We start from the raw sequence: 54,786 nt of genomic DNA, 5'->3' as shown, positions 1-54,786 counted from the left end.
TCACCGACCCGGCGACCCACCGCACCTTCGAGTCGCAGCTCGCCGGCAAGACCGCTCTGACCTGCTACACCGACGACGACGGCGAGACGTGGACGCCGACAGGCGGCTCGGGCATCGACTCCGGTGTGGATCACCAGACCATCGGCGCCGGCCCCTTCACCACGGGCGAGCCGGGCCCCGTCACGGCATACCCCAACGCCGTCTACTACTGCTCCCAGGACATCGCCGACGCCTCCTGCGCGATCAGCAGGGACGGCGGTCTGACGTACGGGCCCGCCGTTCCGATGTACTCGCTGCTGGACTGCGGCGGCCTGCACGGGCACGTGAAGGTCGCTCCGGGCGGCACGGTGTACGTGCCCAACAAGGGCTGTGGCGGCAACCAGGCCGTGGCCGTCTCCGAGGACAACGGGCTCACGTGGACCGTCCGCAAGAACCCGTCCAGCACCCCCGGCGACTCCGACCCGAGCGTGGGAATCGGCGCCGGCGGGACTGTGTACATGGGCTACCAGAACAGCGACGGTACGGCGCGGATCGCCGCCAGCCACGACAAGGGCAAGACGTGGCTGTACGACCAGAACGTCGGTGCGTCCCTCGGCATCAAGAACATCGTCTTCCCCGCCGTGACCGCCGGCGACGACAACCGCGCCGCCTTCGCCTTCCTGGGCACCACCACCGGGGGCGACTACCAGGACGCAGCCGGCTTCAAGGGCGTCTGGCACCTGTACGTGGCCACCACCTACGACGGCGGCCAGTCCTGGGTCACCGTCGACGCCACCCCCACCGACCCGGTACAGAAGGGGTCCATCTGCACGGGCGGCACCACCTGCGGCCAGGACCGCAACCTCCTGGACTTCATCGACGTCACCCTCGACGCCCAGGGCCGTGTGCTCGCTGCCTACGCCGACGGCTGCACCGGCACCTGCGCCACCGGCGGCGCGCAGAACTACGACGCACTGGCCTCCATCGCCCGCCAGTCCTCCGGCAACACGCTGTACGGCGCGTACGACGCCGTGGTCGCCGTCAAGCACAAGAACTCCAAGGGAGGCCGCTAGGTGAAGCCGTTCACCCCGGCTGCCGTTCTGGTCGGCGCCTTCATCGGTCTCGCGGCCGTCACCGGATGCTCGCCCGCGCCACGGAACGCCGGACCTTTGCGAGCGACGCCGTTCACGGCCGCCTCCGCACCCGGCGGCTGCCCCACCGCCGCCTCACTGCCGCTTCCCAAGGGCTTCCCGGCGGATCTGCCGGTGCCCGAGGGCGCGGTCGTGACCTCGGTGGAGCACCGCACCGGCGGCCGGCTGATCGTCGCCACGGTCGTCCGGAGCAGCTTCGACGCCACCCTGGCCTTTCTGCGCAAGCAGCTCCCCAAGGCCGGATACACCCTGAAGAACGGTGAGGTGGAGAAGGACGACGCCGAGTCGGACTTCTCCTCCACGACCGTCCTGGGCCGCTGGACGCTGCGGAAGATGCCCGACTGCGAGGGAGGGGTCTACGTGACATACCTGACGTCTGCGGTCTCCTGAACTCGGCCCGGCCGAGGCCTCTTCCCGGCCGGTGGCACCGCGAGTGGCCACCTTTCGCGGCGAGCGGCACCACGTGCGCCCCGAAGGGTGGTCCGTCGTCTCGAGACCCACTGGTGCCGGCCCGGCCTTTCGGACAGGCTGCGGCGCATGGACTGGATGCCCCTGCTCTCCACACTGGCCGGTGCCGCCATCGGTATCGCGGCCACTCTGATCGCCGATCGCAACCGGTGGCGACGGGAAGAAGCCAGGCACGCGCTGGAGATACGGCGCGAGGTGTACACCGTGTTCGTTACCGCCCTCAAAGCCGCAGGTGAAGATATACGCGCCGTCGCCTTGGGCGATCACATGTCCGCGTCTGCACGTGACGCGGCCGTGCGGGAGGCCGTCCGCGGCACCGGCATCTACACAGCAAGTGAACGCCTCTGGCTCGTGGGGCCGCCGCAGGTCGTGACGGCGGCAAACGAAGCGTTCCACGGTCTGCGCGCCCTGCGCGACGCCTACGCCCGAGGGGTGGCTGTCGGCTCCGACGAGGAAGCGCCCCTGATAGCGCGGCGGCGCGCGGCCATGGCGCAGATGCGTCACATCATGCGTGAGGACCTGGGTATCGGACCGCTGGGTATCGAGTGACCGTCACCGTCCCCGCGTGAAGTACCGCTACCCGTTGCATTCTTCGGACCTCGCCGCCGCAGCTCGGCATGGACACCGCCGTCACCGAGCCGGCGGGCTTCACGAACGTGCGGCCTGTCTGCGGACAGGTAGGCCTGACAGACGGTGCCCATGGAGTCCATGCACCGGACCCGAATGCGGAACTTCGGTGCGGGTTCGATCGGTTGTTCGTTCATGGGGGCAGGTCGGGGTCGTCTCCGTGCCCCGCACCACCGAATCACCCCGCACGCCTCTTGGCTCCGCGCCCGCCATGCCCAAAACTGTCCCGATGACCCAGCGCGCTGAGCTCGCGACCGTGATGGACCGGCTGGCCGTGGACGAGTTGATCACCGCGTACGCGGTGGCGGTGGACGACGGGGACTGGACCGCGTACCGGATGCTGTTCACGGCGGACGGGCGGGCCGACTACCGTTCGGCCGGCGGCATCGAGGGCGACGCGGGACAGGTCGCCGGGTGGCTCGCGGACAGCCTCGCGGTGTTCGCCATGCGCCAGCACCTGATCGTCAACCGCCAGGTCCGGTTCGGCTTCCTGGAGCACGACACCGGCGACACGGCCTCGGTACGGGCGGACTACCTCAACCCGATGCGCTTCACGACCAACGGCAGCCCGACGGCGCCGGACCTGGTGTGCGGCGGCCGCTACGGCTTCACCCTGCTGCGCACACCGGAGGGCTGGCGGCTGCGCGAGGTGGTCGTCGAGGAAAAGTGGCGACAGCTGCCGGCCAAGGCTGCACCGGCCCCCTAGGGGCCGTGTCGGCATGCGGTTCCGCCGCGTGGGCGCGGCAGGCGCATACCGGCCCGCGGCCGCCCGGACCGAGCTCTTCCGCGCACACCCCATGCCCCCTGTCCTAGATCGCTCCGGACGCGCACACTGGAGTGAGCGCAGGGTAGGGAGGGCCCACATGAGGACGATCGACCACTGGCTGACCTCCCCTTGGCGGCGCTCCGGCGTGGCCGCGATCGCCGGTGCCCTCCCCGTGCTCGCCTTCCCCGCGCCGGCCCTGTGGTGGTTCGCCTACGTCGCCCTGGTCCCCTGGATCCTGCTGGCCCGCTCGGCGCCGACCGGGCGCCGCGCGGCGTACGACGGCTGGAGCGGCGGCTTCGGCTTCCTGGTGGCGGTGCACCACTGGCTGCTGCCGAGCCTGCACGTGTTCATCTTCCTGATAGCCGTCCTGCTGGGCGCGCTCTGGGCGCCCTGGGGCTGGCTGGTGCGCCGGTTCCTGGGCGGGCGGCCGACGCCGGGGCGGGGTGCCGCCGCGGTGCTGGTGCTGCCGTCCGGCTGGCTGATGGTGGAGCTGGTGCGGTCCTGGCAGGGGCTCGGCGGGCCGTGGGGCATGCTGGGCGCCAGCCAGTGGCAGGTGTCTCCGGCGCTGCGCCTGGCCTCGGTCGGCGGAGTGTGGCTCCTGAGCTTTCTGGTGGTGGCCGTCAACGTGGCGGCGACCGTGCTGATATCCGTGCGCGAGGCCCGCGTCCCGGCCATGGCCTCGCTAGTCGCCACCGCCGCCGCGACCTCGGCCGCGTGGGTCTGGGCACCGCGTCCGCAGGTCGACGGGCAGGTGCGGATCGCCGTCGTACAGCCCGGAGTCGTGGACGGGCAGGACAGCGGCGGGCGGCGTTTCGCGCGGGAGGAGCAGCTGACCCGGAAGCTCGCCGGGCGGGACCTCGACCTGGTCGTGTGGGGCGAGTCCAGCGTCGGGTACGACCTGGGCGACCGGCCCGACCTGGCCCGGCGGATCGCCGCGCTGTCCCGCGCGACCGGGGCGGACGTGCTGGTGAACGTGGACGCCCGCCGCTCGGATCGGGCCGGGATCTACAAGAGTTCGGTGCTGATCGGTCCGGACGGCCCGACCGGCGACCGGTACGACAAGATGCGGCTCGTGCCCTTCGGCGAGTACATACCGGCGCGCTCGCTGCTCGGCTGGGCCACCTCGGTCGGCAAGGCGGCCGGCGAGGACCGCGGCCGCGGCACCGAGCAGGTCGTGATGAACGTCGGGCACGGACTGCGGATCGGCCCGCTGATCTGCTTCGAGACCGCGTTCCCCGACATGAGCCGGCATCTGGCGGAGGACGGCGCCGACGTCCTGCTCGGACAGTCCGCCACATCCACCTTCCAGGACAGCTGGGCGCCCGAGCAGCATGCCTCGCTGGCCGCGCTCAGGGCCGCCGAGACCGGCCGCCCGATGGTGCACGCCACCCTCACCGGCGTCTCGGCCGTGTACGGTCCGGGCGGGCAGCGGCTCGGTCCGTGGCTCGGCACCGACGCGAGCGGCGCCCACGTGTACGAGGTACCGCTCGCACACGGCATCACGCCGTACGTCCGCTACGGCGACTGGCCGGTGCACGGCGCGCTGCTGGTGCTGGCGGCGCTGTGCGTCACCGAGAGCCTGCGGGCGCTCAGGCTGCGGCGGAACGGTCCCCAACCGCTCGTACCACACGCTCGCACAGCTCGTGAGTCGCCAGCGCGTCCCGGGCGCTGAGCACCTTCCCGGCGCGCACGGCGTCGAGGAAGGCGAGGACCGCCTGCTCGATGCCGCGCTGCCGGGCCACCGGCACCCAGTCGCCGCGGCGGCGCACGGTCGGCTGACCCTTGTGGTCGATCACCTCGGCGAGGTTGACCACCTGGCGCTTGGTGTCCTGCCCGGAGACCTCCAGGATCTCCTCCGCGGAGCCGCTGAGCCGGTTCATCACGCCGAGCGCGGTGAAGCCGTCCCCGGCGAGCTGGAGCACGACATGCTGCAGCAGCCCGCCCTCGACGCGGGCCCGCACGGTGATGTCGTCGACCGTTCCCGGCACCAGGAAGCGCAGGGTGTCGACGACGTGGATGAAGTCGTCCAGGATCATCGAGCGCGGTTCCTCGGGCAGCCCGATGCGGTTCTTCTGCATGAGGATCAGCTCGCGCGGGTGCTCCAGGCACTGCGCGTACCCGGGCGCGTACCGGCGGTTGAAGCCCACGAACAGGCAGACCCCGCGCTCCTCGGCGAGCCGCACCAGCCGCTCGGAGTCGGCGAGTTCGTAGGCGATCGGCTTGTCCACGAACGTCGGTACGCCCGCCTGGAGCAGCCGGGTGACGATCTCGGGGTGGACGGCGGTCGGCGCGTGCACGAAGGCCGCGTCGAGACCGGCGCCGAGCAGCGAGTCGAGCGTGGCGTGGCGCCGGCCGGCCGGCAGGTGCAGGCTGTCCGCGACCCGGTCGAGGGTGGCGGGCGTCCTGGTCTGCAGGTGGAGCTCGACTCCCGGCTGCATGGCCAGCACCGGCAGGTATGCCTTCTGCGCGATGTCCCCGAGTCCGATGCAGCCGACCTTCACGTGCTCTCCCCTACCGCTTGGTTGCCTCTCCGGCAGCATACGGGGGCCGCCAGTCGGCGATGTCGTCGAAGCCGCGCAGGAGGAGCGCGGGTCCGGCCTTGGACAGGGCCGCGATCACGGTGTCGCGTACGGCGGTGGTGACGGGGTTGCCGGCCATGTTCACGCGGGCGGCCTTGACGGCCTGGCGGGCGATCGCGGTGGTGCGCGGGAGCCGGGCGGCGGTGTAGGCGGCCAGGTCGTCGCGGTGGTGCGCGAGCACGACGGCGTCCTCGATGGCCTGGTTGCCGCCCTGGCCGAGGGTCGGCGGCATGGCGTGGGCGGCGTCGCCGAGCAGGGCCACGCGGCCCAGGTGGTAGGCGGGCAGGGGCGTGGCGATGTGGCGGACGTCGTGCCGGAGCACGTCCTCGGGGCGGGCGGCGGCGAGCACGGCGGGAATGGGGTCGTGCCAGTCGCCGAACAGGCGCAGGAGTTCGGCCTTCTCGTCGTCGGGTGCCCGCCCGCCGGCCGGGGTCATGGCCGCCGCGTAGGCGTAGACCCGGCCGTCCTTGACCGGTTGGGTGCCCCAGATGCGGCCCCTGCCCCAGGTCTCGTGCGGGTCGAACCGCACGCCGGGCACCGGGATCAGCACCCGCCAGGTGGTGAACCCCGCGTACTGCGGGCCGGGATGCTCCGGGAACAGGGCGTGGCGGACACGGGAGTCGATGCCGTCGGCGCCGACCACCAGCTCGGCTTCCAGCTCGTCGTCGCCGACGCCCACCCGGGCGGGCCGCCGTCCGTCGCCGGGGTCGGTGAGACGCGCGGCGGCCGCGGTGCGGACGACACCGGGCGGCAGCAGGCCCGCGAGGCGGTCGACCAGGGTGGCGCGGGGCAGCAGGACCAGCGGGCCGCCGAAGCGGGCGGCGGTCGCCTCGGCGCTGGACCGGGACAGCCACCGCCCGCTCGGGGTACGCAGCCCGCCGTCCCCCTGCCAGGCGGCCAGGTCGCGGATCTCCTCGCCGATGCCGAGCACGTCCAGGGCGCGCAGGGCGTTCGGGGCGAGCGAGATGGCCGCGCCGACCGGTTCCAGGGAGCGGGCCCGCTCCAGCACGGTCACCTCCCGGCCCGTGCGGTGCAGGGCTGCCGCCGCGGCCAGGCCTCCGATGCCGCCGCCGATGACGATCGCGCGCGCCGACTGAACCATGGCTCCTCCCGAGTCCCGAGACTACGCCTGTAGTGCCTGCAACTCTACTACAGCTGTAGTGAGACAGATAGGGTCACCTCATGTCCGTACGCACCCCCGGCGCCCCCCGTGCCGACCTCGTCGCCGACGCCGCCCTCGCCCTGCTCGCCGAGCGCGGGATGCGCGGGCTGACGCACCGGGCCGTGGACGAGGCGGCGGGGCTGCCGCTGGGCTCGACGTCGAACGTGGCGCGCACCCGGCAGGCACTGCTGGAACTGGCGGTACGCCGGCACGCCGAGCGCGAGGCCCGGGTGCTGGACCTGACCGAGATGCCGGATCCGGCCGGCGGACCCGAAGCGCTGGCCGACGGGCTGGCCCTGGCCGTGCACCGCTCCCTGACCCGGGGCCGCGACCTGCTGATCGCCCGCTACGAACTCGCCCTTGAGGCCACCCGCCGCCCCGAGCTGCGCGCCTTCTACGACCGGACCGGTGCCGTCTTCAAGGAGCAACTGGCCGCGATGCTCACCGCCGTGGGCTCACCCGACCCGGCCCGGCATGTGCTGTCCCTGGTCGCCTGGACGGACGGGCTGATGTTCTCCTGCGCGGCGGGGTCGTTCAGCGCGGAGGAACCGGGCCTGGAGGAGATCCGCAAGGGTCTGCGGGAACTGCTCGCCGGGATGCTGGCCCGGTGAAAACCCCTGGTGGGTGCAGCTCTTCTTCGATGAGGATACGAACATGACGACCGAACGCCGAGAGCCCGCCCTGAACGCCGGTGAACGCGCCATGCTGGAGGGCTGGCTGGACTACCACCGCCGGACGCTGGCCTGGAAGTGCGAGGGCCTGACCGACGAGCAGCTGCGGACCGCGTCCGTGCCGCCCTCCGAGCTGTCCCTCATGGGCCTGGTACGGCACATGGCGGAGGTGGAACGGGGCTGGTTCCGCAAGGTCCTGGTGGGCGACGACCCCGGCCCGGTCTACTGCACGGAGGAGGACCCGGACGGCGACTTCCATCTCACCGAGGCCGACACCTGGCAGGAGGCGTACGCGGCCTGGCAGGCGGAGATCGGGATCGCCCGGCGGAACGCGGCCGGCTTCGAGCTCGACGATCTGTCCCAGGGAAAGAGCAGGTTCAGCGACGAGCCGTTCAACCTGCGCTGGATCTACACCCACATGATCGAGGAGTACGCCCGGCACAACGGCCACGCCGACCTGATCCGCGAGCGGATCGACGGCGCCACCGGCGACTGACGTCAGCCCCGGCACGCCGAAACCCTCCGTACGGGGCACGAGATCACCCGTGCGGGGGCATCGACCTCGGCTCCCTGGTGCCAACCCGGGCGCGGACCAGCAGAGTTGCCCGGGTGCATCGAACGACGACCACCGCAGCGCTCCTGGTCACCGTGGCCGTCTCGGCCCTCTCCGGCTGTGTGACGGTACAGCGTCCCGCGCCACCCGCGCCGCCGAGGGACACGGCCCCCTCCCTCCCGACGGCACCCCGGCCGGACGGCAGCGCAAAGCCCCGGGCTGTACAGGCGCCGGCCCAGGAGGCACTGGAGATGACGGGTCCGTCGCGGCGTCCGAAGCACGCCACACCGGCCACGCCGCAGCACACGGTGGAGGCTACCCCGGTCGTGCGCCGTCCCCCGGCCGCTCCGCCCGCTCCCCCGCGTCCTCGCGAGCGCCCCCGGCGGCCGCAGAGCCCCGTCCCCGACCTGCCGAACGCGGTTCCCAAGGCCCCGAACGTGTGCGCCCTGGGCAGGCGGTACGGCGGCTGGCGGGCAGACAGCCCGGCGGCGGAGATCTGCGAGCGGACCTATGGCCACTGAAGGCGCCCCGAAGGGACGCGGCGCGCCCCGGTGCCCGCTAGTCACCCAGCCGCAGCTCCAGCCGCCCGATCGCCGCCCACACCCCGTCGCCGTACCCGTCGTCGGCCAGAGCGGCGGCGGCATCGCGCGCCCGGCGCAAATGGCCGCGGGCGGCCTCGTCCCGGCCCAGCTTCACATAGTCGGCGGCGAGATTGAGATGGAGCGAGGGAATCAGCCCCAGCGCACTCGGCGGAGCGCCCCGCTCCTCCGCCGCGGACAACGCCCTGAGGTCCCAGGCGAGTTCGTCCTCCGGGTCGTCCTGGGTGTCCGCGAGGTAGTGGGCCAGGGTGCAGCGGTGCAGCGGGTCGCCGTCCTCGCCGATCTCCGCCCACAGGTTCAGGAAGCGGCTGCGGGCCTCCTCGCGGTCGCCTCCGTGGTGCAGCATCACGACCTGCCCGATCCGCGTCAGCAGGGCATCGGGTGCCGCCTGCTCCTGTTGCTCCGCCACGGTTGCCCTCCGGGCTTTCGACCGTTGTTTGGTGCTGACGCTAAACGGCGCCGCGAGGATTCTCGGTCAGGCGGCGCCGTGGCACCTTCGGCCGGTGGGCAACCGCGGGACCGTCGTGGCTGGTCGCGCCCACGCGGCGGAGCCGCATATCGACAAAGCCCCGCGCCCCTTTGGGGCGCCCTCCCGGCCCTGCGACATCAGCCCAGGTTCGGGATCCGCCAGTCGATCGGCTCATGCCCCTGCGCGGCGATCGCCTCGTTGATCCGGGTGAACGGGCGGGAGCCGAAGAACTTCTTCGCGGACAGCGGCGAGGGATGCGCGCCCTTGACCACCACGTGCCGCTCCTCGTCGATCAGCGGCAGTTTCTTCTGCGCGTAGTTGCCCCACAGGACGAAGACCGCCGGGTCCGGGCGGGAGGCCACCGCGCGGATCACCGCGTCGGTGAACTTCTCCCAGCCCTTGCCCTTGTGCGAGTTGGCCTCGCCGGCACGGACCGTGAGGACCGCGTTGAGCAGCAGCACGCCCTGCTGGGCCCACGGCATCAGATAGCCGTTGTCCGGGATCGGCAGGCCCAGCTCCTCCTGCATCTCCTTGTAGATGTTCCGCAGGGAGGGCGGGGTCTTCACGCCGGGGCGGACCGAGAAGCACAGGCCGTGGCCCTGGCCCTCGCCGTGGTACGGGTCCTGGCCCAGGACGAGGACCTTGACCTGCTCGTACGGCGTCGCGTCCAGCGCGGCGAAGACCTCCTCGCGCGGCGGGTAGACGGGACCCCTCGCCCGCTCCTCCTCGACGAACTCGGTCAGCTGCTTGAAGTAGGGCTGCTGCAGCTCGTCGCCCAGAACCCCGCGCCAGGACTCGGGCAGCATGGCGATGTCGGTCACGTCAACGTCCTCATGGTCGATCGACTACGTCGTGCGGTCACTTGCAGGATTCAGAACCTACAGGCGACCACTGACAACCGGCACGCCAAGGCCGGTTCACCGACGCTCACCAGCTGGTCTTGCGGTGCAGTGCCCACATCATCATGATCGTCGACGGGTCGAGGGCCTGCTCGCCGCCGGAGATCTCCTCGCTGGCGGCGATGAACTGCCGGCCCTGCCAGAGCGGGATCAGCCGCGAGTCGTTGACGAAGACCTGCTGGGCCTCCTCCATGTCCTTGACCGTCTGGGCGCGGTCGCTCTCGGCGCGCGAGTGGGGCAGCAGTTTGTCGGTGATCTCCTTGGACGGGTAGGGCGTGCCGAGCGCGTTGTGCTCGCCGACGAAGGGGGCGATGAAGTTGTCGGCGTCGGGGAAGTCCGGGAACCAGCCGCGCCCGAACACCGGGTACTCGCCCTTCTGGTAGCCGACCACGTAGGTCTTCCAGGGGCGGCTCTTGAGCGTGATCGTGAACAGCCCGGAGGCCTCCAGCTGCCGCTTGAGCTCCTGGAACATCAGCGCCGTCTCGGAGCCGTAGCGGTCGGTGGTGTACCAGAGGGTGAGCGGGACGCGCTGGTGGATGCCCGCGTCGGAGAGGATCTTGCGGGCCTTGGGGACGCTCGGGTCGCCGTAGTCGTCGAAGAAGCCGGTGGTGTGTCCGGTCAGGCCCCTGGGGACCATCGAGTACAGCGGGTCGACCGTGTCCTTGTAGACCTTGTGCGCGATGGCGCCGCGGTCGACGATCTGGGCGACGGCCTTGCGGACGGCCGGCTGCTTGGCCCAGGAGTCCTTGGGGTTGAACACCAGGTAGCTGATGTCGATACCGGCGCCGTCGACCAGCTGCAGGTTGCTGTTGCCGTGCTGCTGAAGGGTGAGGATGTCGTCGGCGGCGAGGCCGCGGTAGGTGACGTCGATCTGCTTGTCCCGCAGCGCCTTGACCATCTGGGCCGAGTCCTGGAAGTAGCGGATGGTCACCGCGTCGTTCTGCCGCTTGGCGAAGCCCTGGTAGTTGCCGTTGGCGACGAGGACGGCCTCCTTGCCCTCCTCGTAGGACTGGACCTTGTACGGCCCGGAGCCGTAGACATTGCTGTCCTTGCGCAGGGAGCGCGCGGGGTAGTCGTCCGGGTCGACGATCGACATGGCCGGCGTGGCCAGCACGAACGGGAAGGTGGCGTCGGACTGGTTGAGGTGGAAGACGACCTCGCGGTCGCCGAGCGCCTGCACCCGGTCCAGGCTGCCGAGCAGACCGGAGGGTCCACCGGGGGCGTTGATCGTGCGGATGCGGTCGATGGAGTGCTTGACGGCCCGGGCGTCCAGCGGGTCGCCGTCGGCGAACTTCATGCCCGCGCGCAGCGTGCAGCGGAAGGTGCGGCTGGACGAGTCGGTGAAGGAGCAGTTCTCGGCGGCGTCGGGCTGGGGGGCGGCGGCACCGCTGGGGAAGGCCAGCAGCGTCTGGAAGATGTTCCGGTACAGCTCCCAGGAGCCGTCCCAGGCGCCTGCGGGGTCCAGCGTGCTGGGGGCACTGGTGGTACCGACGACGATGGGGCCCTTGCTGTCGCCGTCGCCGTCGGACAGCAGACTGCAGCCGGCCACCAGGGATATGGACGCGATCGCCGCGACTCTCCGCAGGAATCGGTTCCGGTTGAACACGCGCACGCTCCTCGATCTGCCATACCAAGGGTCGGCAGACCATACCGCAGCGTTCGCGCCCCTGAACCTCCCCGGAAACAGGCCTTCTTGATCGATTTCGCGATGACGACGTTGTCAGTCCGAAGTGCGGATTCAAGGGGGCTTCCGGGCGCCGATCCGTCCGAAAATCGGCGCCCGGAAGATGGCTCAGCCGACGCCGGCGTTCAGGAAGATGCCGCCGTCCACGACGAGCGTCTGACCGGTGATCCAGTCGGACTGCTCGGAGGTGAGGAAGGCGGCGGCCCCGCCGATGTCGGAGGGCACGCCGAGCCGGCCGAGGGGGTAGGCGGCGGCCGCCTCCTCCTCGCGGTTCTCGTACAGCGCCTGCGCGAACTTGGTCTTGACCACGGCCGGGGCGATCGCGTTGACCCGCACCCTCGGCGCGAACTCGTGCGCCAGCTGCTGGGTCAGGTTGATCATCGCGGCCTTGCTGACGCCGTAGGCGCCGATGAACGGCGAGGGCGCGAGGCCCGCGATCGAGGCGATGTTGACGATCGCGCCGCCGTTGTCCTTCTGCCAGGCGTGCCAGGACTTCTGGGCGAAGCCGAGCGCCGAGATCACGTTGGTCTCGAAGACCTTGCGGGCGACACTCAGGTCGAGGTCGGCGATCGGGCCGAAGACCGGGTTGGTGCCCGCGTTGTTGACCAGGAAGTCGAGGCGCCCGAAGGCCTCCATGGTGCGCTCGACGGCCTCGGTCTGGTGGTCCAGGTCGTGCGCCTTGCCGGCGACGCCGATGACCCGGTCCGCGCCGAGCTTCTCGACGGCCTCCTTCAGCGCGTCCTCGTTGCGGCCAGTGATGCACACGCGGTCGCCACGGGCGACGAGCGCCTCGGCGACGCCGTAGCCGATGCCGCGGCTGGCGCCCGTGACCAGGGCGACCTTGCCCGAGAGCTCGGGGAGTTCAGCGGAAGTCATGTACCCGTATCCCTTAGTTGAGCGGTCCGCCGGCGACGTACAGCACCTGGCCGGAGACGAAGCCGGCGGCCTCGCCGGTGAAGAAGGCGATGGCGTTGGCGATGTCCTCGGGCTCGCCGACGCGCTGCACCGGGATCTGGGTGGCGGCGGCCTTCTTGAAGTCGTCGAAGCCCATGCCGACCCGGTCGGCGGTGGCCTTGGTCATCTCGGTGGCGATGAAGCCCGGCGCGACGGCGTTGGCGGTGATGCCGAACTTGCCCAGCTCGATGGCGAGGGTCTTGGTGAAGCCCTGGAGGCCCGCCTTGGCGGCGGAGTAGTTGACCTGGCCGCGGTTGCCCAGCGCCGAGGAGGAGGAGAGGTTGACGATCCGGCCGAAGCCCGCGTCGACCATGTGCTTCTGCACGGCCTTGGTCATCAGGAACGAGCCGCGCAGGTGCACGTTCATGACGGTGTCCCAGTCGGAGACGCTCATCTTGAACAGCAGGTTGTCGCGCAGCACGCCCGCGTTGTTGACCAGGATCGTCGGGGCGCCCAGCTCCTCGACGATCCGGGCGACGGCCGCCTCGACCTGCGCCTCGTCGGACACGTCGGCGCCGACCGCGATCGCCTTGCCGCCGGCGGCGGTGATCTTCTCGACGGTGTCCTTGCAGGCGGCCTCGTCGAGGTCGATCACGGCGACCGCACGGCCCTCGGCGGCCAGTCGTACGGCGGTGGCGGCGCCGATGCCGCGCGCCGCGCCGGTGACTACCGCGACCCGCTGTTCAGTGGTGGACATTGCTGCTTCTCCTCGCCCTTGAGAGAACCTGTCGGGGCCCCGGGAAGTGAGCCCCTGATGCGGTGAGCGACCGCTTAGTACCTTCAGTACACGTGACGCTAGAAGCCCTGGCACCCGGTGTCAACGGCACACCGGGTGCGTGTGATCCATTACCTCACCAAGAGGTCGAGCAACCGCTCCGTCTCGGCCGCCGGGTCGGTGGTCAGGCCGGTGTGCACGGGACCCGGCTGGACGACCGTGGAGCGGGGCGCGATCAGCCAGCGGAAGCGGCGCCCGGCGTCGTCCTCGGCGGCCTGCCCGGCCTCAGCACCGCCCGCGCAGTGGCGCTCGACCGCGCCGAGCGCCGCCCGGATCCCGGCCACGTCCGCTTCCGGGTCCAGGGCGAGCAGCCGGGCCTCGTCCAGGTGGGTGCGGGCGCCGACGTAGGCCCGCGCACGGCTGTAGACGACGACGCCCGCGTTGATGCACTCGCCGCGCTCCACGCGCGGTACGACCTTGAGCAGCGCGTACTCGAACACGTCCCGGTCGCCGCCCTGGCCCGCCCGGGTGATGTGCCGCTCGGTGACGTGGCCGGCCATGTGGATGTGGGTCTCGCTCACTTGGTCCCCTCGATGCCGGTGATGCGCTCGGCGATGACGGCCGCCCGCGCGAACAGCGGCCCGGCGTAGGCCCGGCGCAGGTCGTCCGGGGTGTCGAAGCCGGGCTCGTCGGTGAGCCAGGCGTCCGGGATCTCCGCGGTGACCTCGGCGAGCAGGTCCTCGGTGACCCGGTGTGCCAGGTCGGCCGCCGCAGCGGCGACGTCCGGGGCGAAGCGGGCGAGGGCGTGGTCGGAGGCGTCGTAGGGGCGCGCCGCGGAGGCCTCGGCGGAGGTCCAGTTGTGGTGCCAGATCATCGTCGCGCCGTGGTCGATGAGCCACAGCTCGCCGCGGTGCACCAGGAGATTCGGGTTGCGCCAGGACCGGTCCACGTTGTTGACCAGCGCGTCGAACCAGACGATCCGACCGGCCTCCTCGGGGCTCACCGGGAAGGCGAGCGGGTCGTAGCCGAGGGCGCCGGAGAGGAAGTCCATGCCGAGGTTGGTGCCGCCGCTGGACCTGAGCAGGTCCTGCACCTGCTGTTCGGGCTCGCCGAGGCCGAGGACCGGGTCCAGCCGGACGGTGACCAGCCGGGGCATCCGGAATCCGAGGCGGCGCGCGAGTTCGCCGCACACCACCTCGGCGACCAGTGTCTTGCGGCCCTGTCCGGCGCCGGTGAACTTCAGGACGTAGGTCCCGAAGTCGTCGGCCTCGACGAGCCCCGGCAGCGAGCCCCCCTCACGCAGGGGCGTGACGTAGCGGGTCGCGGTGACTTCCTTGAGCATCGCCCCAGGTTACTGGTGACGGCCGACAGCAAACCCACAGCTGTGGCTTACGGCCGTCTCATGCCCGGAGGGCAAGGATCTGGCTGCCCGTCTGAACGGGCGGCGTCCGGGCGCCGTACCCCTGGACGGACCACGACAAGCTCCGCGGAAGGGAACCCACATGACCAGCGCATCGCCCCAGCCCCATGCCGGACCGGCCCGCCGTACCGTCGTGGCGGCCGCCGGAGCGGCGGGGCTCGCCGCCGCGCTGACCGCCTGCGGTTCGGGCGACAACTCGTCGGACACCGTCAACACCGGATCCGGTTCCTCCGGCTCGGCAGGGACCACCGGCTCCACGGGAGCGTCGCAGAACAGCGGCGGCTCCGCCGGGGGCACCGCGCTCGCCAAGACCTCCGACATCCCCGAGGGCGGCGGGAAGGTCTTCAAGGACCAGGGCGTGGTGGTCACACAGCCGGCGGCGGGCACGTTCAAGGCGTTCTCGTCCAAGTGCACCCATCAGGGATGCGCGGTCGGCAGTGTGGCGAACGGCGTGATCGTCTGCCCGTGCCACAACAGCCACTTCTCCGCCGAGGACGGCAGTGTGAAGCAGGGCCCCGCCACGCAGCCCCTGCCCGCGGCGAAGATCACCGTCTCCGGCGAGGACATCAAGCTGGCCTGAGCCGTCTCAGCCCCGTCCGCGCGGCCGTCCGAGACAGCCGAGCACCTCGTCGGTGGTCGCGATCGTGGCGACCAGCGCGAGGGTGTGCCGGATCATCGCGGGCGTGTAGTCGGCGGGCACCCCCGCGATGGCGTCGGCCGGGACGACGGCGGTGTAGCCCAGGTTGACCGCGTCGAACACCGCGTTGGGTATCGCCACGTTGGCCGAGACACCGGTGACGATCAGCGTGCGGCAGCCGAGGTTGCGCAGCAGCGCGTCGACGTCGGTGCCGTGGATCGGGGACAGGCCGTGCAGCCGGCGTACGACGACATCCTCCTCGGCGACCTCGATCGGGGCCGCCACCCGCACGGCCGTGCTGCCGCTCAGCTGCTGCACGGGAAGCCGCTCGGCGGCTCGGAACAGCCGGGCGTTGCGGCTCGCGCCCCGGCCGTCCGGGCGGCGCTCGGCGATCGCGTGCACGACCTGGACTCCGGTCTCGTGTGCGGCGGCGACCAGCCGGGCCACATTGCGCAGCACACCTGAGGAGCGGGCCGCACGGGCGAGTTCCGGCAGGGCGCTGTCCGTGCCGACGACCCCCTGCTGGCACTCCACGGTGAGCAGGACGGTGCTTGCGGGGTCGAGGAGTTCGCTGAGCTGTTCGTACGACGGCATGGCGCGCGCCCCCTTGAAGCAGATCCATCGCAGCCGACCCGGTGAAGCCGGCCCGGCGAAGCCGGCCACTTGAGCAGACCCGTTCTCTTTTCTGACGTAGTGTCAGAGGATCAGTACACAATAGTTCTCTGGCACGACGTGGGAGAAGAGGGGGCCGCATGACCGTCACTCAGCAGCGCCGGGGCCGGAAGATCATGATGACGCCCGGCGAGCTGGACGAGTTCCTCACCAGTCAGCGCACCTGCCGGGTCGCGACCGTCTCGGCGGACGGCACTCCGCATGTCAGCGCGCTGTGGTTCGCCTGGGACGGCACCTCGCTATGGCTGTACTCGGTGGTGCGCAGCAGGCGTTGGGCGCAGCTGCGCCGCGATCCGCGGGTGGCCGTCGTGGTCGACTCGGGCGAGGAGTACGACCAGTTGCGCGGCGTCGAACTGTCCGGCCGGGTGGAGTTCGTGGGCGAGGCGCCGCGCACCGGGGAGCTGTGCGCCGAACTCGACACGCCCGAGACGCTGTTCGCGCGGAAGAACTTCGGCCTGGACGAGATGCCGCACGACGGCCGCCACGCCTGGGCCCGGCTGACCCCGGAGAAGATCGTCTCCTGGGACTTCCGCAAGCTGGGCGGGGCATAGGCTCCGGCGCTCAGCCGACCTTCCGCGCCGCCGCGCGCAGGGACTCCACCGCCGCCCGGATCGAGGGGCGGCGGTCGGCGTCCGCTCGCCAGATCACGTACACGTGCCGGCGCACCCGCTGCTTGAGCGGCACGAGGACCACGCCCTCCGGGACCGGGTGCCGGCCCAGCAGCGGCGCGATGCACACGCCCAGTCCGGCGGCGACCAGGCCGAGCTGGGTGTGGGTCTCGCCGGCACGGTGGCCGACGATCGGCTCGACGCCCTTGGACCGCAGCGTGAACATCAGCCACTCGTGGCAGAACTCGCCCTCGCCCCAGGTGATCCACTCGTCCTCGGCGAACTCGGTGAGGTCCACCTCGTCCCGGTCGGCGAGTCGGTGCCCGACGGGCATGGCGACATCGGCCGGGTCGTCCAGGAGCGGTGCCTTGACGAGGCCGTCGGGCACGGGCATCGGCTTGTTGTACCAGTCGAGGACCACCGCGAGATCGAGATCGCCCCGGATGACGGCCGCGACGCCCTGCTCCGGCTCCAGTTCGCTGGAGCGCACACGCAGCCCGGGATGCCGGGCCCGCAGCGCGCCGAGCGCGACGGGGAAGAGCCCGCGAGCGGCGGTCGGGAACGCGGACAGCCTCAGCTCGCCGACCACCTGCCCGCGATGCGCCTCCAGGTCGGACTCGGCGAGTTTGACCTGCGACAGGATGCGTGCCGCGTGTTCCGACAGCAGCCGGCCGGCGTCGGTGAGCCGCACCCCCCGGCCGTTCTTGGCGAGCAGCTGCTGACCGATCTCGCGCTCCAGCTTGCCCAGCTGCTGGGAGACGGCGGACGTGGTCACGTGCAGCGCGTCCGCGGCGGCGCTCACCGAGCCGTGCCGGGCGAGGGCGTCCAGGGTGCGCAGGCGCTCCAGGTTCAACATGTAAGCAATTCTACGAGGTATCAGGTGTGAAATGTCGATTGTGCTACGAGGTTGCCTCCAGCATCCTTGAGGTCATGAGTACGGCCACGTCACCCCGAACCCAGTCCTCCGCCCCCGCCCGCCCCCGCACCCGCCTCGACTGGCGGCTCCGCTTCGGCGCGCTGTCCCTGATCTGGGGCTTCAGCTTCCTGTTGATCAAGGTGGGCACGGAGGGCTACGCGCCCTTCCAGGTGACCCTCGGGCGTCTGGTGTTCGGTACGGCGGTGCTGGCGGCGGCGATGGCGGTGAAGCGGGAGAAGCTGCCGCGCGGGGCCCGGCTGTGGGGGCACATGGCGGTCGCCGCGTTCTTCCTGAACGCCCTGCCGTTCTCCCTCTTCGCCTACTCCGAGCTGACGATCCCGTCCACGCTGGCCGGTATCTGCAACGCGACCTCGCCCCTGTGGGGCATGGCCCTGTCCCTGGTCGCCCTCTCCGAGGACCGGCCGACCCGGGTCCGCGTGGCCGGCCTCGGTCTCGGCTTCCTCGGGGTGCTGACGGTCCTGGGCGCGTGGCAGGGCTTCCACGGCCTGGACGCCACGGGTACGGCGATGGCCCTGCTGGCGTCGCTGAGCTACCCGGTCGGCTGGATCTACGTCCGGCGCACCCTCGCGGGGACGGGCAACTCCCATCTGTCGATGACGGGCGCGCAGCTGATGCTGGCGACGCTTCAACTGGCCGTCATCACACCGCTGTTCGCCGGGTTCCCCACGCACGTCTCGCTGGTGCCGATGCTGGCGATCGCCGCGCTGGGGGCGCTGGGGACCGGGCTGGCGGTACTCATTCAGTACGGACTGGTCGCCGAGGTCGGGCCGACCACGGCGCAGATGGTCACGTACTTCATTCCCGTGATCGCCACGGCGGCCGGTGTCGCGATTCTCGGGGAGTCGCTGCGGTGGACGACGCCGGTGGGTGCGGTCGTCGTTCTTGCGGGGGCCGCGCTTACTCAGGTGCGGCGGAAGAGCGCCTGAGGCGGAGGGGCTTGCGGTTTCGTGCGCGAGTGCGTGCCGCATGCGGTCGCTCGCGCGGTTCCCGCGCCCCTTTCTCACTCGCCGTCATCCATAGACGCGGGCCGGTGACGGCCGTACCGCTGCCGCCACCGCGTCCGCCAGGAGGCCGATGTCCTCCTCGGTGAGGGTCGAGACGGTGATGCGGATGCCCGGCGCGGAGGCCACGCGGAAGCGGGCCCCGGGTGCCACCGCCCAGCCCGCCTGCAACAGGCGGGCCACCGCGCCGGTCTCGTCGGGGACCGGTACCCACACGTTCATGCCGCTGCGGCCGTGGGCGGCCACTCCGCGTTCCACCAGCGCTTCCACCAGGGCGTCGCGCCGGGCGCCGTACGCCTTCGCCACCGCCGCCCGGTCCACCGCGCCCTCCGCCCACAGCCGGGCCACGGCCCGCTGCAGCAGCAGGCTCACCCAGCCCGGCCCGAGGCGCTGGCGGCCGCGTACCCGGTCGACGGTGACCGGGTCACCGGCGACGACGGCCACCCGCAGGTCGGGGCCGTAGGCCTTGGAGGCGGAGCGGACGACAGCCCAGTGGTGGGTGACGCCCGCGAGGGGGTGCAGCGGGAGGTCGACGATGCCGTGCCCGTGGTCGTCCTCGATCAGCAGGGTCCCCGGGTGCTCGCGCAGCACCGCGCGCAGGGCACGCGCGCGTGGGGCGGTCACCGAGGCGCCGGTCGGGTTCTGCGCGCGGTCGGTGACGATCAGCGCGCGGGCTCCGGACTCCAGGGCCCGGCGCAGGTCTTCGGGGCGGGGTCCGTCGTCGTCGATGCCGACCGGGACCGTGCGCAGGCCCAGCGCCGGGACCAGGTCGAGGACACTGCCCCAGCCGGGGTCCTCGACGGCGACCGCGTCGCCCGGCCGGAGGTGCGCTGCGAGGACGCGTTCGATGGCGTCGAGGGACCCGGACGTCACGGTCAGCGGGCCGTCCGGGACGCCGTCGGCGTCGAGTTCGGCGCGGGCCATGCGAAGCAGGTCCGGGTCGACCGGGTCGTCGCCGTAGAGGACGGGCCGCCGGTCGCCCTCCCCCGCCGCCGCGGCGAGGGCCGGGGCGAGCCGGGGCAGCAGGGCGGGATCGGGGTTGCCGGCCGCCAAGTCGCGGCCCCCGGCGGGGACCTCCACCCGCAGTTCCTCGCGCCCGGTGGTGGCCGGCTTGGGCCGGACCCGGCTGCCGCGCCGGCCGGCCGTCTCGATCACCCCGCGCTCGCGCAGGGTGCGATAGGCGGCCGCCACGGTGTTGGGGTTCACCCCGAGCCGGGTCGCCAACTCCCGCATGGGAGGCAGGGGTTGCCCCGCCCGCAGCTCACCGGCGCCGACGGCGCGCTCGACGCTGGCCGCGATCTCGGCTGCGCCGCGCCCTTGGATGGGATACTCTCCTAGCACAAAGCACATTATGCACTAGTGCAATATAAATGGCAAGATCGCCAGATCGCCGTTGCTCGCCATGGAGGAACAGTCATGCAGGGGACGACCGAGGAAGCCCGGGCCGCCGCCTACACCCCGACCGACCGCACCGTGCCCACGCGCTCCGCGGACCGGGCGTCGTACGACAGGCAACTGGTGCACGCGATACTCGACGAGGGGTACGTCTGCCACCTCGGCTTCGTCCGCGACGGTGCCCCGGTGGTGCTGCCGACCCTGTACGGCCGGGTCGGCGAGCGGCTGTACGTGCACGGATCCACCGGTTCCCGCCCGCTGCGGATGACCGGCGAGACCGACCCGGGCCTGCCGGTGTGCCTGACGGTCACCCACGTGGACGGCCTTGTGCTGGCCCGGTCCGCGTTCCACCACTCCATCAACTACCGCTCCGTGGTGGTGCACGGCGTCGCACGCCAGGTCACCGACCCCGAGGAGCGGCGGGTGGCCCTGGACGCGCTGGTGGACCACGTCGTGCCGGGCCGCGCCGCCGACTCCCGGCCCGCGAACAAGAAGGAGCTGGCCGCCACCGCGGTGATCCGGCTGGACCTGGACGAGGTCTCGGCCAAGGTCCGCACCGGCGGCGCCAACGACGAGCCGGAGGACCTCGGCCTGCCGCACTGGGCCGGCGTCGTCCCGGTGCACAGGGGGTACGGCGCGCCGGTTCCCAGCGCCGACCTGGCACCGGGCGTCGAGCTCCCGGACTACCTGAAGGCCCTGTAGGCCCCCGGACAGGGCCTACACCGGGACGTCCTCCCGGCCGCCGACCCCGCGGGCCTCGCCCACCGCGAGGACCGCGACCGCCCCGAGCAGGAGCAGGATGCCGGCCGCGGTGGCCGCCGTGAGCCGCTCGCCGAGCAGGACGACGGCGAGCACCGCCGCGGTCACCGGCTCCAGCAGCATGATCACGGACACGGTGGCGGACCGTACGACGGCCGCCCCGGCGAAGTACAGGGCGTACGCGAGGGCTGTCGGCACCGCGGCGATGTAGAGCATGAGCCACAGCAGCCGCGCCGGGTGGGCGGTGTGCGGGAGCAGTCCCTCGTGCAGGGCGAACGGCAGCAGGCACAGGCCGGTCACCGCGAAGGCCCCCACGGTGGTGCCGGAGGCGTCGGTGGCCCCGGCCCTCCCCCACCAGCGGGTCAGCAGCGTCATGGCGCCGTACCCCGCGGCCGAGACGAGCGCCAGGAGCACTCCCGCCGGCCGCACGGTCGCGGCCGAGCCGCCCAAGGTGAGCACGGCCAGCCCGGCGAGCGCCCCGGCGACGGCCGGCGCCCCGCCGGCGCCGAGCCGTTCCCCGAACAGCAGCCGGGCGCCGAGCGCGATGAGGACGGGGCCCGCGCCGAGAGTGACGACGGTGGCCACGGCCAGGCCGGTCGACTCCACGGCGGCGAAGTAGGCGGTCTGGAACACCGCCAGGCCCAGACCGGTGGCGAGGACCCGGCCGGCCCTGCGGACCAGGGGCTCGGCCCCGGCCGGCCGGGGCCACGGGCGCAGTCCGCGTCCGGCGAGCAGCAGGACCAGACCCAGCGCGCAGCGCCAGAAGGACAGTCCGAATGCGCCCATGTCACTGGTCCGCTGGACCAGGGAGGCGGCGGCGCCGACGGTGCCCCAGGCGGCACCGGTGATGATCAGATAGAGCAGGCCACGCCCCACGGGCAGGCCGGAAGCGGCGTTCGACGTCGTCAAGGAATTCTCTCCGCAGAAGCGCACCACGAGATGCGGAAGTTCGGGGCGGCCCGCCTCAGCGGGGCGCACGGACTTCGTCTGCGGGCAGCACCGTCCGGCCCGGCGCGCACCCGCGCGGGGCCGATGTCCCGGAGGCCCGCCTCAGGCGGCCGGGGGTGAAAGAACGAGTGCGTTCAACGACATGATCAGCACCTTAGGCAGCCGTACCGCGGGCCGACAACTCCCTTTCGGCCCCGCCCGCGGCCACCGGCTCGGCGGAGCCCTTCGCGGGGGCCGAGGACTGGGCGATGAACGCGCCGACCAGGACGACCGCGCCACCGGCCACCTGGGGCGCCGACAGATGCTCGCCGAGCAGCACCCAGGCCAGCACGGTCGCGATGACCGCCTCCAGGCAGGCCACGACCCCGGCGACCTGCGGCGACAGTCGGCGCACGGACAGCACACCGGTGACGTACGCGACGACGGTGGCGATCAGCACGATCCAGCCCAGCAGCGCGAGGGCGGGTACGGCGGTGCCGTTCATGTCGGCGGAGCCGGACAGCACCGACCAGCGCATGCCCCAGGGGCGGGCCACGACCGTCAGCACGAGGGCGCCGACGAGCAGGCCGTAGGCGATGACGCCGAGCGGGTCGGGTGCCTCGTCGCCCGCGTCGCCGCCGTGGTCGGCCAGGACGAAGTAGCCGACCTGGCAGCAGGCGGCGCCGAGCGCGAGCAGCAGGCCCAGCGCGTCGAAGCTCAGCCCCGACCAGACCTCCACCACGCAGGCGAGACCGCCGGCCGCGAGGACCACACCCAGCGCGGCGGCGCGCGTCACGGGCCGCCGCTGCACGAACCGGACCCAGCCGAGCACCAGCGCGGGAGCGAGGTACTCGATGAGCAGCGCCACACCGACCGGGATGCGGGAGAGCGCGGCGAAGTAGCAGGCCTGGACGCCAGCGACGGCGAGCAGTCCGAACCCGGCGAGCAGCGCGGGGCGGCGGCGCAGCAGCGCGCGGTGCCGTACGGCGACGGGCAGCATGACGACGGCGGCGCCGGCCACCCGCAGCCAGACCACGTGGAGCGGGTCGAGTCCCGCCTCGATCAGCGGCTTGGCCGCCACTCCCGACCCACCGAAGGCCAGCGCCGAGGCGAGCGCGAGCCCCAGCCCGACGCCCTTGCCGCGGCTGTCCTGACTGCTCTCTGACATATGCACCGGCACATGATGACAGGCGGCGACATGAGCGTCATCCCTGTTGACACCTGTCTCAGGCTCTGGACGTCCGGCGGTGTCAGTGAGCCGGGCCCGAGTCGGCGGCGTACTCGTCCGCGCCGGGTTCGACCGGGGTGTTCAACTCGCGGATGCCGGCGCGTCCGAGGACCTCGACGGCGCGGGAAGCCGGGTCCGCGGTGAGCGCGGCGAGGAGGTCGAGGCCGGTGACGCGGGGCTCGCCGCGCAGCCGGGCCCGCTCGCGGGCCGCGGCGAGGGCGGCGGCGGCCGCGGGCGACCAGCCGGCGGTGTCCCTGGGTTCGCGTGCGCCGGGCACGGCCGCGGCGGGGACGACGGCGAGCGCGCCGGAGTCCTCGACGCTGCCCTGCCAGCGCAGCCCGTAGCCGATGCTGCGCTGCACGAGGTAGCCGAGCAGCCGGGCGAGTTGCTGCGGGCCGCCGACGGCGGCGCGCACCTCGGGGTCGTGCTCCAGGAGGGAGTGCAGCAGGTGCGCGGTGTCGGTCTGGCGGTCCCCGTCCCGGACGGCCCTCCGGCGGGCACCGGCGACCACCGCTGCCAGCTCGGCGCCGAGCACGGCATCGTCGTCCGGGTGCGCGGCCGCCTCGCCATGGGCGGTCCAGTGGGCTGTACGGGGTTGCACAACCCCTACCCCATCAGCCTCAACGGGCCGAGTCATCCACGAGGGGAACCATCTTCGCGTCCCACACAGAGTGGACCCGGGTGTTCGAGATCTCATCCTTACGGAGGAGATTCGGCCGATCCGGCCCCAGGGGCGCGCGCCGCCTTGCCGTGCGCCGCGTACGCAACCGCAGAATTTCTGACGGTTCATCAGTATTGAATGTTCACGCCGCTGCGGCTACGTTCCGCGACACCTTAGCCCGCTACGCCCGATCCGAAGGGGTGGTCGCATGGCCGAAGTCAGCGCGGAGGCACGCATCCAGGCACCGGCCGAGAAGGTGTGGGCCCAGCTCACCGACTGGCCGTCGTACGGGGAGTGGAACGCCACCCACACCAGCTTCCCCGAGGGGGGCCCTGAGACCCTGGCCGTGGGCGGGACCTTCCAGGAGAACATGAAGCTGATGGGCTTCCCGGCCGAGGTCGACTGGACCATCGAGGAACTGGAGCCGGCACGGGTGTTCGCCATCCGCGGCAAGGGCCCGATGGCGGTGACGGTCGCCACCCGCTACACCCTCACGCCCGACGGCGACGCCACGTCCGTCCGGATCGACGGCGAGTTCACCGGCGCGGCGGTGTCGCTGATGGCGGGCAAGCTGAAGGACTCGGCGACGGCCGCGCTGAACGAGTCGCTGCGCAAGCTGGCCGGCCTCGTCGCCTGAGCCCCGAGCGGCCCAGGCGCGATCCCCCGAGCCCCGGCGGGCCCGGCACGCGAAGGCGCCCCGCGCGGTGTCGCACGGGGCGCCCGGTCCGTCGTACGAGCCTCAGTGCTCGTCGGCGAGGATCAGGTACAGCTTCTTGCGGGCGTCGTTGATGACGGCCAGCGCCTTCTCGCGCTGTTCCTTGCTGCCGGTCTTCCAGACCTGGCTGAAGGCCTCCATCAGCCCGAAGCCGGCCTGGCGGATCTCACTGAGGGCCTCCCAGTCGACCCCGCGCGAGGCCTCCTCCCAGGGGGCGTCCGGGCCCTCGTCGGCGGCGGCACGCCCGGCCTCGGTGAGCGCGAACAGCTTCTTGCCGCCCTCGCTCTCGCTGGCGATCAGGCCCTCGTCCTCCAGCAGTTGGAGGGTGGGGTAGACCGAGCCGGGGCTCGGCTTCCACGCGCCGCCACTGCGTTCGGCGATCTCCTGGATCATCTCGTAGCCGTGCATGGGGCGGTCCTTGAGCAGGGCCAGGATCGAGGCCCGCACGTCACCGCGCCGCGCCCGCCCCCTGGGGCCACCGCGCCCCCCGGGTCCCCAGGGGCCTGCTCCGAAACCGGGGCCGCCGGGGCCGAACCCCGGACCACCCGGGCCGAAGGGCCCGAAGGCGGCCCGCCGCCGGTCGAATCCACCCATGCCCCGCGGGGCCTGACCCTCGTGCCGATGCCCATGCTCGAATCCGTGGGTACGCATCGCGATCACTCCATTCCATCGATGATCTGTCACGTCTGCGTCGCGTATTGTTCGCGATGCTTCAACGATATATCGGAACCGATCGTGTGACAAGCCTCTTCGCGGCGCCGGTCGACCTGCGTGGCGAGGTAGGTGTCGAACGCTTCCGGCCCGGCAGCGGCCGAGGGCCGGGCGGGGGTCACGGCGATGGACCACCAGGTGGCTTCCGCGCCCGAAGGGCCGACGCACGGCCGACCATTCCACCGCCTCGGCCTCGGCCCAGGGCGAGCTCGGACCGGTGGAAACGAACGAAGCGACAGAGCGTGACGCCCTGCCTGTTCACGGGACGGGGCTGATGATGCCGACCGGGATGAGGCATCCCGGAACGTCAGCGGCCCCCGCCCTCCGCCCGCAGCGGGCAGCCGGTGCCGACACGCGAGGTGAGGTCCGCGCGGAGGGCGGTCAGTTCGGCCATGCGCGCGTCGATGATCCGGATCTTGTCCTCGAAGAGGGCGGACAGGGCCTCGGCGCTGTCCGGGGCGTCGCGCAGCTCCTCGCCGTGCCGGGCGATCTCGGCCAGGGTGAAGCCGAGCGCCTGGGCGGTGCGGACGTAGCGCAGCCAGATCACGGTCTCCGGCGGGAAGTCGCGGTAACCGTTGGGCAGACGGTCGCCGTCGAGCAGGCCGATGCGCTCGTAGAAGCGCAGGGTGTCCTTCGACAGCCCGGTGCGCGCGGCCAGTTCTCCGATACGCATGACTCCCCCGCCGCCAGGTCGACTTGACCTTGGAGCGTACTCCGCTGTTTAGCGTGGGCGGCGTCCGAGCGAGCCCTCCCGAGGAGCCCCCGATGACCCCTGCGGCCCCCGCCTATCTGCGCCTTGTCTGCATAAGCGGCTGGTACGACCTGATCGTCACGGCCGGTTTCGCCACGCCGTGGACCTACGCGCTGCTGCACCGTCTGCTGTCGGCCGCGGGCGACGCGGCCGGCCTCGGCACCATGCCGGCGCTCACCCCCATGCAGACGCTGTACGCCAACCTGATGGGCTCGGTCGTCGTGGTCTGGTCCCTGCTGCGCGTGGCACGGCCCCTGCCCCTGCACGGCCTGCTCGACGGCACCGCCCGCGCCCTCTTCTCCCTGTGGCAGGCGTATGCGCTGGCGCACGGTGGGCCCGGGGTGCTGTGGCCGTTCCTGGTGCTGGAGGTCTCGTTCGGACTCGCCCAACTCGCCCCCTGGGCGGCGGGGCTGCCCACCGCCACCGGGCGCGGAACATGCCAGGGTTCGTGAATTGGCCTTGGGCGGGCGTCCGGCGCAGCCGCTAGCGTCGACGTCATGCGCATTCGAATCGTGGACGCCTTCACCGACCGCCCCTTCGCCGGCAACCCGGCCGGAGTCCTGCTCCTGGACGACGTCTTCCCGGACGACGACTGGCTCCAGAACGTCGCCATGGAGGTCAACCACGCCGAGACGGCGTTCGCCCACCGGCTGCCCGAGGACGGTGCGGCGGACTGGGCGCTGCGCTGGTTCACGCCCGTCGCCGAGGTCGCCATGTGCGGGCACGCCACGCTCGCCACCGCCCACGTCCTGCACACCACCGGTGCCCACGAGGGCCCGGTGCGGTTCACCACCCGCAGCGGCGTGCTCATCGCCACGCCCGCTGAGGACGGCTCGATCACGCTCGACTTCCCGACGGCCCCGCTCACCCCCGCCGAGATCCCGGCCGGGGTCGCCGAGGCCCTCGGCGCGGAACCGGTCGCCGCCTTCGACACCGGTCCGAACGTCGGCGACCTGCTGCTGGAGCTGGCCGACGAGAAGACGGTTCTCGGCCTCGCGCCCGACCACAAGTCCCTCGGCGCCTACTCCTCGCGGGGCATCATCGCCACCGCCCGCGCCGACGACCCGTCCCGCGGCTACGACTTCGTCTCCCGCTGCTTCTTCCCGAACGTCGGCATCGACGAGGACCCGGTCACCGGCAGCGCCCACACCGCGCTCGCCCCGCACTGGTCCGCGCGCCTGGGCCGCGACGACCTCACCGGGCTGCAGGCCTCCCGCCGTACCGGCCTGGTCCGCACCGGCCTGCGCGGCGAGCGCACCCTGCTCACCGGCCGCGCGGTCACGGTCATCGAGGGCGAACTGCGCGCCTGAGGGGGCGGCCCCCGGCACTCAGGCCGTCGGCAGCCAGCCCACCTTGCCCGCGAGCAGGGCGTAGCCGACGAACGCGCCGATGTCGAGCAGGGAGTGGGCGACGACCAGTGGACCCACCCGCCCCCAGCGGCGGTACAGCCACACGAACACCACGCCCATGACCATGTTGCCGATGAAGCCGCCGACGCCCTGGTAGAGGTGGTAGGAGCCGCGCAGGACGGCGCTGGCCACCAGCGCGGTCCCCGGGGTCCAGCCCAACTGGCCCAGCCTGCGCAGCAGATAGCCGACGACGATCACTTCTTCGAGGATCGCGTTCTGCAGGGCGGACAGGATCAGCACCGGGAACTTCCACCACACGTCCGGCAGCGCCTCGGGCACGACCGTGAGGTTGAAGCCGAGGCCGCGGGCGGCCAGGTAGAAGGCGATCCCGGTGCTGCCGATCACGGCCGCGACGCCGGCCCCCCGGCCCAGGTCGGGCCAGGGCCGGGTGCGGTCGAAGCCCACCGTCCGCAGGCTCCCGCCCTCGCGCATGAGCAGGTGGGCGACCAGGGCGACGGGGACCAGCGCGCTGGCGATGCCGAACAGCTGCCAGGCCAGGTCGAGCCAGGGGCGGCCGGGCGCGGCCGAGGCGTTGAGGGTGGCCGCCTGGTCCTTCAGGCCGCCCGGCTTGGTGACCGCGCCGATGAAGCTGATCAGCGCGGAGACCCCGCTCGCTCCCAGCGACAGCGCCAGGACGAGCAGCGTCTCGTCCCGCAGGATGCGCCGCGGGTCGCGCCGCCGCGTCCCGGAATCGGCCACCGAGTCAGCCTCCACCTGCACCCCTGCCTCCATCCGGCTCATGGGCCCCTGGCCCACCTCTGCCTGGCAAGGATCGCAGACGGACATGAGAGACCAGAATCGCTCTCCGCCGTCGGCCCCACCGCTCACCGGCTGATCATCCGAGAGGAACCGCCTCCGGCAGTCCCACCGGCCACATGTGCACCGGCTCTCCCACATGCATCAGCTCGGCATACCGCCGCGTCGTAGCGGCAAGCGCGGCGTCCCGGGTCAGGCCCTGCTCCAGCAGCCGGTGGAACGTGGCCGCCTGCCAGGACGCCCCGTTCACCCGGCGCCGGCAGCGCTCCTCGATGACGCCCAGGTAGAGGTCGCGGTCGGCCGGCTCCACGCCCCAGGCGTCCAGCCCGGCCGAGGCCAGCGGCAGCAGCTCGTCGCGGACCAGGGTGACCGCGTCGACCTCGCCGGTGCCGCCGTAGCGTCCCCGCCGGGGCCATACGAACCGCGCGTCGATGCCGTACCGGCACGCGGTGTCGAAGTTCTTCTCGGCCGCGGCGAAGGGCAGCCGGGTCCACACCGGGCGGGACTCCTCGGCGAGGGCACGGACCAGGCCGTAGTAGAAGGCGGCGTTGGCGATCACATCGGTGATGGTCGGACCGGCCGGCAGCACCCGGTTCTCCACCCTGAGGTGCGGTACGCCGTCGGCGATGCCGTACACCGGCCGGTTCCAGCGGTAGATCGTGCCGTTGTGCAGCACCAGTTCGGCCAGTCGGGGCGTGCCGCCCGCCTCGACGACCTCCAGCGGTTCCTCGTCGTCGCAGATGGGCAGGAGCGCGGGGAAGTAGCGCAGGTTCTCCTCGAACAGGTCGTAGGCGGAGCTGATCCACCGCTCGCCGAACCAGGTGCGCGGCCGTACGCCCTGGGCCTGGAGCTCGGGCGGGCGGGTGTCGGTGGACTGCAGGAACAGCGGGGGCCGGGACTCGCGCCACAGTTCGCGACCGAACAGGAACGGGGAGTTGGCGCCGACGGCGATCTGCGCGGCGCAGGCCACCTGCGCCGCGTTCCACACGTCCGCGAACCGGGCCGGGGTGACCTGGAGGTGCAGCTGTACGGAGGTGCACGCGGCCTCGGGGACAATGGACTTGGAAGTGCAGACGAGGTGCTCCACGCCCTCGATGTCGACCCGGAAGTCCTCGCCGCGCGCGGCCACGATCTGGTCGTTGAGCAGTGTGTAGCGGTCCACCTCAGAGAGGTTGGAGGAGACCAGGTCGTCGCGGTCGAGCGTGGGCAGGATGCCGATCATGACGATGCCGGCGTCCACCTCGCGCGCCTTGCGGTCGGCGTAGGCGAGCGAGGTGCGCAGTTCCTCGGCGAGCCGGTCGAATACCCGGCCGTCCAATCGGTGTGGGGCTATGTTGACTTCCAGGTTGAACATGGCGAGTTCTGTTTGGAAATCACGGCTCGCGATGCGCTCCAGCACCTGGCCGTTCAACATTTTCGGCATACCGTCCGGCCCGGCGAGATTCAATTCGATCTCGACTCCCATGAGGTTCTTGGGACGATCGAATCGCTTCTCCCGCAACAGTCGCTCCAGTCCCGCGAGACACTTCTGGAGCTTTTCGCGGTAGCGCTGGCGATCGGACAGATCGAACCGCCCCGCCACGACCTTCTCCCCCATCGAAGTGTCCCTCCTCGGATGGGCGGGCCGGGGGTCCGGCCGCCGGGTTCCCGGGTGCAGGGGGGATGATGCCCCGTGGAAAGCGATCGATAACGCCCCGCGCGAGCCGGGCACCCGCTACTCTGTCGGAATGTTCCCCGCGGCACATTCACGGGGCATGCGTCAGCCCGCACCTCGGGTTCCCCGAGCACCTCGTGAAAAACGCCGACGACATCCGGCCGACCGTTACCGGTGCGTATTCCGAGGTCAGCGGCGGCGGGGCGGCCGGGAACCGGGAGGAGTCCCGCAAATCGTCGGCGTATTACCGCCTTGCGCGACTTCCCGAGATGAGATAGACGAAACAACGGCCGAACACGCGTCATATAAACTTCGCCCACAAGGCAGAAGGTTGACGCCTCGGTCCTGGTTCCTGCCGTGTCCAGGCCGTCCCGACGACGGGCGGCAGGCCGAGCCGCACCCATGTTCACCGACCCGGGCCTCCACCCTTCCGGCCTTCCCGTGAGCAGACAGCGCCGTCCGCCCCACCCCTCCTCGCGCCGCCGCGCCTGTCGAACGAGAGAGGCGACCCACATGCCGCTTCACGTGCCCCCTGCCCCCGCGCCTGCCCTGCGTTCCGTCCTCACCGCCCTCGGTTCCCCCACCGCGGTGCGTGAGGCCCGCACCCCCTCCCTGCGCGCCGCGCAGGGGCCGACGACACCCGAACTCCCGCTGCCCGTGCACGTGCTGGACCGCATCACCGCACCTGGCCTGTCCGCGACCCGGCTGGCCGGCTGGCGCTTCCTGATCCGCTGTGGCGACCGGGCGGTGGCCGCGGCGGAGACCATGCTCACCCCCGACGGCTGGGCCTTCTCCCACTTCTTCGAGGGCCCGTACGTCCCCTCCACCGAGCGCGCCCTGCAACAGGCCGAGGCGCTGCAACAGCCGTACCAGGCCCGGCTGCTGTCCGTGCCGGGTCTGTACATGCTCACCCTGTGGCTGCACGGCGACACCACCGCCGACGGAGCCGAGGGACACCCGGCCGACACCGATCTGCTCGTCCCGCTGGCGCCGGCGCCACCCGGCATCCCGGCACACCGGCCCTTGCCGGTCAGCGAGTTGCTTCCGGTGCTGACCCATCGCGCGACTCCGCTGCCGCTGCTCGGGCCGCCCGTGCTGGGCTCGCCCGCCTGACCGGCCGACCCCGTACCCCGCTTGCCCGGACGGCGAGCGGGGTACGTACATGCCAGGGGTCTGGCCTGCAGGGACTAGCCCGATCCGGCCACTGGGAACCACCCGAAGTGACAGTGCACTTGGACTGAACCGTCCGCGCGGGTGACGCGTCATGAACCTGTGAGAAGCGGTGCTGCGAAATCCCTGCGGAATGACGCCGAGAAGGCAACACTGGGTTCCGACCGACTTATCACCACGGGGGACGGCCATGACCACCACAGAGCGAGAGATCCCACCCATGTGCCAGCACCAGCCGCCGTGTCCGACAGCCGAGTCCGCCGACCGGGAGTCCGCCCGTCTCGTGGCGCACCACCCGGAGCAGGGATGGAGTCTGCTGTGCAACGGCGTCCTGCTCTTCGAGGACACCGGTGAGCTGCTGCCCGACGGCCGGGTCATCGCCCCGCACCGCCCGCTCGGTGCGGACCAGGTGATGACCGCCGCCTGAGCGGAGCACGACGAGCGACCTGAGGGGCCGGCCGCACACATCCGGTGCGCACCGGCCCCGACGTGTGTCCGGGCCCGGTTACAGGCCGTAGCCGAGCGCTACCGGAGTGCATCCCGCGGGGCCTGGTACGCCGGGTTGTTCCAGGCGAGCGGCCGCACCGGTCGCCGTGGCAAAGACACCGTCCGCCCCACTGGTCGAATCGCCGGTACGGGAGTGGGATGGAAGGAAGCAAGGGCCTTGCAGTGCGGGCACGTCCGCGCGCGAGACGCCCCGGCGTCGCCCGCGAGGAACGGTGGAGTGATGTCCGGTTACGACGGCTCGGCGAGCGCTCGGGTGGTGGTCGGTGTGAGCGGCTCCCTGGGCAGCGTCACGGCCCTGCGGCGGGCCACCGCGCTGGCCCGCCGGCTGGGAGCGGAACTGTGGCCCGTGCTGGCATGGGAGCCACCCGGCGGTGACCCCGCCGCGCGCCGCTCCCCCGCCGCCGGTCTGCTGGTGGAGGACTGGCAGCGGCTGGCCAGACAGCGGCTTGCCTCGGTGCTCGAGGAGATCTTCGGCGGGGACGCCCCCGGTGTGCCGATGCACGCCGTCGTCGTCCGCGGTGCTCCGGGCCCGGCGCTGGTGGCGACCGCCGACCGGGAGGACGACGTCCTGGTGGTGGGCGCGGGCAGGCGCGGTCTGCAGCGCGCCTTCTCCGGCCGCGTCTCGCGGCACTGCCTGGCGCACGCGGTCTGCCCGGTGCTAGCGGTGCCCCCGTCGCCGCTGGAGTCGGAGCTGCTGTCCGTCCACCGGCGCAACACCTGGCATCTGCGCATGGACATCCGCGGGCTGTGAGGCCCCCCGGGGTGTGACAGCGCGATGAGGCGCCACGCAGTCCCGCGACCTCGATGCGCCGGGCGCGCTGGGTTCGCGTCAAGAACGGCCCGTCGGCCGTCAGGGCGCCGTCAAGGTGCGCGGCGGCCGTGCTCCGGCGGGCCCGGGCGTGTCTACCGTCTCGGTCATGAGGCACCGCGACGACACCCACGCCCCGGTCACGGGCTCGTACCCGACCGGCACCGCCGGCACGGCACACGACCGTGACTGGGAAGCGGAGGTGCGCGCGTCGCTGCGGTGCGCGGCCGTGCTGCTCGGGATGCTGCTCCTCATCGACTGGGCGGCCGGCACCCTCATCTGGTGGCGCGGTGCCCTGTGGGCGGGCATCGCCCTGCTGCTGTTCCTGGTTCTGGTCCCGGCGCGGGTCTCGGCCGGTGCGGGTTGGCTCGCCACGCGCCGTCTGCTGCGCACCCGCCGGGTCCGCACCGATCTGCTCGTCGCGGTGCGGACCCTGGACGGCGTCGCGCAGCGGCTGGTCCTGCGCGACGCCCTCGGCAACCGGGTCGAGCTCGACCCCGAGGTTCTGGTCCGCAACCCGGCCCTGCGGCATCTGCTCGACGAGGGCGCCCGGCGATCCGAGGCCGCCGGCACCCTGCTGTGCGGCACGACCGCCCTGAGCCGCCTCGCCCGCCGCCTCGACCATGAGACGGCTCTGGCGGTGTTCCGGGCCTCCGGCATGAAATGAGGTGGTGTTTCAAAGGCCCCGCCGCACGATCGGTGGCTCTCCACGGCTCCCAGGGCAATGACACTCGGTGGCCGTCCCCGGCACCGCACCGCGGGCCGTCGGCCGACCGGCCGTCTCCCGGGAAGACTCTCCGGCCTCCTCTTCTTGCTGCTGCCCTGCCGCTCCCGCGCCATTCTTAACGCAAGATTGACGCCCTCCCCACCGGGATCCGTGGGCCCAGGCGTCACTCTCTGCATACGCTGGTGCCCGCCGTCCGCTTGATGGCCGGAAAAGAGCTGAGCCGCACACAGGAGCCCACCGATGGCCACGACCGAGCACCCCCCTCCCAGTCGCTTGCGCAACTGGATGCTGGAGGGGCTCTCCGACATGGGCAAGCACGGCGGCCACACCGGGCCCCACGCCGAGCCGGAACCCCCGCACAAGGGCCAGCGCTGGTGGCGCGTGATGTGCCTGACCGGTGTCGACTACTTCTCGACCCTCGGCTACCAGCCGGGCATCGCGGCGCTCGCGGCGGGACTGCTCGGACCGATCGCGACCATCGTCCTCGTCATCGTCACCCTGGCCGGAGCGCTTCCGGTGTACCGCAGGGTCGCCGAGGAGAGCCCGCACGGCGAGGGTTCGATCGCCATGCTGGAGCGGCTGCTGTCCTTCTGGCAGGGCAAGCTGTTCGTCCTGACGCTGCTCGGCTTCGCCGCCACCGACTTCCTGATCACGATCACCCTGTCGGCCGCCGACGCCTCCACCCACCTGATCGAGAACCCGCATCTGACCGACGCCCTGCAGGGCAAGCAGATGCTGATCACCCTGATCCTGGTGGCGCTGCTCGGCGCGGTGTTCCTCAAGGGCTTCCTGGAGGCGATCGGCGTGGCGACGGCGCTGGTCGGTGTCTACCTCGCGCTGAACGTCGTCGTCGTGGTCGTCGGCCTCTACCACGTGGTCACCGCGGGACATGTGATCACCGACTGGTCGAGCGCGCTGACCGCCCAGCACGGCAACGTCTTCGTCATGATCGGCCTGGCGCTGATCGTCTTCCCCAAGCTCGCGCTCGGCCTGTCCGGCTTCGAGACCGGCGTCGCCGTCATGCCCCACGTCCAGGGCGATCCCGGGGACACCGAGGAGAAGCCGACCGGCCGGATCCGCGACACGAAGAAGCTGCTCACCACGGCCGCGCTGATCATGAGCGCCTTCCTGATCACCTCCAGCTTCATCACCACGCTGCTCATCCCGGAGAACGAGTTCAAGACCGGCGGTCAGGCCAACGGGCGCGCACTCGCCTACCTCGCGCACGAGTACCTCGGCAACGCCTTCGGCACGGTCTACGACGTCTCGACCATCGCGATCCTCTGGTTCGCCGGCGCCTCCGCCATGGCCGGCCTGCTGAACCTGATGCCGCGCTATCTGCCCCGCTACGGCATGGCGCCGCACTGGGCGCGCGCGGTGCGCCCGATGGTCATCGTCTTCACGCTCATCGCCTTCCTGGTCACCTGGATCTTCGACGCCAACGTCGACGCGCAGGGCGGCGCCTATGCCACCGGTGTGCTGGTGCTCATCAGCTCCGCGGCGATCGCGGTGACCATCGCCGCGCGCAAGGCGGGGCAGCGCAAGTGGACCATCGGCTTCGCCGTGATCTCCGCGGTGTTCCTCTACACGACCGTGGTGAACGTCATCGAGCGCCCGGACGGTGTGAAGATCGGTGCCTGCTTCATCGTCGGCATCATCCTGGTCTCGCTGCTGTCCCGGCTCGCCCGTGCCTTCGAACTGCGCGTGACCAGCCTGACGCTGGACCCGATGGCGGAACGCTTCATCCGGGACATGGCCAGCCGGAAGATACGGTTCATCGCCAACGAGCCCGGCCACCGCGACAAGGCCGAGTACCGCGACAAGGTCGAGCAGATCCGCGCCGACAACGACATGCCGGAGCAGGAGGACTTCGTCTTCGTCGAGGTCACGGTCACCGACCCCTCCGAGTTCGAGGCGGGTCTGACCGTGCGCGGCGAGGTCCTGCACAACCGCTACCGCGTCCTGACCCTGGAGTCCTCCTCCATCCCCAACGCCCTCGCCGCGCTCCTCCTGCACGCCCGCGACGTGACCGGCTGCACCCCGCACATCTACTTCGAGTGGACCGAGGGCAACCCCTTCGCCAACTTCCTGCGCTTCTTCCTCTTCGGCCAGGGCGAAGTCGCCCCGGTCACCCGCGAGGTCCTGCGCGAGGCGGAACCCAACCGGCAACGCCGCCCGCGGGTGCACACCGGCTGAGGCCGGACCGGCTTCGGCAGGAGACCGGTCCGATGCAGTCGCACGCGCGGTCTACCTGCCGAACCAGCGCCTGGGCGGCCGTACCTCCAGTCGCCCCAGGCTGAGCCGGCCGTGTATCTCCACGCGGAGCACGACCGGCGTCCCCGGATCGCCGGCGGGCCGCACCTTGGTCTTGCCGTAGCCGATCACCAGCGCGTCGGTGTCCACGACGACGCCGGGCCGGGTGATCAGCCGCAGGGTGCCGCCGCGCATGTCGAGGTCGATGCGCAGGGTGTCGTGTGTGATCACCGCGCCGGTGAAGTCCAGGGTCACGTCTCCCCAGGCGGACGCGATCTCCATCCGGCGCGGCACCGGCCAGCCGTCCGCGCGTACGGCCGATGCGCCCTGCTGCTCGATCCGCACCACGTCCTTGGCCGGTGCGGCGCCGCCCGCGTCCGGCAGATCGGCGGTGAGCGCCGCCAGCTCGCCGAGCGTGCGGGCGGACAGGGCGGCCGTCACGCGCTCGTCCAGCTCCTCGGCCGTGATCCGGCCGTCGCCCGCCGCGCCCGTCAGGACGTCCACCACCCGGTCCCGGTCCGCGTGCGAGGCACGCAGCCCGGACGGCATCTGCGTGTGCAGCAGCTCGGCCGCCATACCCTCACCCCGATTCAGCACGTCCCCGCAGGGCCCGACGTCACGAACTAACGCTATATCGCGTTATACCCAACGGCCAACCCCATGTCCACGGTTCCCCCGGCATGGCCCTATCGTGACCGGCATGCAGTCCTACACGATCGGCCAGGCGGCACGGCTGCTCGGCGTGAGCCCGGACACCGCCCGCCGCTGGGCCGACGCGGGCCGGGTGGCGACCCATCGCGACGAGTCCGGACGGCGCCTCATCGACGGCAGGGATCTCGCCGCCTTCTCGGTCGAACTGGCCAAGGCGGGCGGCGGGGAGGAGGACGCCTCCCACACATCCGTCCGCAACGCCTTCCCCGGCATCGTCACGGCGATCAAGCTCGGTGACGTCGCCGCCCAGGTGGAGATCCAGGCGGGCCCGCACCGGCTGGTGTCGCTGCTGACCCGGGAGGCCGTCGAGGAACTGGGCCTGGAGGTCGGCATGGAGGCCACCGCGCGCGTGAAGTCCACCAACGTGCACATCGACCGCGTCTGACCCGTCACACACCTGCCGTCACCGGCACAGCAGCGCGGCCCACAGGTCGAGCCGGTCCCGCAGCCGGGACAGATCGCGCCCGGTGAGCCGCTCGATGCGCTCCACCCGGTAGTGCACGGTGTTGACGTGCGGATGCAGCGCCTGCGCCGCGCGCGCCCAGGAGCCGTCGCAGGCCAGGAAGGTCTCCAGCGTGCTCAGCAGGACGGCGGTGGCGGGCCGGTCGGCTTCCGGCAACGGGCTGAGGACCGTACGGCTGAAGGCGGCCCCCACGTCGGCCAGCACCCCCGTGAGCAGGGCGTCGAGGGTGGTGAGGGAGCCGGCGTCGGTGAGGCGGGAGGCGTCGGTCGCGGTGGTGCGGGCCGAGGAGAGGGCGTAACGGGCCCGCGCCAGCGCGCCGCCCAGCCCCTCGGGCGCCGCCGCGGGCATGCCGACGCCGCCGTGCAGCACGACGCCGGGCACGCAGCCGGCGACCAGCGGCCACACCTCGCCGCTACCGGCTCCCGCAGTACGCCGACGTGCCGCGCACCGAGGTGCACTTGATGGAGACCGCCGACGCGATCGGCCCGCTGGGCACCAGGTCGATCAGCGAGAGCCCGTTCAACCCGGTCGCCCCGGCCCTGGCCAACGCGCTGCGGGACGCCACGGGCGCGCGGTTCACGGAGCTGCCGCTGCTGCGTGACCGGGTGCGGCTATCGCTGGACCGGCACAGCGATAGCCGCCGTCCACCCGGATCGCCGTGATCCCGCTGATGTGCCGGGCCCCGCACCGGTCCTGCGGGAGCACCAGCTGCGGCCCGGCCGCGTCCAGCGGGGTGTCGTCGATGCGCACGCCCAGCAGGACGGACGCGTCGGCGAAGTCCGGGTCGATCTCGGCCCAGGACAGCACGGCGTGGTGGCCGTCGGTGCCGGTCACCGCGATGAGAAAGCGCAGGCGGTCCTTGCGACGCACCGGGTCGAAGCCGGGCCCCGTGTCGGCGAGGACGTCGTACAGCCGGGGGCCGGCGAACCGGTGGTGCTGGATGCCGCTGGGCGCACTCGAAGCTGACGTCCACCCGGTGCTGCGGCCAGCGGAGCAGGTCCGGAACGGTCAGCCGGGCGGGCCGGGCCAGATCGCCGGTCAGGGCCAGTTGCGCGAGCGTCACCTGCGACCACCTCCCCGCAGCACCGTACCCGCCGCGGCGCATCGTGCAAACGCACATGCAAGCTGCAAGTCACAAGTTCGCAGCTCATGCGATGAGACAGGAGACTTACGGCTGGCAGATGCGGCAGTATCATCGCCGCACGGCCGGTGCTCCCGGCCGTGACAGGGCGCGACAGTTGTTCCACAGAACCTGAGGAGTAGATCCGTGATGACCCGTTCCCTGCGCCGGACCCGGCGGTCGCTGCAGCTGGCCGGCGCGGGAGCCGCCGCCCTGATGGCCCTCAGCGCCTGCTCCTCGTCCTCGGACGCGAAGGACACGACGTCGGACACCTCGAACTCCGCCTCCCCGAAGCTGTCCGGCAACGTCACCGTGTTCGCCGCCGCCTCCCTGAAGGAGAGCTTCACGACCCTGGGCAAGGAGTTCGAGAAGCAGCACCCGGGCACCAAGGTCAGCTTCAACTTCGGCGGCAGCGACACCCTCGCCGCGAGCATCACCGGCGGCGCCCCGGCGGACGTCTTCGCCGCCGCCAGCCCCAAGACCATGGCGATCGTGACGGACAAGAAGGACGCGGTCGGCACCCCGGCCACCTTCGTGCGCAACCAACTGGAGATCGCCACCCTGCCGGGCAACCCGGACAAGGTGTCCTCCCTGAAGGACCTCACCAAGTCCGGTCTGAAGGTCGTGCTGTGCGACAAGACCGTGCCGTGCGGCGCCGCCGCGCAGAAGGCCCTGGACGCCGCCAAGTTCAAGCTGACCCCGGTCTCCTACGAGCAGGACGTCAAGGCCGCCCTGAACAAGGTGGAGCTGAAGGAGGCCGACGCCGCGGTCGTCTACAAGACGGATGTGAAGTCCGCGGCCGGCAAGGTGGAGGGCGTGGAGTTCCCCGAGTCCGCCAAGGCGATCAACGACTACCCGATCGTCCTGCTGAAGAACGCGCCGAACGCCCAGGCCGCCAAGGCGTTCATCGCCCTGGTGCAGTCCGCCGAGGGCCAGAAGGCGCTCGGCGAGGCGGGGTTCCTCAAGCCGTGACCTCGCTGCACAAGCCCGGCGCCGCGACCGGTCCCCGCACGGACCGGCCGCGGCACCGCCGCGTCGGCGCGGGGGGCCGGCGCGGGGTGCCGTTGCCGCTGCTGCTGCCGGGCCTGCTGGCGCTGGCGTTCCTGCTGCTGCCGCTGGTCGCGCTGATCATCCGCGCGCCCTGGCGCAGCCTGCCGGACCAGCTGACCAGTACGGAGGTGTGGCAGGCGCTCCAGCTGTCGCTGGTCAGCGCCACAGCGGCAACGGCCGTCAGCCTCGTCCTGGGAGTGCCGCTGGCCTGGCTGCTGGCTCGCACGGAGTTCCCCGGCCGGGGCCTCGTACGGGCCCTGGTGACGCTGCCCCTCGTGCTGCCGCCGGTGGTCGGCGGTGTGGCACTGCTGCTGGCCCTCGGCCGCAACGGGGTGATCGGCAAGGTGCTGGACTCCTGGTTCGGGATCACGCTGCCGTTCACCACCACCGGGGTCGTGATCGCGGAGGCGTTCGTCGCGATGCCCTTCCTGGTCATCAGCGTCGAGGGCACCCTGCGCGCGGCCGACCCGCGCTTCGAGGAGGCGGCGACCACGCTCGGTGCGTCCCGCTTCACGGCGTTCCGCCGGGTCACCCTGCCGCTGATCGCGCCCGGCATCGCGGCGGGCGCGGTCCTCGCCTGGGCGCGTGCGCTCGGCGAGTTCGGCGCGACGATCACCTTCGCGGGCAACTTTCCCGGCCGCACCCAGACCATGCCCCTCGCGGTCTACCTGGCCCTGCAGAACGACCCCGACGCCGCGATCTCCCTGAGCCTGGTCCTCTTGGCGGTGTCGATCGCGGTGCTGGCGGGGTTGCGGGACCGCTGGATGACGGGGGCGTGAGCACATGGCAGCCGACCCCGGGCATGTGCGAGCGTACAGACCCATGACCGACATCGATGCCCCCGAAGTCGGCCTCAGGAGGGCGGTCGACGAGGGACTCGACGCCCACCTCGTCGTCGACCGCGGCTCCTTCCGGCTCGAGGTGGCCCTGACCGCCGAACCCGGAGACGTCGTCGCCCTGCTCGGTCCCAACGGCGCCGGCAAGACCACCGCCCTGCGTGCCCTGGCCGGACTCGTCCCTCTCACCGACGGTCATCTGCGCCTGGACGGAGCCGCGCTGGAGCACACTCCCCCGGAGTCCCGCCCGGTCGGCGTCGTCTTCCAGGACTATCTGCTCTTCCCGCACCTGTCCGCCCTGGACAACGTCGCCTTCGGCCCCCGCTGCCAGGGCGCGGGCAAAACCGAGGCCCGCGCACAGGCCGCGGCCTGGCTGGACCGCATGGGCCTCACCGACCACGCCGGCGCCAAGCCGCGCCGCCTGTCCGGCGGGCAGGCCCAGCGCGTGGCCCTCGCCCGCGCCCTGGCCACCCACCCGAGGCTGCTGCTCCTGGACGAGCCCCTGGCCGCCCTGGACGCCCGCACCCGCCTGGAGGTCCGCGCCCAACTGCGCCGCCACCTCGCCGACTTCGAGGCGGTCGCCGTCCTGGTGACGCACGACCCACTGGACGCCATGGTGCTCGCCGACCGGCTGGTCGTGATCGAGCACGGCCGGGTCGTCCAGGAGGGCACCCCGGCCGACATCGCCCGCCACCCACGCACCGACTACATCGCCCAGCTCGTCGGACTCAACCTCTACCGCGGCCAGGCGGACGGGCACACGGTACGACTCGACGCGGGCCCGGGGATCACGACCACCGAGGTCCTGTCCGGTCCGGCCTTCGTGGCGTTCCCGCCGTCCGCCGTCACCCTGTTCCGCGACCGCCCCACCGGCGCCAGCGCCCGCAACCTCTGGCGCTGCGAGGTGGCCGGCCTGGAGACGCACGGCGACCAGATCCGCGCCGACCTCACCGGCGAACTCCCCCTGGCCGCCGACCTCACCACGGTCGCCGCCGCCGAGCTCGACCTGCATCCCGGCGCCGCTGTCTGGGCGACGGTCAAAGCGACGCAGACACACGCATACCCGGCCTGACCGGATGGGCGCTCTACCGTGGGTGCCCATGACCCTGAGCATCCGCAACCAGCTCCCCGGCACCGTCACCGAGGTCCATCCGGGCGAGGCCATGGCCACCGTCAGACTCCGGCTGGACGGCGGCCAGGAACTCATGGCGGCCATCACCAAGGAGTCCGCCGAGGAGCTCTCCCTCGCCCCCGGCACGCCCGTCCGCGCGCTGGTGAAGTCGACCGAGGTCTCCCTGGCCACCCAGCGGGTCCAGGGCCTGTCGATCCGCAACCAGCTGCCCGGCGCGGTCACCGGTCTCACGACCGGCACCGTCATGGCCACCGTCAAGGTCACCGTCGACGGCGGCGAACTGACCGCGGCGATCACCAAGGACGCGGTCGCCGACCTCGGCCTCTTCGTGGGCTCCGACGTGATCGCCCTGATCAAGGCGACCGAGGTGTCCCTGGCGACGGCATGACACGGCGAGGGCCCCGCCCGGAAACCGGACGGGGCCCTGTGGCACGGCTCGCTCAGTCCTCGTACGCGTCCAGCGGCGGGCAGGAGCACACCAGGTTGCGGTCGCCGAAGGCCTGGTCGATACGGCGCACCGGCGGCCAGTACTTGTCGGCGGCCGAGACACCGGCCGGGAAGACGGCCTCCTCGCGGCTGTAGGCGTGCTTCCACTCACCACTGAGCGCGGCGGCGGTGTGCGGGGCGCCCCGCAGCGGGTTGTCCTCCGCCGGCCACTCGCCCGCGCCGACCTTCTCGATCTCCGCGCGGATGGCGATCATCGCGTCGCAGAACCGGTCCAGCTCGGTGATGTCCTCCGACTCGGTCGGCTCGATCATCAGCGTGCCGGCCACCGGGAAGGACATGGTCGGCGCGTGGAAGCCGTAGTCGATCAGGCGCTTGGCCACGTCGTCCACGCTCACACCGGTCGCCTTGGTCAGCGGGCGCAGGTCGATGATGCACTCGTGCGCGACCAGGTTGGCGGGGCCGGTGTAGAGCACCGGGTAGTGCGGCTCCAGGCGCTTGGCGATGTAGTTCGCGGAGAGCACGGCCACCTGCGTCGCCCGCTTCAGGCCCTCGCCGCCCATCAGCCGGACGTACGCCCAGGAGATGGGCAGGATGCCCGCGGAGCCCCACGGAGCGGCCGAGATCGGGCCGACGCCCGTCTCCGGGCCCGCGGCCGGCTGCATCGGGTGGTTCGGCAGGTACGGCGCCAGGTGCGAGCGGACGCCGACCGGGCCGACGCCGGGGCCGCCGCCGCCGTGCGGGATGCAGAAGGTCTTGTGCAGGTTCAGGTGCGAGACGTCACCGCCGAAGTGGCCCGGCTTGGCGAGGCCGACCAGGGCGTTGAGGTTGGCGCCGTCGACGTACACCTGGCCGCCGGCCTCGTGGACCTGGGCGCAGATGTCGGCGACGTGCTCCTCGAACACACCGTGCGTGGACGGGTAGGTGATCATCAGCACCGCCAGCTCGTCACGGTACTGCTCGATCTTGGCGCGCAGGTCCGCGACGTCGATCTCGCCGTCCTCGGCGGTCTTGACGACGACGACCTTCATGCCGGCCATCACGGCGCTCGCGGCGTTGGTGCCGTGCGCCGAGGACGGGATCAGGCAGACGGTGCGCTGCTCGTCCCCATTGGCGCGGTGGTAGCCGCGCACGGCGAGCAGACCGGCCAGCTCGCCCTGCGAACCGGCGTTCGGCTGCAGGGAGACCTTGTCGTAGCCGGTGACCTCGGCGAGACGTTCCTCCAGCTCGCGGATGAGCGTGAGGTAGCCCTCGGCCTGCTCGGCCGGGGCGAAGGGGTGCAGCTGGCCGAACTCGGGCCAGGTGACCGGCTCCATCTCGGTGGTGGCGTTGAGCTTCATGGTGCACGAGCCCAGCGGGATCATGCCGCGGTCCAGCGCGTAGTCGCGGTCGGCCAGCCTGCGCAGGTAGCGCAGCATCGCCGTCTCGGACCGGTGCTGGTGGAAGACCGGGTGGGTGAGGTAGGGGTCGGTGCGCAGCAGCGCCTCGGGCAGGGTGTCCTCGGCCGTCGCGTCCACGGCCTCTATGTCGCCCTCGACGCCGAAGGCGGACCACACGGCGGCGACCTGGGCCCGCTTGGTGGTCTCGTCGCAGGCGATCGAGACCTGGTCGGCGTCGACCAGGTGCAGGTTGACGCCGTGCTCCCGGGCGGCGGCGACGACCTCGGCGGCCTTGCCGGGCACCCGCGCGGTCAGGGTGTCGAAGAACGCGCCGTGCACGATCTCGACACCGCCGGCCTTCAGGCCCGCGGCGAGGATCGTGGCGTACCGGTGGGTGCGCCGGGCGATGGTCTGCAGGCCCTCGGGGCCGTGGTAGACGGCGTACATGCCGGCCATCACGGCGAGCAGCACCTGCGCGGTGCAGATGTTGCTGGTCGCCTTCTCCCGGCGGATGTGCTGCTCGCGGGTCTGCAGCGCGAGCCGGTAGGCCTTGTTGCCGTCGGCGTCGACGGAGACGCCCACGAGACGGCCGGGCAGGCTGCGCGCGAACTTCTCGTGCACCGCCATGTAGCCGGCGTGCGGGCCGCCGAAGCCCATCGGCACACCGAAGCGCTGGGTGGTGCCGACGGCGATGTCCGCGCCCAGCTCGCCCGGCGAGGTCAGCAGGGTCAGCGCGAGCAGGTCGGCGGCGACGGTGACGAGCGCGCCGAGCTCGTGCGCCTGGTCGATGACCGGCTTGATGTCACGTACGGCACCGGAGGCGCCGGGGTACTGGATCAGCACGCCGTTGATCTCACGCGCGGCGATGTCGGCCGGGATGCCCTCGCTGAGGTCGGCGACGACCACCTCGACACCGGTCGGCTCGGCGCGGGTCTGGATGACGGCGATGGTCTGCGGCAGCGCGTCCGCGTCGATGAGGAACAGGCCCTTCTTGTTCCTGCCCATGCGCCGGGACAGCGCCATCGCCTCGGCGGCCGCGGTGCCCTCGTCCAGCAGGGAGGCGCCGGAGGTGGGCAGCCCGGTGAGGTCGGCGACCATCGTCTGGAAGTTCAGCAGCGCTTCGAGTCGACCCTGGGAGATCTCCGGCTGGTACGGGGTGTAGGCCGTGTACCAGGCCGGGTTCTCCATGACGTTGCGCAGGATCACCGGCGGGGTGAAGGTGCCGTAGTAGCCGAGGCCGATCATGGAGTCGAGGACCTGGTTGCGGTCGGCGAGCGAGCGCAGCTCGGCGAGCACCTCGGCCTCGGTGCGGGCGCCCGGCAGGTCGAGGGCGTCGGCGTTCTTGATCACATCCGGGACCGCCGCGGCGGTCAGCTCGTCCAGCGAGCCGTAGCCGACGTGCGCGAGCATCTTGGCCCGCGCCTCCTGGTCGGGCCCGATGTGGCGCTGCTCGAACGGGATGCCCGCTTCGAGCTCCGAGAGCGGAATACGATGGGCGGTCATTGCGGAGGCCTCCTGGTCTGACGCGACCTTCGAGGGCACCACGGCGCGGGTGCCCGGACGGCCTCCCCCTCTGTCATCTCAACCTGAGAGCTTCACCGGGGCCTTGAAGATCCCGGTTTTCACCGTCGGTGAGAGCGGGAGCCGTCGACACCCGCCCTGCTTTCCAGAGTGACCTCGTCCGTGCGGTACGTGAGCCTGAGAGATTCCGGGGAGGATTTGCTCCTTCGGCGCCTCCGAGGTGGTCGGAGGACTCTCCCGCACGGGGTCAGCAGCCGCTGTCAGCCTACCAGCGGGGCCGGCGACCGGGCCCTCGAGTGGCCGCCTCCCTGAATCTGCTCTTTCGTAGTGCTTACGGATGAGTTGCGACCACGTGGAGGGAGAGGGACCGTGCAGACCGAGATCGATCCGCGCAACCTGATCGGCCGCAAGGCGTTCGACCGCCACGGCACCAAGATCGGCACCATCGACGAGGTGTACCTCGACGACGCGACCGGCGTGCCCGAGTGGGCGGCGATACGCACCGGTCTGTTCTCCCGCGACGCCTTCGTCCCCCTGGAACCGAGCGAGCTGATCGAGGGCTCCCTCCACGTCCCCTTCGACCGCGCCCTGATCAAGGACGCCCCCGACTTCGGCGTGGGCCGCCATCTCTCCCCCGAGCAGGAGCTGCAGCTGTACCACCACTACGGCCTGGACGTGGCATCGCCTTCCTCGGCCCCGGACCACGACTTCGGCAAGCTGGCGGGTTCAGAGGAGACGTGACCTCTCTCCGGGTCCGGGGCGGGTGGGTGGGTGGGAAGGATCCGAGACCAACGGCAACGGATCGGCAGACTCCAGCGCGGGATCGTCGACAGAAAACGTCCGCACCCGCCCCGGGGCGGACTGCGGCGTCTCGAACCGCACGGTGACCCGCCCCAGCCCACTCCCCTGCACCCACCCGTGCCCGTACTCCGCATGCCGTACGTCCTGGCCTGCCCGCCAGTGCCGTTCAACCGGCTCCGGCCGCTCCAGAACGGACTCCGTCTCACCCCTCTCCGGCTCCTCCGCCGCAGGTGACGGCATGGCCTGCGCGAACAGGTCCTCCTGGGTGTAGTCGGCGAGCCCGGAGACGCCCACGCCCAGCAGCCGTACCCCACCTGTGGTGTCCACGGAGTCCAGCAGCCGCGCGGCCGCCTCCCGCACGACCGCGGGATCGTCCGTGGGCCCTCTGAGCGTCTCGGAGCGGGTCAGGGTCGAGAAGTCGTACCGGCGCACCTTCAGCACGATCGTCCGCCCCGACAGCCCGGCCCCGCGCAGCCGCCCCACACACCGGTCGGCGAGCCGCTGCACCTCCAGCCCGATCCGGAGCCGGTCATGGATGTCCACGTCGTAGGTGTCCTCGACCGACACCGACTTCGCCTCACGCTCGGCCACCACGGGCCGCTCGTCATGGGCCAGGGCCATGGCGTACAGCGCGTGCCCGTGTGCCTTGCCCAGCAGCCGGACCAGCTCGTCCTCGCCCGCCTCGGCCAGCTCCTCGACCGTCGTGATCCCGGCGCGGCGCAGATGGTCCCCGGTGGCCGGCCCGACCCCCGGCAGGGTCCGCACCGGCATGGGCCCCAGCAGGGCCCGCTCGGTGCCCGGCCGGATGAGCACCAGGCCGTCCGGCTTGGCCTCCTCCGAGGCGATCTTGGCGAGCATCTTGGAGGCGGCGAGCCCCACCGATCCGGTCAGCCCGGTGACCGCCCGTATGTCCGCGCGCAGCCTGATCCCGGCCAGCCGCGCCGACTCCTCGTCCCAGGCCGTCCCCCCGGCCTCCAGATCCACGAACGCCTCGTCCAGGCTGAGCGGCTCCACCAGCGGCGACAGCTCCCGCAGCAGCGCCATCACCTGCTCGCTGATCGCCCGATACACAGTGAAGCGCGGCACCAGATACGCGGCGTTGGGTGCCAGCCGGCGTGCCTGGGCCATGGGCATCGCCGAGTGGACCCCGAAGACACGTGCCTCGTACGACGCGGTGGCCACGACCCCGCGCGGCCCGAGCCCGCCCACGACGACCGCCTTCCCGCGCAGGCTCGGCTTGGATGCCTGCTCCACCGAGGCGTAGAAGGCATCCATGTCGAGATGCAGGATCGTGGGCGCGTTTCTCACATCTCCGATGCTGCACCACGGCACTGACAATGCCGGGGGTTCGGAGCGCGCCGGGGCCGGACCGCCCTCAGACCGCCCGGTTGCGCCGCCGTGCCAGCTCGTCCGCGGGGTTGTGCCCGACCAGCGTCTCGCCGGTGTCGACGCGCTCGCCGTGCAGCTGGGAGAGCGCGCTTTCGACGTCCCGCCACACCACGCCGACGGCGATCCCGAAGATGCCCTGGCCGCCCTGCAGCAGGGCGTGGACCTCGTCCGGCGAGGTGCACTCGTACACCGTGGCGCCATCGCTCATCAGGGTCATCCGCTCCAGGTCACGGAAACCGCGTTCCCTGAGGTGCTGCACGGCCGTGCGGATGTTCTGCAGCGAGACCCCGGTGTCCAGGAACCGCTTGACGATCTTCAGGACGACGACGTCACGGAAGCTGTACAGCCGTTGCGTCCCCGACCCGTACGCGGGCCGCACGCTCGGCTCCACCAGGCCGGTGCGCGCCCAGTAGTCCAGCTGCCGGTAAGTGATGCCCGCGGCCGCGCAGGCCGTCGGCCCGCGGTAGCCGATGTGTTCCGCCGCCATGGACGCCGCCCCTCCGCCGTTCGGCACCACCGTCGGCCGCTGCGGAGCGTGACCGACCGCGCTGCTCGGTTGGGGATACCCGCTGTTCGAACGCAGCTGAGAGCTAGGGGGAGGGTACGGACCGCTCTCCCCGAACCCGCGTCCGGGGGCACCCCCAGCCGTACCGTCGCCGCTGGTGCTCACGCCGACCTCCGTCCTTGACCTGCCTTCACGACGGTAGGCAGTCACCAGGGGTGCGTCAACGATCGCCACACTCGGCACGCCGAGTGATAATCACCCTGGGAGTGGTTTCCCGTGTCCCACCGCGGGGAAAGGCTAGCCGAATGCGTTCGGGGGAGGCCGCAGGACGCTCTCAATGGCCGGTGGCAATTGCCCGCGCACAGGGGCGCCGACGCACACCGGCCGGCCGTTCGACTCACTGGCTGCTGGTGCCGAAGTCCTCGGGCGAGATCTGGTCGAGGAACTCGCGGAACTTCTCCACCTCGTCCTCCTGCTCGTCCGGAATGGCGATGCCGGCGTCGTCCAGCACCGCGTCACTGCCGTAGATCGGCGTTCCGGTGCGCAGGGCCAGCGCTATGGCATCGGAGGGGCGGGCGCTGACCTCGACGCCGCTGGCGAAGACCAGCTCCGCGTAGAAAACACCTTCACGCAGATCGGTGATGCGTACTTCGGTCAGCTCCTGGCCGACGGCCTCCAGCACGTCCTTGAACAGGTCGTGGGTCAGCGGCCTGGCGGGGGCCATGCCCTGCTGGGCGAACGCGATCGCCGTCGCCTCCCCCGGCCCGATCCAGATGGGGAGGTAACGGTCGCCTCCCACTTCGCGCAGGAGCACGATCGGTTGGTTGGAGGGCATTTCGACCCGGACACCTACGACATCGAGCTCGTTCACACAGCAACCCTAGGCCGTGCTCGGGACGTTTGGGTAGTCGGGCCGGGAACAGGTGGCCGATCCGGCCGCTCACGACCCCCGCTGTTCAGGGCAGCCGCACCCCGAGAGCGGTCTGCACCAGTGCCGTGTGCAGCTTCACCGTGAGCGCCGCCAGCTCCTTCGCACGGGCCTCGGCATGGGCCCTGGTCTGCGGGTTGCGGTGGCGCCTGAGCGGGGCCACCACCTGGTCGACCAGTCCGGCCTCGCGGTCGGCGGCCGCCTTCATCACCCGAAGGTGGCGTGGCTCGATCCCGAACCGGCCCAGTTCGGCGACGAGCGAGGCCACGGTGACGGCCTCGGCGTCGTACGCCCCGTCCTCCAGGGGAGCGATGAGCCCGTACGACTCCCACTCCTCGAGGTCGCCCTCGTCGATCTCCGCGGCCGCCAGGAGCTCGGCCCTGCCGATCCGGGCCACCGTGCGCGCCGCGGACGGCTCCGAAACGTCCTCAGCGGTGCGCTGACGGCCCACCACGGGCAGCTGGACGGCCTCGCCCCGCTCCATGGCGTCCAGGTGCTCGCGGATCACCTTGAGCGGAAGATAGTGGTCCCGCTGCATCCGCAGCACATGCGCCAGACGCTCCACATCCCCGGCGCTGAACTTGCGATATCCCGAAGGGGTCCGCTGCGGCTCGATGAGCCCCTCCGACTCCAGGAAACGGATCTTGGAGACGGTGACTTCGGGGAACTCCTCGCGCAGCACGTTCAGCACCGTGCCGATGCTCATCAGCCTGCTGTCCCTGGCGGCGGTACCGCTTCCGGCACCGCCGCTCGGTGTTTGAAGCATGGACCTTCCCTGGGGGTCCCCCCGGACACCGGTCCGGGGGCGGGTCAGATGCCCTGCCGGCTCGCGTAGAACACCAGCCGGTACTTGCCGATCTGCACCTCGTCACCGTTCGACAGCGGGACCTGATCGATTCGCTCGCGGTTGACGTACGTGCCGTTCAGGCTGCCCACGTCGGCCACGGTGAACGAGCCGTCCGGGGAGCGCCGAAACTCCACGTGCCGCCGCGAGACCGTGACGTCGTCCAGGAAGATGTCGCTCTGCGGATGACGGCCGGCCGTGGTCAGGTCGCTGTCCAGCAGGAAGCGGCTGCCCGAGTTCGGTCCCCGGCGCACCACCAGCAGCGCCGAGCCCATCGGCAGCGCGTCCACCGCGGCCTGCGCCTCGGGCGACAGCATCGGCATCTGCGTCTGACCGGTGACCTCGGCGTCGTAGGCCTCGATCCCGGAGATCGAGATCGTGGACGTCGTCTCGGAGGCACGCTCCGGCGCCACTCCGGGGCGCAGCGGCGCGCCACAGTTGGAACAGAAGCGGGCGTTCTCCGCGTTGCGGTTACCGCACCTCGTACACACCAGGACCGACATCGACGGATCCTCCTGCGGCTGCCCCGCCGGGGCGTTGGACGCGTACGGACCGAGGGCGAACCCTCCACCCGCACCTGAGGTTGACGGTTGCCCGAAACCTATGCCGCCGGACTGGGCAGGGTCAACCGACGCCCCGCCCTGACCTCCGGAAATGTCACCGCCCGGACCAGCGACCTGGTCCCGGAACAGCGGGCGCTGACCTTCCGCGTCAGGCTGTGCGCGGTGACGAGCGGTCGCGTTGTCGCTGCCCTCTCGCGCGCTCTTGCGGAACAACTTCGCAAACAACTTCACGGGCGATTCCCCTTGACCGAAACAGACCCGCCCGTGGGGCAGGACGAACCCTGATTGCCTACACCGGCCGAGCCGGACATTCTCACAACGTCCGTATCCACCAGACAGTTTCCACCACGCACCACCCCTTCGGTGCGCCGACCCCCCGCAACCTCATGCCCCTGCCCGACGTCCCCCATGCACCACCGGTTCACTGGGAGGACGACCGAGCGTAGTCAGGCCGCTTCGCCTGTCGCAAGGCGTCCACGACGATCTTGCCCGACTGCTGGACCGTCACCGTGGCCTGCTCCTTCTCCAGCGTCTGCACCACGCCTCCCGGGATGTTCAACGCCGGCTCAAGGTCCTGCGGCTTGCCGATGACCTTGAAACGATAGGGGGAATTGATCTTGTTCCCGTCGACACCGACACCCTTGCCGGAGTCCGTGAAATAGGTGCCCGCGACCACCCGGACCCCATTGACCTGGATCGCCTCCGCACCGGCCGCGCGCAGCTCCTGGATCGCGTCGAGCAGCATGTCCGCCTTGACCGTCCCCTTCGTGTCCTCGATCGTCATCGTGATGCCGGGACCCTGCGCCGCCACCGTGCCCGCCAGAATGCCGAGTTGCTTCTCCTTCTCGGCCGTCTGCTTGCGAGCCTCCGCCGCCTGGTCGGAGCTGCTCTGCAGTTCCTGGCGCTGCTTTTCGAGTCCCTGCTTCTCGTCCTCAAGACGCTGTGTACGCGAATCCAGTTCATCGAGAATGCGAACAAGATCTTCCTGGCGCGCGCCGCGCAGCGCGCTGTCGCTGTCGCTGTTCGACGCCACCTGCACGGCCAGGCCGAAGCCGAGCCCGAACAGCAGCAGCGCGACGATGAGTTGGGCCCGGCTCACCCGCGGCGGCCACAGACCCTTCACCAGCCGCTGCCGACCGGTCAGCGGCTCTTCCCCCTTCTGCCCCGGCGCCGGCTCCGGTGCCCGCGCGGGCACCTCCTCGGGCAGCTCCTTGCGCAGCCTGTGCTCCGGCTGGCCCGGCTGGTCCGGCTTGTCCGGCTGCCCGTTCCGCTCGTTCGGCTCGTTCGGCTCGCTCATCGGTATCACGCCCGGAACACATGCCGCCGGATCGCCGCGGCGTTGGAGAAGATCCGGATACCGAGGACGACCACGACACCCGTGGACAGCTGCGCACCGACGCCCAACTTGTCGCCCAGGAAAACGATCAGCGCGGCGACGACCACGTTCGACAGGAACGACACCACGAAGACCTTGTCGTCGAAGATCCCGTCGAGCATGGCCCGCAGACCGCCGAAGACGGCGTCCAGCGCCGCGACGACGGCGATCGGCAGATAAGGCTCGACGACCGCCGGAACCTCGGGCCGGACCAACAGGCCGGCCACGACTCCCACGACGAGGCCCAGTACGGCGATCACGATGTGCCCTTCTCAGTCTTCTCGGTGCTCGGCTGTGCTGTGCGTACGATCACACTCGGTGCGGCGGGCAACCGTACGTCGCCCTCCGCGGAGATGGTGGCGCGGATGCCGAAGTTCTGCTCCAAGGCGTGCAGATACAGGCCGTCCGCACTGCTCTGGAACTCGGTGCTCAACCGCTCCCCGTCCCCCACCGCCAGCACCGTGTACGGCGGCACGAGCGGCTTGTTGTCGACCAGTATGGCGTCCCCCGCGGCCCTGATCGCGGACAGGGCGGTCAGCCGCTGGCCGTTGATGGAGACGGCCTCGGCTCCGGACTCCCACAGCCCGTTGACCACGCGCTGCATGTCCCGGTCGCGGACCCGGCCGGTGTCGGAGAACCCGGAGGTCTCCCGCGGGTTGGTGCCGTCACCGCCGGTGCTGGCCTCCTTGGCGTCGTTCACGACGAGCTTGACGCCCGGCCCGTGGACCGCCGTGGCGCCCGACAGCACGCCCACCAGGTCCGCCTGTGCACTGCCGCCGCTCGACCTCAGAGCCGCCCGCTGGCGCGCGCTGACGTCGTCCCGGAGCCTGTCGACCGTGCCCTCCAGCTTGTCCGCGTTCGCGGTCTCGCTGTCGATGCGGTCGATCAGCTCCTGCCGCTCCTTGGCCACCACGGGCGCCGCAGCCCGTGTCTGCGCCGCCCCGACGGTCACGACGAGCGCAGCGAGGACGAGGCCGGCCGCGAGGCCGAGCTTCGCCCGGAGGGTCTTGGGCAGACCGCCCTCGCCCTCGGACTTCTTGCGGGCGGCGGCCTCGGCGTACCCGTCGTCGAGGCTGTGGTCCATGACGTTGGTGATCAACGACATGGAGGCGTCCGGGCGCCGCGCCCGCGTGGGGCTGCTCCGAACGGGGGGTTGCTGCGGCATGCCGCACATCGTCGCATGTCGCGAGGAGTACCTCCGAATGGCCCTACCGGCGTGCCGGACAGGCCCCCTTGGGGGACACTTGTCCGGCACGCGCGCGTGCGTGGGTTTTGCTGCCCGGCGGCGTGTACTCGCTCACCGCCGGGCCTTGCCTCCGGGCCTTACCTCCCGGCGCTGTCCACGACGGCGGACCACTCGTCCAGCAGGGCCTGTGCCGAGGCGTCGTCGGGTCCCTCGGCCCACAGATGGGTGACGGCCTCGGCCGGGTCGGGCAGCACCATCACCCAGCGCCCGTCCGTCTCCACGACCCGCACACCGTCCGTGGTGTCGACAAAGCGATCCCCTGCCGCCTCGACCACCCGCCGCATGACCAGACCCTTGACGGCCCACGGCGTGGCCAGGTCCCGCTTGAGCACGTGCGCCCGCGGGATCCGCGCGTCGATCTGGCTCAGCGTGAGCTGTGTGCGCGCCACCAGCCCGATCAGCCGTACGAAGGCCGCCGTGCCGTCGTAGACGCTGCTGAACTCGGGGACGATGAACCCGCCCTTGCCGTCACCGCCGAAGATGGTGCCCTCCTCGCCGCCGACGCGCGTGAGGTCGTCCGGCGACGTCGTCGTCCATTCGACCTGGGTGCCGTGGTAGGCGGCCACCTGCTCGGCGATCCGGGTCGTGGTCACCGGCAGCGCCACCCGGCCGCTGCGCCGCTCCGCGGCCACCAGATCCAGCATCACCAGCAGCGCGCGGTCGTCCTCGATGATCCGGCCCTTCTCGTCCACGAGCGACAGCCGCTCGCCGACGGGGTCGAACCGGACCCCGAACGCGGCCCCCGAGGACGCCACTATCTCGCCCAGCCGCACCAGCCCCTTGCGCCGCATCTCCTCCGTCTCCGTGGGCCGGGACTCGTCGAGACCGGGGTTGATGGTCAGGGAGTCCACGCCCAGCTTGCCGAGCAGGCTGGGGAGCACCAGCCCGGCACTGCCGTTGGAGGCGTCGACGACGACCTTCAGGCCGGACTCGGCGATCCCGGTCGTGTCGACGTTCCGCAGCAGCGATCCGGTGTAGGAGTCGAAGACGCTCGCCGGGAAGTACAGGTCGCCGATCTCACCAGGGAACGCCCTGCGGTACTCCTGCCGCGCGAACACCCGGTCCAGCTTGCGCTGGCTGCCCTGCGACAGGTCGGCGCCGTTGCCGTCGAAGAACATGATGTCGACCGAGTCCGGCACACCCGGCGAGGTCCGGATCATGATGCCGCCGGCGCTGCCGCGCGCGGTCTGCTGCCGGGCCACGGGCAGCGGTACGTTCTCCAGGTCGCGTACGTCGATGGCGCTGGCCTGCAGAGCGGATATGACCGCCCGCTTGAGCGCACGGGCACCTCGGGAGTGGTCGCGGGCCGTGGTGACCGTGGAGCCCTTCTTGAGGGTGGTCGCGTAGGCGCCGGCCAGCCGAACGGCGAGTTCCGGCGTTATCTCCACGTTCAGGATGCCGGACACGCCCCGGGCGCCGAACAGATGGGCCTGGCCCCTGGACTCCCAGATGACGGACGTGTTGACGAAGGCACCGGCCTCGATGGTCTTGAACGGATAGACCCGGACGTTGCCCTGGACGATCGATTCCTCACCGATCAGGCACTCGTCTCCGATGACCGCGCCGTCCTCGATCCGCGCGGCCCGCATGATGTCGGTGTTCTTGCCGACGACACAGCCGCGCAGATTGCTGTGCTGCCCCACGTACACGTTGTCGTGCACGACGGCCTTGTGCAGGAACGCGCCGCTCTTGACGACGACGTTCGAGCCGACGACCGTGTGCTCCCGGATTTCCGCGCCGGCTTCGACCTTCGCGTAGTCGCCGATGTACAGCGGCCCGCGCAGTACGGCATCGGGGTGCACCTCGGCACCTTCCGCCACCCACACTCCAGGAGAAATCTCGAAGCCGTCGATGTCGACGTCCACCTTGCCCTCGAGAACGTCGGCCTGGGCCTTCACATAGCTCTCGTGGGTACCGACGTCCTCCCAGTAGCCCTCGGCGACAAAGCCGTAGATCGGCTTGCCTTCCTTCATCAGCTGCGGGAAGACGTCGCCGGACCAGTCGACCGGAACATCGGGTTCCACATAGTTGAAGACCTCGGGCTCCATGACATAGATGCCCGTGTTGACGGTGTCGGAGAAGACCTGCCCCCAGGTCGGCTTCTCCAGGAAACGCTCGACCTTGCCTTCCTCGTCGACGATGGTGATGCCGAACTCCAGCGGATTGGGCACCCGGGTCAGACAGACCGTGACCAGTGCGCCCTTCTCCTTGTGGAAATTGATCAGCTCCGTGAGGTCGAAGTCGGTCAGGGCATCGCCGGAGATGACGAGGAAGGCATCGTCTTTCAACGCCTCCTCGGCGTTCTTGACGCTTCCGGCGGTACCGAGTGGCTTCTCCTCATTGGCATAGGTGAGCTCCATTCCGAGCTCTTCGCCATCGCCGAAGTAGTTCTTGACGAGCGATGCCAGGAACTGGACGGTGACGACGGTCTCGTTGAGCCCGTGCCTTTTGAGCAGCCGTAGCACGTGCTCCATGATCGGGCGGTTGGCCACGGGCAGGAGCGGCTTGGGCATGCTAGAGGTCATGGGGCGCAGGCGGGTGCCTTCGCCCCCGGCCATCACGACGGCCTTCATGTCGGAAGCGTCCTCCTCCAAGAGACGACGGTCTAGCCGACTTCACCCGTCCAGATTGTCCCGCACTTTTCCACCGCGGGCCATGTGGCGTAACGTCCGGACAATCGCCGAGCTCAATCGGCCATGGCGTCCGCACGAACCAAACGGCGGACTTGTACCACGTAGAGCACTCCTGCCCACCAGTAGAGCGTTGTACCCCATCCGGCGAACGCCCATCCGAAAACAGCAGCGAGTGACGCGATCCAACCGCTCCCATCGCTAAGGAGCAGCAACGGGAAGGCGTACATCAAGTTGAAGGTGGCCGCCTTCCCGAGGAAGTTCACCTGGGGCGGCGGATACCCGTGCCGGCGGAGGATGCCCACCATCACCAGAAGCATCAGCTCTCGCGCGAGCAGGAGGGCGGTCAGCCACAGCGGCAGGATCTCCCGCCAGGTGAGACCGACCAACGTGGAAAGAACATAGAGTCGGTCGGCGGCGGGATCGAGAAGCCGGCCGAGGCTGCTGATCTGATTCCAGCGCCGGGCGAGCTTGCCGTCGAGATAGTCACTGATCCCGCTGAAGGCCAGCACGAGGAGAGCCCAGCCGTCGCTCTTGGGGCCCCCGAACTCGGGCCTGAGGATCAACCACAGGAACAGGGGTACGCCGACGAGCCGTGCCATGCTGAGGATGTTGGGGATGGTGAGGACCCGGTCCGTTTGGACACGCGTCTCCTGGACCTCCACCCGAGGGCCTCCTGTGCGAAACGAGCCAACGATGCCCCCTGACCCTACCTCAACGCAAAAAAGCTCCGGCCCCTGGGCAGTGCCCAAGAGCCGGAGCTGTAAAAGGAGTTCGGCGGCGTCCTACTCTCCCACAGGGTCCCCCCTGCAGTACCATCGGCGCTGTGAGGCTTAGCTTCCGGGTTCGGAATGTAACCGGGCGTTT

The 54,786-nt window shown here is 71.3% G+C and carries 56 protein-coding genes, 1 rRNA gene, 4 pseudogenes and 1 riboswitch (1 of these 62 only partly in view); of the genes and pseudogenes, 27 read left to right on the top strand and 34 right to left on the bottom strand.

Annotated features, from left to right (window positions below; genetic code table 11):
• The 5 genes from ACIBJF_RS31855 to lnt form a co-directional block, all read left to right on the top strand.
• Positions 1-1,052, top strand: partial view of a hypothetical protein gene (locus tag ACIBJF_RS31855; RefSeq protein ID WP_399178895.1) — the 3' portion only. 700 nt of this gene lie to the left of the window's left edge; only the last 1,052 of its 1,752 coding nucleotides appear in the window; the start codon falls outside the window, past its left edge; it ends in the stop codon at positions 1,050-1,052.
• Positions 1,053-1,520 (top strand): hypothetical protein, encoded by a 468-nt coding sequence (locus ACIBJF_RS31850; protein ID WP_399178893.1) that lies wholly within the window; start codon positions 1,053-1,055, stop codon positions 1,518-1,520.
• Between the two features lie 147 nt (positions 1,521-1,667).
• Positions 1,668-2,147 (top strand): hypothetical protein, encoded by a 480-nt coding sequence (locus ACIBJF_RS31845; protein ID WP_399178891.1) that lies wholly within the window; start codon positions 1,668-1,670, stop codon positions 2,145-2,147.
• 307 nt (positions 2,148-2,454) lie between these two features.
• Positions 2,455-2,931: a nuclear transport factor 2 family protein gene (locus ACIBJF_RS31840; RefSeq protein WP_399178889.1), complete on the top strand. Its 477-nt coding sequence runs from the start codon at positions 2,455-2,457 to the stop codon at positions 2,929-2,931.
• 157 nt (positions 2,932-3,088) lie between these two features.
• Positions 3,089-4,663: an apolipoprotein N-acyltransferase gene (gene lnt, locus ACIBJF_RS31835; RefSeq protein WP_399178887.1), complete on the top strand. Its 1,575-nt coding sequence runs from the start codon at positions 3,089-3,091 to the stop codon at positions 4,661-4,663.
• Here the strand turns inward: lnt and ACIBJF_RS31830 are convergent.
• Both ACIBJF_RS31830 and ACIBJF_RS31825 read right to left on the bottom strand, forming a co-directional pair.
• Positions 4,581-5,492 carry a Gfo/Idh/MocA family protein gene (locus ACIBJF_RS31830; RefSeq protein ID WP_399178886.1) on the bottom strand — a complete coding sequence of 304 codons (912 nt, stop codon included), beginning with the start codon at positions 5,490-5,492 and terminating at the stop codon, positions 4,581-4,583. The genes lnt and ACIBJF_RS31830 overlap by 83 nt on opposite strands.
• Before the next feature lie 10 nt (positions 5,493-5,502).
• Positions 5,503-6,672, bottom strand: a complete 1,170-nt coding sequence (locus ACIBJF_RS31825) for an FAD-dependent monooxygenase (protein WP_399178884.1) — start codon at positions 6,670-6,672, stop codon at positions 5,503-5,505.
• Between the two features lie 80 nt (positions 6,673-6,752).
• Between ACIBJF_RS31825 and ACIBJF_RS31820 the strand changes: the two genes are divergently transcribed.
• From ACIBJF_RS31820 to ACIBJF_RS31810, 3 genes are all read left to right on the top strand, one after another.
• A complete protein-coding gene (locus ACIBJF_RS31820; RefSeq protein WP_399178882.1) occupies positions 6,753-7,343 on the top strand; it encodes a TetR/AcrR family transcriptional regulator in 591 nt (196 codons plus the stop codon).
• 43 nt (positions 7,344-7,386) lie between these two features.
• Positions 7,387-7,899, top strand: coding sequence for a DinB family protein (locus ACIBJF_RS31815; RefSeq protein ID WP_399178881.1), 513 nt, complete (start codon positions 7,387-7,389; stop codon positions 7,897-7,899).
• Positions 7,900-8,207: 308 nt separating this feature from the next.
• Entirely contained in the window at positions 8,208-8,477 is a 270-nt protein-coding gene (locus ACIBJF_RS31810; protein ID WP_399178879.1) for a hypothetical protein, read from the top strand.
• Positions 8,478-8,514: 37 nt separating this feature from the next.
• Here ACIBJF_RS31810 and ACIBJF_RS31805 read toward each other — a convergent pair whose 3' ends face one another.
• The 7 genes from ACIBJF_RS31805 to ACIBJF_RS31775 all read right to left on the bottom strand — a co-directional run bounded on the left by ACIBJF_RS31805 (position 8,515) and on the right by ACIBJF_RS31775 (position 14,618).
• The gene (locus tag ACIBJF_RS31805; protein WP_351807978.1) at positions 8,515-8,964 is read right to left on the bottom strand and encodes a hypothetical protein; all 450 of its coding nucleotides are present in this window, start codon (positions 8,962-8,964) and stop codon (positions 8,515-8,517) included.
• A gap of 197 nt (positions 8,965-9,161) precedes the next feature.
• Entirely contained in the window at positions 9,162-9,845 is a 684-nt protein-coding gene (locus ACIBJF_RS31800) for a uracil-DNA glycosylase (protein WP_399178876.1), read from the bottom strand.
• Between the two features lie 106 nt (positions 9,846-9,951).
• Positions 9,952-11,529 carry an ABC transporter substrate-binding protein gene (locus ACIBJF_RS31795; RefSeq protein ID WP_399178874.1) on the bottom strand — a complete coding sequence of 526 codons (1,578 nt, stop codon included), beginning with the start codon at positions 11,527-11,529 and terminating at the stop codon, positions 9,952-9,954.
• 186 nt (positions 11,530-11,715) lie between these two features.
• On the bottom strand, positions 11,716-12,483 hold the full coding sequence (locus ACIBJF_RS31790; protein ID WP_399178873.1) for an SDR family oxidoreductase: 768 nt from the start codon (positions 12,481-12,483) through the stop codon (positions 11,716-11,718).
• A gap of 13 nt (positions 12,484-12,496) precedes the next feature.
• Positions 12,497-13,258, bottom strand: coding sequence for a 3-oxoacyl-ACP reductase FabG (gene fabG, locus ACIBJF_RS31785; protein WP_399178871.1), 762 nt, complete (start codon positions 13,256-13,258; stop codon positions 12,497-12,499).
• Positions 13,259-13,407: 149 nt separating this feature from the next.
• Positions 13,408-13,857 (bottom strand): DUF3037 domain-containing protein, encoded by a 450-nt coding sequence (locus tag ACIBJF_RS31780; protein WP_399178869.1) that lies wholly within the window; start codon positions 13,855-13,857, stop codon positions 13,408-13,410.
• Positions 13,854-14,618, bottom strand: a complete 765-nt coding sequence (locus ACIBJF_RS31775; RefSeq protein ID WP_399178868.1) for a HipA family kinase — start codon at positions 14,616-14,618, stop codon at positions 13,854-13,856. Before ACIBJF_RS31775 ends, ACIBJF_RS31780 begins: the two co-directional genes overlap by 4 nt.
• Positions 14,619-14,778: 160 nt before the next feature.
• On the opposite strand from ACIBJF_RS31775, the gene ACIBJF_RS31770 reads away from it, so the two are divergent.
• A complete protein-coding gene (locus ACIBJF_RS31770; protein WP_399178867.1) occupies positions 14,779-15,276 on the top strand; it encodes a Rieske (2Fe-2S) protein in 498 nt (165 codons plus the stop codon).
• Positions 15,277-15,282: 6 nt separating this feature from the next.
• On the opposite strand, the gene ACIBJF_RS31765 is transcribed toward ACIBJF_RS31770, so the two are convergent.
• Positions 15,283-15,927, bottom strand: coding sequence for a cysteine hydrolase (locus ACIBJF_RS31765; protein WP_399178865.1), 645 nt, complete (start codon positions 15,925-15,927; stop codon positions 15,283-15,285).
• A 158-nt stretch (positions 15,928-16,085) separates the two neighbouring features.
• On the opposite strand from ACIBJF_RS31765, the gene ACIBJF_RS31760 reads away from it, so the two are divergent.
• Positions 16,086-16,556 carry a pyridoxamine 5'-phosphate oxidase family protein gene (locus ACIBJF_RS31760; RefSeq protein WP_399178864.1) on the top strand — a complete coding sequence of 157 codons (471 nt, stop codon included), beginning with the start codon at positions 16,086-16,088 and terminating at the stop codon, positions 16,554-16,556.
• A gap of 10 nt (positions 16,557-16,566) precedes the next feature.
• Here the strand turns inward: ACIBJF_RS31760 and ACIBJF_RS31755 are convergent, their stop codons facing one another.
• Complete coding sequence (locus tag ACIBJF_RS31755) at positions 16,567-17,469, bottom strand: LysR family transcriptional regulator (RefSeq protein ID WP_399178862.1); 903 nt, start codon at positions 17,467-17,469, stop codon at positions 16,567-16,569.
• A 74-nt stretch (positions 17,470-17,543) separates the two neighbouring features.
• Here ACIBJF_RS31755 and ACIBJF_RS31750 point away from each other — a divergent pair, with 74 nt between their 5' ends.
• A complete protein-coding gene (locus ACIBJF_RS31750; RefSeq protein ID WP_399178860.1) occupies positions 17,544-18,476 on the top strand; it encodes a DMT family transporter in 933 nt (310 codons plus the stop codon).
• A gap of 84 nt (positions 18,477-18,560) precedes the next feature.
• On the opposite strand, the gene ACIBJF_RS31745 is transcribed toward ACIBJF_RS31750, so the two are convergent.
• Positions 18,561-19,892 (bottom strand): aminotransferase class I/II-fold pyridoxal phosphate-dependent enzyme, encoded by a 1,332-nt coding sequence (locus ACIBJF_RS31745; protein ID WP_399178858.1) that lies wholly within the window; start codon positions 19,890-19,892, stop codon positions 18,561-18,563.
• 75 nt (positions 19,893-19,967) lie between these two features.
• On the opposite strand from ACIBJF_RS31745, the gene ACIBJF_RS31740 reads away from it, so the two are divergent.
• Entirely contained in the window at positions 19,968-20,648 is a 681-nt protein-coding gene (locus ACIBJF_RS31740) for a pyridoxamine 5'-phosphate oxidase family protein (protein WP_399178856.1), read from the top strand.
• Between the two features lie 15 nt (positions 20,649-20,663).
• Here the strand turns inward: ACIBJF_RS31740 and ACIBJF_RS31735 are convergent, their stop codons facing one another.
• The 3 genes from ACIBJF_RS31735 to ACIBJF_RS31725 all read right to left on the bottom strand — a co-directional run bounded on the left by ACIBJF_RS31735 (position 20,664) and on the right by ACIBJF_RS31725 (position 23,461).
• Positions 20,664-21,614 (bottom strand): DMT family transporter, encoded by a 951-nt coding sequence (locus tag ACIBJF_RS31735; RefSeq protein WP_399178854.1) that lies wholly within the window; start codon positions 21,612-21,614, stop codon positions 20,664-20,666.
• A 193-nt stretch (positions 21,615-21,807) separates the two neighbouring features.
• Positions 21,808-22,812 (bottom strand): EamA family transporter, encoded by a 1,005-nt coding sequence (locus ACIBJF_RS31730; protein WP_399178853.1) that lies wholly within the window; start codon positions 22,810-22,812, stop codon positions 21,808-21,810.
• 70 nt (positions 22,813-22,882) lie between these two features.
• Complete coding sequence (locus ACIBJF_RS31725) at positions 22,883-23,461, bottom strand: Clp protease N-terminal domain-containing protein (protein WP_399178851.1); 579 nt, start codon at positions 23,459-23,461, stop codon at positions 22,883-22,885.
• A 268-nt stretch (positions 23,462-23,729) separates the two neighbouring features.
• Here ACIBJF_RS31725 and ACIBJF_RS31720 point away from each other — a divergent pair, with 268 nt between their 5' ends.
• On the top strand, positions 23,730-24,158 hold the full coding sequence (locus ACIBJF_RS31720) for an SRPBCC family protein (RefSeq protein ID WP_351807994.1): 429 nt from the start codon (positions 23,730-23,732) through the stop codon (positions 24,156-24,158).
• Positions 24,159-24,260: 102 nt separating this feature from the next.
• On the opposite strand, the gene ACIBJF_RS31715 is transcribed toward ACIBJF_RS31720, so the two are convergent.
• Both ACIBJF_RS31715 and ACIBJF_RS31710 read right to left on the bottom strand, forming a co-directional pair.
• On the bottom strand, positions 24,261-24,887 hold the full coding sequence (locus tag ACIBJF_RS31715) for a PadR family transcriptional regulator (RefSeq protein WP_399178849.1): 627 nt from the start codon (positions 24,885-24,887) through the stop codon (positions 24,261-24,263).
• 367 nt (positions 24,888-25,254) lie between these two features.
• Positions 25,255-25,620, bottom strand: a complete 366-nt coding sequence (locus ACIBJF_RS31710; protein ID WP_399178847.1) for a MerR family transcriptional regulator — start codon at positions 25,618-25,620, stop codon at positions 25,255-25,257.
• 92 nt (positions 25,621-25,712) lie between these two features.
• On the opposite strand from ACIBJF_RS31710, the gene ACIBJF_RS31705 reads away from it, so the two are divergent.
• Together ACIBJF_RS31705 and ACIBJF_RS31700 are read left to right on the top strand one after the other, a co-directional pair.
• The gene (locus ACIBJF_RS31705; RefSeq protein ID WP_399178846.1) at positions 25,713-26,150 is read left to right on the top strand and encodes a hypothetical protein; all 438 of its coding nucleotides are present in this window, start codon (positions 25,713-25,715) and stop codon (positions 26,148-26,150) included.
• Between the two features lie 45 nt (positions 26,151-26,195).
• Positions 26,196-27,008: a PhzF family phenazine biosynthesis protein gene (locus ACIBJF_RS31700; protein WP_399178844.1), complete on the top strand. Its 813-nt coding sequence runs from the start codon at positions 26,196-26,198 to the stop codon at positions 27,006-27,008.
• An 18-nt stretch (positions 27,009-27,026) separates the two neighbouring features.
• Here the strand turns inward: ACIBJF_RS31700 and ACIBJF_RS31695 are convergent, their stop codons facing one another.
• The gene (locus ACIBJF_RS31695) at positions 27,027-27,839 is read right to left on the bottom strand and encodes a CPBP family intramembrane glutamic endopeptidase (protein ID WP_399178925.1); all 813 of its coding nucleotides are present in this window, start codon (positions 27,837-27,839) and stop codon (positions 27,027-27,029) included.
• Between the two features lie 103 nt (positions 27,840-27,942).
• On the bottom strand, positions 27,943-29,460 hold the full coding sequence (locus tag ACIBJF_RS31690) for a glutamate--cysteine ligase (protein ID WP_399178842.1): 1,518 nt from the start codon (positions 29,458-29,460) through the stop codon (positions 27,943-27,945).
• Between the two features lie 570 nt (positions 29,461-30,030).
• On the opposite strand from ACIBJF_RS31690, the gene ACIBJF_RS31685 reads away from it, so the two are divergent.
• From ACIBJF_RS31685 to ACIBJF_RS31665, 5 genes are all read left to right on the top strand, one after another.
• Entirely contained in the window at positions 30,031-30,630 is a 600-nt protein-coding gene (locus tag ACIBJF_RS31685) for a hypothetical protein (RefSeq protein WP_399178840.1), read from the top strand.
• Between the two features lie 277 nt (positions 30,631-30,907).
• Positions 30,908-31,114: a DUF5999 family protein gene (locus tag ACIBJF_RS31680; protein WP_351808028.1), complete on the top strand. Its 207-nt coding sequence runs from the start codon at positions 30,908-30,910 to the stop codon at positions 31,112-31,114.
• 300 nt (positions 31,115-31,414) lie between these two features.
• A complete protein-coding gene (locus ACIBJF_RS31675) occupies positions 31,415-31,945 on the top strand; it encodes a universal stress protein (RefSeq protein ID WP_399178838.1) in 531 nt (176 codons plus the stop codon).
• A 166-nt stretch (positions 31,946-32,111) separates the two neighbouring features.
• Positions 32,112-32,669 (top strand): hypothetical protein, encoded by a 558-nt coding sequence (locus tag ACIBJF_RS31670; RefSeq protein WP_399178836.1) that lies wholly within the window; start codon positions 32,112-32,114, stop codon positions 32,667-32,669.
• A 300-nt stretch (positions 32,670-32,969) separates the two neighbouring features.
• On the top strand, positions 32,970-34,925 hold the full coding sequence (locus tag ACIBJF_RS31665) for an amino acid transporter (RefSeq protein WP_399178834.1): 1,956 nt from the start codon (positions 32,970-32,972) through the stop codon (positions 34,923-34,925).
• A gap of 51 nt (positions 34,926-34,976) precedes the next feature.
• Here ACIBJF_RS31665 and ACIBJF_RS31660 read toward each other — a convergent pair whose 3' ends face one another.
• The gene (locus ACIBJF_RS31660; RefSeq protein WP_399178833.1) at positions 34,977-35,558 is read right to left on the bottom strand and encodes a DUF1707 domain-containing protein; all 582 of its coding nucleotides are present in this window, start codon (positions 35,556-35,558) and stop codon (positions 34,977-34,979) included.
• A gap of 124 nt (positions 35,559-35,682) precedes the next feature.
• Between ACIBJF_RS31660 and ACIBJF_RS31655 the strand changes: the two genes are divergently transcribed.
• Positions 35,683-36,078 (top strand): molybdopterin-binding protein, encoded by a 396-nt coding sequence (locus tag ACIBJF_RS31655; protein WP_399178831.1) that lies wholly within the window; start codon positions 35,683-35,685, stop codon positions 36,076-36,078.
• Positions 36,079-36,096: 18 nt separating this feature from the next.
• Here the strand turns inward: ACIBJF_RS31655 and ACIBJF_RS31650 are convergent, their stop codons facing one another.
• Positions 36,097-36,561: a PucR family transcriptional regulator gene (locus ACIBJF_RS31650; RefSeq protein WP_399178829.1), complete on the bottom strand. Its 465-nt coding sequence runs from the start codon at positions 36,559-36,561 to the stop codon at positions 36,097-36,099.
• Between ACIBJF_RS31650 and ACIBJF_RS31645 the strand changes: the two are divergent.
• Positions 36,561-36,818: pseudogene (locus tag ACIBJF_RS31645) on the top strand (hypothetical protein); the annotation flags it as partial. The gene ACIBJF_RS31650 and the pseudogene ACIBJF_RS31645 overlap by 1 nt on opposite strands.
• Here ACIBJF_RS31645 and ACIBJF_RS31640 read toward each other — a convergent pair.
• A pseudogene (locus ACIBJF_RS31640) lies at positions 36,733-37,261 on the bottom strand (molybdopterin-dependent oxidoreductase). The pseudogenes ACIBJF_RS31645 and ACIBJF_RS31640 sit on opposite strands and share 86 nt — an antisense overlap.
• Before the next feature lie 165 nt (positions 37,262-37,426).
• Between ACIBJF_RS31640 and modA the strand changes: the two are divergent.
• Genes modA through ACIBJF_RS31620 form a run of 4 tightly spaced genes read left to right on the top strand, consistent with a single transcriptional unit; the run spans position 37,427 to position 40,682 of the window.
• Entirely contained in the window at positions 37,427-38,248 is an 822-nt protein-coding gene (gene modA, locus ACIBJF_RS31635) for a molybdate ABC transporter substrate-binding protein (protein ID WP_399178923.1), read from the top strand.
• On the top strand, positions 38,245-39,105 hold the full coding sequence (gene modB, locus ACIBJF_RS31630) for a molybdate ABC transporter permease subunit (protein WP_399178827.1): 861 nt from the start codon (positions 38,245-38,247) through the stop codon (positions 39,103-39,105). The genes modA and modB overlap by 4 nt, the downstream gene beginning before the upstream one ends.
• 43 nt (positions 39,106-39,148) lie before the next feature.
• Positions 39,149-40,234: an ABC transporter ATP-binding protein gene (locus tag ACIBJF_RS31625; RefSeq protein WP_399178825.1), complete on the top strand. Its 1,086-nt coding sequence runs from the start codon at positions 39,149-39,151 to the stop codon at positions 40,232-40,234.
• A 28-nt stretch (positions 40,235-40,262) separates the two neighbouring features.
• Positions 40,263-40,682 carry a molybdopterin-binding protein gene (locus ACIBJF_RS31620; RefSeq protein WP_399178823.1) on the top strand — a complete coding sequence of 140 codons (420 nt, stop codon included), beginning with the start codon at positions 40,263-40,265 and terminating at the stop codon, positions 40,680-40,682.
• 52 nt (positions 40,683-40,734) lie between these two features.
• Here ACIBJF_RS31620 and gcvP read toward each other — a convergent pair whose 3' ends face one another.
• On the bottom strand, positions 40,735-43,620 hold the full coding sequence (gcvP, locus tag ACIBJF_RS31615; protein WP_399178821.1) for an aminomethyl-transferring glycine dehydrogenase: 2,886 nt from the start codon (positions 43,618-43,620) through the stop codon (positions 40,735-40,737).
• 173 nt (positions 43,621-43,793) lie between these two features.
• A riboswitch (glycine riboswitch) is annotated at positions 43,794-43,888 on the bottom strand.
• A 77-nt stretch (positions 43,889-43,965) separates the two neighbouring features.
• Here gcvP and ACIBJF_RS31610 point away from each other — a divergent pair.
• Positions 43,966-44,163, top strand: a pseudogene (locus ACIBJF_RS31610) (PRC-barrel domain-containing protein); the annotation flags it as partial.
• A 137-nt stretch (positions 44,164-44,300) separates the two neighbouring features.
• On the opposite strand, the pseudogene ACIBJF_RS31605 reads toward ACIBJF_RS31610, so the two are convergent.
• The 11 genes and pseudogenes from ACIBJF_RS31605 to rrf form a co-directional block, all read right to left on the bottom strand.
• Positions 44,301-45,747 (bottom strand): annotated as a pseudogene (locus ACIBJF_RS31605) (DNA polymerase IV).
• 67 nt (positions 45,748-45,814) lie between these two features.
• A complete protein-coding gene (locus ACIBJF_RS31600) occupies positions 45,815-46,498 on the bottom strand; it encodes a MerR family transcriptional regulator (RefSeq protein WP_351808014.1) in 684 nt (227 codons plus the stop codon).
• Positions 46,499-46,730: 232 nt separating this feature from the next.
• The gene (locus tag ACIBJF_RS31595) at positions 46,731-47,204 is read right to left on the bottom strand and encodes a bifunctional nuclease family protein (RefSeq protein WP_053666762.1); all 474 of its coding nucleotides are present in this window, start codon (positions 47,202-47,204) and stop codon (positions 46,731-46,733) included.
• A gap of 85 nt (positions 47,205-47,289) precedes the next feature.
• Entirely contained in the window at positions 47,290-48,027 is a 738-nt protein-coding gene (locus tag ACIBJF_RS31590) for a MerR family transcriptional regulator (protein WP_399178818.1), read from the bottom strand.
• A gap of 44 nt (positions 48,028-48,071) precedes the next feature.
• Positions 48,072-48,899, bottom strand: coding sequence for an FHA domain-containing protein (locus tag ACIBJF_RS31585; RefSeq protein ID WP_399178816.1), 828 nt, complete (start codon positions 48,897-48,899; stop codon positions 48,072-48,074).
• A gap of 190 nt (positions 48,900-49,089) precedes the next feature.
• A complete protein-coding gene (locus ACIBJF_RS31580; RefSeq protein ID WP_399178814.1) occupies positions 49,090-49,965 on the bottom strand; it encodes a DUF881 domain-containing protein in 876 nt (291 codons plus the stop codon).
• Between the two features lie 5 nt (positions 49,966-49,970).
• Positions 49,971-50,303, bottom strand: a complete 333-nt coding sequence (locus tag ACIBJF_RS31575; RefSeq protein WP_003988855.1) for a small basic family protein — start codon at positions 50,301-50,303, stop codon at positions 49,971-49,973.
• Positions 50,300-51,217, bottom strand: a complete 918-nt coding sequence (locus tag ACIBJF_RS31570) for a DUF881 domain-containing protein (protein ID WP_399178813.1) — start codon at positions 51,215-51,217, stop codon at positions 50,300-50,302. The genes ACIBJF_RS31575 and ACIBJF_RS31570 overlap by 4 nt, the downstream gene beginning before the upstream one ends.
• A 149-nt stretch (positions 51,218-51,366) precedes the next feature.
• Positions 51,367-53,862, bottom strand: coding sequence for a sugar phosphate nucleotidyltransferase (locus ACIBJF_RS31565; RefSeq protein WP_399178811.1), 2,496 nt, complete (start codon positions 53,860-53,862; stop codon positions 51,367-51,369).
• Between the two features lie 113 nt (positions 53,863-53,975).
• The gene (locus ACIBJF_RS31560; protein ID WP_351808020.1) at positions 53,976-54,584 is read right to left on the bottom strand and encodes a CDP-alcohol phosphatidyltransferase family protein; all 609 of its coding nucleotides are present in this window, start codon (positions 54,582-54,584) and stop codon (positions 53,976-53,978) included.
• A 107-nt stretch (positions 54,585-54,691) separates the two neighbouring features.
• Positions 54,692-54,786: ribosomal RNA gene (gene rrf, locus ACIBJF_RS31555) — 5S ribosomal RNA — on the bottom strand; the annotation flags it as partial.

Source organism: Streptomyces sp. NPDC050743 (genome assembly GCF_044456925.1).
GTDB lineage: Bacteria > Actinomycetota > Actinomycetes > Streptomycetales > Streptomycetaceae > Streptomyces.
Note: the sequence above shows the minus strand (reverse complement) of the source record. Positions and strands in the feature narration are given on the sequence as shown.

Coding starts and splice junctions, on each gene's coding strand:
- ACIBJF_RS31715 (WP_399178849.1), bottom strand. CDS start 24,887: ATGCGTACCCACGGATTCGAGCATGGGCATCGGCACGAGGGTCAGGCC.
- ACIBJF_RS31580 (WP_399178814.1), bottom strand. CDS start 49,965: ATGAGCGAGCCGAACGAGCCGAACGAGCGGAACGGGCAGCCGGACAAG.
- ACIBJF_RS31695 (WP_399178925.1), bottom strand. CDS start 27,839: ATGGAGGCAGGGGTGCAGGTGGAGGCTGACTCGGTGGCCGATTCCGGG.
- ACIBJF_RS31720 (WP_351807994.1), top strand. CDS start 23,730: ATGGCCGAAGTCAGCGCGGAGGCACGCATCCAGGCACCGGCCGAGAAG.
- lnt (WP_399178887.1), top strand. CDS start 3,089: ATGAGGACGATCGACCACTGGCTGACCTCCCCTTGGCGGCGCTCCGGC.
- ACIBJF_RS31625 (WP_399178825.1), top strand. CDS start 39,149: ATGACCGACATCGATGCCCCCGAAGTCGGCCTCAGGAGGGCGGTCGAC.
- ACIBJF_RS31740 (WP_399178856.1), top strand. CDS start 19,968: ATGCAGGGGACGACCGAGGAAGCCCGGGCCGCCGCCTACACCCCGACC.
- ACIBJF_RS31845 (WP_399178891.1), top strand. CDS start 1,668: ATGGACTGGATGCCCCTGCTCTCCACACTGGCCGGTGCCGCCATCGGT.
- ACIBJF_RS31690 (WP_399178842.1), bottom strand. CDS start 29,460: ATGGGGGAGAAGGTCGTGGCGGGGCGGTTCGATCTGTCCGATCGCCAG.
- ACIBJF_RS31760 (WP_399178864.1), top strand. CDS start 16,086: ATGACCGTCACTCAGCAGCGCCGGGGCCGGAAGATCATGATGACGCCC.
- ACIBJF_RS31705 (WP_399178846.1), top strand. CDS start 25,713: ATGACCCCTGCGGCCCCCGCCTATCTGCGCCTTGTCTGCATAAGCGGC.
- ACIBJF_RS31750 (WP_399178860.1), top strand. CDS start 17,544: ATGAGTACGGCCACGTCACCCCGAACCCAGTCCTCCGCCCCCGCCCGC.
- ACIBJF_RS31710 (WP_399178847.1), bottom strand. CDS start 25,620: ATGCGTATCGGAGAACTGGCCGCGCGCACCGGGCTGTCGAAGGACACC.
- modA (WP_399178923.1), top strand. CDS start 37,427: ATGACCCGTTCCCTGCGCCGGACCCGGCGGTCGCTGCAGCTGGCCGGC.
- ACIBJF_RS31680 (WP_351808028.1), top strand. CDS start 30,908: ATGTGCCAGCACCAGCCGCCGTGTCCGACAGCCGAGTCCGCCGACCGG.
- ACIBJF_RS31675 (WP_399178838.1), top strand. CDS start 31,415: ATGTCCGGTTACGACGGCTCGGCGAGCGCTCGGGTGGTGGTCGGTGTG.
- ACIBJF_RS31790 (WP_399178873.1), bottom strand. CDS start 12,483: ATGACTTCCGCTGAACTCCCCGAGCTCTCGGGCAAGGTCGCCCTGGTC.
- ACIBJF_RS31820 (WP_399178882.1), top strand. CDS start 6,753: ATGTCCGTACGCACCCCCGGCGCCCCCCGTGCCGACCTCGTCGCCGAC.
- ACIBJF_RS31670 (WP_399178836.1), top strand. CDS start 32,112: ATGAGGCACCGCGACGACACCCACGCCCCGGTCACGGGCTCGTACCCG.
- ACIBJF_RS31770 (WP_399178867.1), top strand. CDS start 14,779: ATGACCAGCGCATCGCCCCAGCCCCATGCCGGACCGGCCCGCCGTACC.
- ACIBJF_RS31590 (WP_399178818.1), bottom strand. CDS start 48,027: ATGCTTCAAACACCGAGCGGCGGTGCCGGAAGCGGTACCGCCGCCAGG.
- ACIBJF_RS31765 (WP_399178865.1), bottom strand. CDS start 15,927: ATGCCGTCGTACGAACAGCTCAGCGAACTCCTCGACCCCGCAAGCACC.
- fabG (WP_399178871.1), bottom strand. CDS start 13,258: ATGTCCACCACTGAACAGCGGGTCGCGGTAGTCACCGGCGCGGCGCGC.
- ACIBJF_RS31775 (WP_399178868.1), bottom strand. CDS start 14,618: ATGCTCAAGGAAGTCACCGCGACCCGCTACGTCACGCCCCTGCGTGAG.
- ACIBJF_RS31620 (WP_399178823.1), top strand. CDS start 40,263: ATGACCCTGAGCATCCGCAACCAGCTCCCCGGCACCGTCACCGAGGTC.
- ACIBJF_RS31570 (WP_399178813.1), bottom strand. CDS start 51,217: ATGTGCGGCATGCCGCAGCAACCCCCCGTTCGGAGCAGCCCCACGCGG.
- ACIBJF_RS31685 (WP_399178840.1), top strand. CDS start 30,031: ATGCCGCTTCACGTGCCCCCTGCCCCCGCGCCTGCCCTGCGTTCCGTC.
- ACIBJF_RS31700 (WP_399178844.1), top strand. CDS start 26,196: ATGCGCATTCGAATCGTGGACGCCTTCACCGACCGCCCCTTCGCCGGC.
- ACIBJF_RS31810 (WP_399178879.1), top strand. CDS start 8,208: ATGACGGGTCCGTCGCGGCGTCCGAAGCACGCCACACCGGCCACGCCG.
- ACIBJF_RS31825 (WP_399178884.1), bottom strand. CDS start 6,672: ATGGTTCAGTCGGCGCGCGCGATCGTCATCGGCGGCGGCATCGGAGGC.
- gcvP (WP_399178821.1), bottom strand. CDS start 43,620: ATGACCGCCCATCGTATTCCGCTCTCGGAGCTCGAAGCGGGCATCCCG.
- ACIBJF_RS31815 (WP_399178881.1), top strand. CDS start 7,387: ATGACGACCGAACGCCGAGAGCCCGCCCTGAACGCCGGTGAACGCGCC.
- ACIBJF_RS31565 (WP_399178811.1), bottom strand. CDS start 53,862: ATGAAGGCCGTCGTGATGGCCGGGGGCGAAGGCACCCGCCTGCGCCCC.
- ACIBJF_RS31665 (WP_399178834.1), top strand. CDS start 32,970: ATGGCCACGACCGAGCACCCCCCTCCCAGTCGCTTGCGCAACTGGATG.
- ACIBJF_RS31755 (WP_399178862.1), bottom strand. CDS start 17,469: ATGTTGAACCTGGAGCGCCTGCGCACCCTGGACGCCCTCGCCCGGCAC.
- ACIBJF_RS31655 (WP_399178831.1), top strand. CDS start 35,683: ATGCAGTCCTACACGATCGGCCAGGCGGCACGGCTGCTCGGCGTGAGC.
- ACIBJF_RS31660 (WP_399178833.1), bottom strand. CDS start 35,558: ATGGCGGCCGAGCTGCTGCACACGCAGATGCCGTCCGGGCTGCGTGCC.
- ACIBJF_RS31840 (WP_399178889.1), top strand. CDS start 2,455: ATGACCCAGCGCGCTGAGCTCGCGACCGTGATGGACCGGCTGGCCGTG.